Source organism: Pseudoalteromonas apostichopi (assembly GCF_030297135.1).
Classification (GTDB): domain Bacteria; phylum Pseudomonadota; class Gammaproteobacteria; order Enterobacterales; family Alteromonadaceae; genus Pseudoalteromonas; species Pseudoalteromonas apostichopi.
This window is the reverse complement of record NZ_AP028066.1, coordinates 115,343-173,013: the sequence shown is the minus strand read 5'-3', so window position 1 is coordinate 173,013 and position 57,671 is coordinate 115,343. Positions and strand designations below refer to the sequence as shown.

General features: G+C 41.0%; 43 protein-coding genes (2 of these 43 running past the window's edge). 18 read left to right on the top strand and 25 right to left on the bottom strand.

Features of this window, described 5'->3' with window-relative positions; translation table 11 throughout:
• Positions 1 to 2,527, top strand: the 3' portion of a protein-coding gene (locus QUE86_RS16845) for a M1 family aminopeptidase (RefSeq protein ID WP_286260694.1). Its footprint begins 626 nt before the window's first position; only the last 2,527 of its 3,153 coding nucleotides appear in the window; its start codon lies beyond the left edge, outside the window; it ends in the stop codon at positions 2,525 to 2,527.
• A gap of 76 nt (positions 2,528 to 2,603) precedes the next feature.
• On the opposite strand, the gene QUE86_RS16840 is transcribed toward QUE86_RS16845, so the two are convergent.
• Complete coding sequence (locus tag QUE86_RS16840; protein ID WP_130052801.1) at positions 2,604 to 4,862, bottom strand: TonB-dependent receptor; 2,259 nt, start codon at positions 4,860 to 4,862, stop codon at positions 2,604 to 2,606.
• Positions 4,863 to 5,125: 263 nt separating this feature from the next.
• On the opposite strand from QUE86_RS16840, the gene QUE86_RS16835 reads away from it, so the two are divergent.
• The 3 genes from QUE86_RS16835 to QUE86_RS16825 all read left to right on the top strand — a co-directional run bounded on the left by QUE86_RS16835 (position 5,126) and on the right by QUE86_RS16825 (position 9,003).
• Positions 5,126 to 6,133: a LacI family DNA-binding transcriptional regulator gene (locus tag QUE86_RS16835; protein ID WP_286260693.1), complete on the top strand. Its 1,008-nt coding sequence runs from the start codon at positions 5,126 to 5,128 to the stop codon at positions 6,131 to 6,133.
• Between the two features lie 101 nt (positions 6,134 to 6,234).
• Positions 6,235 to 7,485 carry an MFS transporter gene (locus QUE86_RS16830; RefSeq protein WP_286260692.1) on the top strand — a complete coding sequence of 417 codons (1,251 nt, stop codon included), beginning with the start codon at positions 6,235 to 6,237 and terminating at the stop codon, positions 7,483 to 7,485.
• A gap of 9 nt (positions 7,486 to 7,494) precedes the next feature.
• Positions 7,495 to 9,003: a trehalase family glycosidase gene (locus QUE86_RS16825; RefSeq protein ID WP_250662272.1), complete on the top strand. Its 1,509-nt coding sequence runs from the start codon at positions 7,495 to 7,497 to the stop codon at positions 9,001 to 9,003.
• A 625-nt stretch (positions 9,004 to 9,628) separates the two neighbouring features.
• Here QUE86_RS16825 and QUE86_RS16820 read toward each other — a convergent pair.
• The gene (locus tag QUE86_RS16820) at positions 9,629 to 9,841 is read right to left on the bottom strand and encodes a catalase (protein WP_167657467.1); all 213 of its coding nucleotides are present in this window, start codon (positions 9,839 to 9,841) and stop codon (positions 9,629 to 9,631) included.
• A gap of 225 nt (positions 9,842 to 10,066) precedes the next feature.
• Here QUE86_RS16820 and QUE86_RS16815 point away from each other — a divergent pair, with 225 nt between their 5' ends.
• Positions 10,067 to 11,278 (top strand): sugar efflux transporter, encoded by a 1,212-nt coding sequence (locus QUE86_RS16815; protein WP_286260691.1) that lies wholly within the window; start codon positions 10,067 to 10,069, stop codon positions 11,276 to 11,278.
• Between the two features lie 58 nt (positions 11,279 to 11,336).
• On the opposite strand, the gene QUE86_RS16810 is transcribed toward QUE86_RS16815, so the two are convergent.
• The 3 genes from QUE86_RS16810 to QUE86_RS16800 all read right to left on the bottom strand — a co-directional run bounded on the left by QUE86_RS16810 (position 11,337) and on the right by QUE86_RS16800 (position 16,421).
• Positions 11,337 to 12,422 carry a methyl-accepting chemotaxis protein gene (locus QUE86_RS16810; protein WP_286260690.1) on the bottom strand — a complete coding sequence of 362 codons (1,086 nt, stop codon included), beginning with the start codon at positions 12,420 to 12,422 and terminating at the stop codon, positions 11,337 to 11,339.
• A gap of 228 nt (positions 12,423 to 12,650) precedes the next feature.
• Entirely contained in the window at positions 12,651 to 15,050 is a 2,400-nt protein-coding gene (locus QUE86_RS16805) for a TonB-dependent siderophore receptor (protein WP_167657470.1), read from the bottom strand.
• 150 nt (positions 15,051 to 15,200) lie between these two features.
• Positions 15,201 to 16,421, bottom strand: coding sequence for an MFS transporter (locus tag QUE86_RS16800; protein WP_130052794.1), 1,221 nt, complete (start codon positions 16,419 to 16,421; stop codon positions 15,201 to 15,203).
• A gap of 138 nt (positions 16,422 to 16,559) precedes the next feature.
• Here QUE86_RS16800 and gtfA point away from each other — a divergent pair, with 138 nt between their 5' ends.
• Positions 16,560 to 18,032 carry a sucrose phosphorylase gene (gene gtfA / locus QUE86_RS16795; RefSeq protein ID WP_130052793.1) on the top strand — a complete coding sequence of 491 codons (1,473 nt, stop codon included), beginning with the start codon at positions 16,560 to 16,562 and terminating at the stop codon, positions 18,030 to 18,032.
• On the opposite strand, the gene QUE86_RS16790 is transcribed toward gtfA, so the two are convergent.
• Positions 18,029 to 19,060, bottom strand: coding sequence for a LacI family DNA-binding transcriptional regulator (locus tag QUE86_RS16790; protein WP_250662269.1), 1,032 nt, complete (start codon positions 19,058 to 19,060; stop codon positions 18,029 to 18,031). The two genes, gtfA and QUE86_RS16790, sit on opposite strands and share 4 nt — an antisense overlap.
• Before the next feature lie 128 nt (positions 19,061 to 19,188).
• Here QUE86_RS16790 and QUE86_RS16785 point away from each other — a divergent pair, with 128 nt between their 5' ends.
• Positions 19,189 to 19,860 carry a YoaK family protein gene (locus QUE86_RS16785; RefSeq protein ID WP_130052791.1) on the top strand — a complete coding sequence of 224 codons (672 nt, stop codon included), beginning with the start codon at positions 19,189 to 19,191 and terminating at the stop codon, positions 19,858 to 19,860.
• Here QUE86_RS16785 and QUE86_RS16780 read toward each other — a convergent pair.
• Positions 19,850 to 20,758 carry an AraC family transcriptional regulator gene (locus QUE86_RS16780; protein ID WP_250662268.1) on the bottom strand — a complete coding sequence of 303 codons (909 nt, stop codon included), beginning with the start codon at positions 20,756 to 20,758 and terminating at the stop codon, positions 19,850 to 19,852. The genes QUE86_RS16785 and QUE86_RS16780 overlap by 11 nt on opposite strands.
• A 177-nt stretch (positions 20,759 to 20,935) precedes the next feature.
• Here QUE86_RS16780 and exaC point away from each other — a divergent pair, with 177 nt between their 5' ends.
• The gene (exaC, locus tag QUE86_RS16775; protein WP_286260689.1) at positions 20,936 to 22,456 is read left to right on the top strand and encodes an acetaldehyde dehydrogenase ExaC; all 1,521 of its coding nucleotides are present in this window, start codon (positions 20,936 to 20,938) and stop codon (positions 22,454 to 22,456) included.
• A 129-nt stretch (positions 22,457 to 22,585) separates the two neighbouring features.
• Positions 22,586 to 23,071, top strand: a complete 486-nt coding sequence (locus QUE86_RS16770) for a GNAT family N-acetyltransferase (protein ID WP_130052788.1) — start codon at positions 22,586 to 22,588, stop codon at positions 23,069 to 23,071.
• 527 nt (positions 23,072 to 23,598) lie between these two features.
• Here QUE86_RS16770 and QUE86_RS16765 read toward each other — a convergent pair.
• Complete coding sequence (locus tag QUE86_RS16765) at positions 23,599 to 24,072, bottom strand: tetratricopeptide repeat protein (protein WP_130052787.1); 474 nt, start codon at positions 24,070 to 24,072, stop codon at positions 23,599 to 23,601.
• Positions 24,073 to 24,278: 206 nt separating this feature from the next.
• On the opposite strand from QUE86_RS16765, the gene QUE86_RS16760 reads away from it, so the two are divergent.
• From QUE86_RS16760 to map, 3 genes are all read left to right on the top strand, one after another.
• The gene (locus tag QUE86_RS16760; protein ID WP_286260688.1) at positions 24,279 to 25,763 is read left to right on the top strand and encodes a S41 family peptidase; all 1,485 of its coding nucleotides are present in this window, start codon (positions 24,279 to 24,281) and stop codon (positions 25,761 to 25,763) included.
• Positions 25,764 to 25,835: 72 nt separating this feature from the next.
• Positions 25,836 to 26,042, top strand: coding sequence for a ParD-like family protein (locus tag QUE86_RS16755; RefSeq protein WP_119853080.1), 207 nt, complete (start codon positions 25,836 to 25,838; stop codon positions 26,040 to 26,042).
• On the top strand, positions 26,035 to 26,817 hold the full coding sequence (map, locus tag QUE86_RS16750; protein WP_130052785.1) for a type I methionyl aminopeptidase: 783 nt from the start codon (positions 26,035 to 26,037) through the stop codon (positions 26,815 to 26,817). Before QUE86_RS16755 ends, map begins: the two co-directional genes overlap by 8 nt.
• Before the next feature lie 8 nt (positions 26,818 to 26,825).
• Here map and QUE86_RS16745 read toward each other — a convergent pair whose 3' ends face one another.
• From QUE86_RS16745 to QUE86_RS16715, 7 genes are all read right to left on the bottom strand, one after another.
• Positions 26,826 to 27,287, bottom strand: coding sequence for a hypothetical protein (locus QUE86_RS16745; RefSeq protein ID WP_130052784.1), 462 nt, complete (start codon positions 27,285 to 27,287; stop codon positions 26,826 to 26,828).
• Positions 27,288 to 27,398: 111 nt separating this feature from the next.
• A complete protein-coding gene (locus QUE86_RS16740) occupies positions 27,399 to 28,568 on the bottom strand; it encodes a BamA/TamA family outer membrane protein (RefSeq protein WP_286260687.1) in 1,170 nt (389 codons plus the stop codon).
• Positions 28,569 to 28,611: 43 nt separating this feature from the next.
• Complete coding sequence (locus QUE86_RS16735) at positions 28,612 to 29,400, bottom strand: hypothetical protein (RefSeq protein ID WP_256853951.1); 789 nt, start codon at positions 29,398 to 29,400, stop codon at positions 28,612 to 28,614.
• 138 nt (positions 29,401 to 29,538) lie between these two features.
• The gene (locus QUE86_RS16730; protein WP_286260686.1) at positions 29,539 to 31,779 is read right to left on the bottom strand and encodes a tetratricopeptide repeat protein; all 2,241 of its coding nucleotides are present in this window, start codon (positions 31,777 to 31,779) and stop codon (positions 29,539 to 29,541) included.
• A 123-nt stretch (positions 31,780 to 31,902) separates the two neighbouring features.
• A complete protein-coding gene (locus tag QUE86_RS16725) occupies positions 31,903 to 33,129 on the bottom strand; it encodes a threonine/serine exporter family protein (RefSeq protein ID WP_082401625.1) in 1,227 nt (408 codons plus the stop codon).
• A 149-nt stretch (positions 33,130 to 33,278) separates the two neighbouring features.
• Positions 33,279 to 34,499 (bottom strand): glycosyltransferase, encoded by a 1,221-nt coding sequence (locus tag QUE86_RS16720; protein ID WP_250662263.1) that lies wholly within the window; start codon positions 34,497 to 34,499, stop codon positions 33,279 to 33,281.
• Positions 34,496 to 35,503 (bottom strand): LacI family DNA-binding transcriptional regulator, encoded by a 1,008-nt coding sequence (locus tag QUE86_RS16715; RefSeq protein ID WP_130052781.1) that lies wholly within the window; start codon positions 35,501 to 35,503, stop codon positions 34,496 to 34,498. The genes QUE86_RS16720 and QUE86_RS16715 overlap by 4 nt, the downstream gene beginning before the upstream one ends.
• 162 nt (positions 35,504 to 35,665) lie before the next feature.
• Here QUE86_RS16715 and QUE86_RS16710 point away from each other — a divergent pair, with 162 nt between their 5' ends.
• The 3 genes from QUE86_RS16710 to QUE86_RS16700 all read left to right on the top strand — a co-directional run bounded on the left by QUE86_RS16710 (position 35,666) and on the right by QUE86_RS16700 (position 40,409).
• The gene (locus tag QUE86_RS16710) at positions 35,666 to 38,119 is read left to right on the top strand and encodes a S9 family peptidase (protein WP_286260685.1); all 2,454 of its coding nucleotides are present in this window, start codon (positions 35,666 to 35,668) and stop codon (positions 38,117 to 38,119) included.
• A 335-nt stretch (positions 38,120 to 38,454) separates the two neighbouring features.
• Entirely contained in the window at positions 38,455 to 39,552 is a 1,098-nt protein-coding gene (locus QUE86_RS16705) for a serine hydrolase domain-containing protein (RefSeq protein ID WP_286260684.1), read from the top strand.
• 239 nt (positions 39,553 to 39,791) lie between these two features.
• A complete protein-coding gene (locus tag QUE86_RS16700) occupies positions 39,792 to 40,409 on the top strand; it encodes a LysE family translocator (protein ID WP_130052778.1) in 618 nt (205 codons plus the stop codon).
• Positions 40,410 to 40,467: 58 nt separating this feature from the next.
• Here QUE86_RS16700 and QUE86_RS16695 read toward each other — a convergent pair whose 3' ends face one another.
• A complete protein-coding gene (locus QUE86_RS16695; protein WP_286260683.1) occupies positions 40,468 to 41,376 on the bottom strand; it encodes a LysR family transcriptional regulator in 909 nt (302 codons plus the stop codon).
• A gap of 118 nt (positions 41,377 to 41,494) precedes the next feature.
• Here QUE86_RS16695 and QUE86_RS16690 point away from each other — a divergent pair, with 118 nt between their 5' ends.
• Complete coding sequence (locus tag QUE86_RS16690) at positions 41,495 to 43,471, top strand: ligand-gated channel protein (protein ID WP_286260682.1); 1,977 nt, start codon at positions 41,495 to 41,497, stop codon at positions 43,469 to 43,471.
• A 221-nt stretch (positions 43,472 to 43,692) separates the two neighbouring features.
• Complete coding sequence (locus QUE86_RS16685) at positions 43,693 to 45,873, top strand: extracellular catalytic domain type 1 short-chain-length polyhydroxyalkanoate depolymerase (RefSeq protein WP_286260681.1); 2,181 nt, start codon at positions 43,693 to 43,695, stop codon at positions 45,871 to 45,873.
• A 45-nt stretch (positions 45,874 to 45,918) separates the two neighbouring features.
• On the opposite strand, the gene QUE86_RS16680 is transcribed toward QUE86_RS16685, so the two are convergent.
• The 3 genes from QUE86_RS16680 to QUE86_RS16670 form a co-directional block, all read right to left on the bottom strand.
• The gene (locus QUE86_RS16680) at positions 45,919 to 47,997 is read right to left on the bottom strand and encodes a TonB-dependent siderophore receptor (RefSeq protein ID WP_286260680.1); all 2,079 of its coding nucleotides are present in this window, start codon (positions 47,995 to 47,997) and stop codon (positions 45,919 to 45,921) included.
• Between the two features lie 229 nt (positions 47,998 to 48,226).
• Positions 48,227 to 49,081: an EamA family transporter gene (locus tag QUE86_RS16675; RefSeq protein WP_130052773.1), complete on the bottom strand. Its 855-nt coding sequence runs from the start codon at positions 49,079 to 49,081 to the stop codon at positions 48,227 to 48,229.
• 424 nt (positions 49,082 to 49,505) lie between these two features.
• The gene (locus QUE86_RS16670) at positions 49,506 to 51,182 is read right to left on the bottom strand and encodes a methyl-accepting chemotaxis protein (protein WP_286260679.1); all 1,677 of its coding nucleotides are present in this window, start codon (positions 51,180 to 51,182) and stop codon (positions 49,506 to 49,508) included.
• 184 nt (positions 51,183 to 51,366) lie between these two features.
• On the opposite strand from QUE86_RS16670, the gene QUE86_RS16665 reads away from it, so the two are divergent.
• Entirely contained in the window at positions 51,367 to 52,722 is a 1,356-nt protein-coding gene (locus tag QUE86_RS16665) for a flagellin N-terminal helical domain-containing protein (RefSeq protein ID WP_286260678.1), read from the top strand.
• Positions 52,723 to 52,738: 16 nt separating this feature from the next.
• Here QUE86_RS16665 and QUE86_RS16660 read toward each other — a convergent pair whose 3' ends face one another.
• From QUE86_RS16660 to QUE86_RS16635, 6 genes are all read right to left on the bottom strand, one after another.
• Positions 52,739 to 53,728, bottom strand: coding sequence for a Gfo/Idh/MocA family protein (locus QUE86_RS16660; protein ID WP_286260677.1), 990 nt, complete (start codon positions 53,726 to 53,728; stop codon positions 52,739 to 52,741).
• Between the two features lie 2 nt (positions 53,729 to 53,730).
• On the bottom strand, positions 53,731 to 54,531 hold the full coding sequence (locus QUE86_RS16655; RefSeq protein ID WP_250662251.1) for a class I SAM-dependent methyltransferase: 801 nt from the start codon (positions 54,529 to 54,531) through the stop codon (positions 53,731 to 53,733).
• Positions 54,532 to 54,535: 4 nt separating this feature from the next.
• The gene (locus QUE86_RS16650; protein WP_130052768.1) at positions 54,536 to 54,907 is read right to left on the bottom strand and encodes a hypothetical protein; all 372 of its coding nucleotides are present in this window, start codon (positions 54,905 to 54,907) and stop codon (positions 54,536 to 54,538) included.
• Between the two features lie 54 nt (positions 54,908 to 54,961).
• On the bottom strand, positions 54,962 to 55,381 hold the full coding sequence (locus tag QUE86_RS16645; RefSeq protein WP_286260676.1) for a DUF3429 domain-containing protein: 420 nt from the start codon (positions 55,379 to 55,381) through the stop codon (positions 54,962 to 54,964).
• Positions 55,382 to 55,477: 96 nt separating this feature from the next.
• On the bottom strand, positions 55,478 to 57,016 hold the full coding sequence (locus QUE86_RS16640) for an AMP-binding protein (protein ID WP_286260675.1): 1,539 nt from the start codon (positions 57,014 to 57,016) through the stop codon (positions 55,478 to 55,480).
• 9 nt (positions 57,017 to 57,025) lie between these two features.
• Positions 57,026 to 57,671, bottom strand: the 3' portion of a protein-coding gene (locus QUE86_RS16635) for an SDR family NAD(P)-dependent oxidoreductase (RefSeq protein ID WP_286260674.1). 47 nt of this gene lie beyond the right edge of the window; only the last 646 of its 693 coding nucleotides appear in the window; its start codon lies off the right edge, out of view; its stop codon occupies positions 57,026 to 57,028.

Genomic DNA, 57,671 nt, shown 5'->3' with positions numbered 1-57,671 from the left:
TACAACGGTAATAGCAAGTTTTAGCGAGTCGCAAAATATTCCTTTTTATATTAATCGTTTTGTTTGTTTTAGTCTGGCATTGGTTATTTTTACTTTCGCTGTTGGTTTGTACCCCCAAGCACATGCACGGGCAAAAAAAGCGAAGGAAAGGCATCTTGAGTCCGATTTTAGGCCTAACACTCACTATCAAACGGTAAAGCCTACATTTCGTCAAAGCTCGATTCTATTTGAGCTATATAAAGCTGCAATTTTAAATATCTTAAAACAACCAATAACAATCATTTTGTTACTTTTATGGCTAGGGTTGGTGTTTAATAGTGTTGCATCCTCTTCTCAGTATGCAGAGCCAATGAGTGTTATAAAAGCAACTAGCATTGATGCTGTTAATCAATATGCCTTTGATATGTATATATTGCTAGGGTGTTTACTGGTGGCTCTATGGAGTTGGCAACTTAGTTGTAATGCTAGGCACTATAAAGTAGCAGAGATAATTGCAGCAGCGCCTATTAAGACCGCTTCAATTTTACATAGCCAATTATTGGCAATAGTGAGTTTGGTGTTTGTTTATTCGTTAATTGGCTTAGTTGGCGCATCTCTAGCTGAACTTTTTATTGGCAGTGACTTTGACTTCTATCAACATATTTATATTTTAGCTTTAATGGGGCTGCCGCTGGCTATTATTGCTTCAGTATTTGTATGTATTTTCAATTTAATGCGCTCAGAGCTCGTTGCATCTTTAGTGGTTTTAGCCATTTTGTTACTTAAATTTACTCCAGTAATGACTTATTTAGGGCTAACACACACGTTTTGGAGTGTAGCTTGGACACCATTGCAGCCGGCTAATGAATTTTGGGGCTATCGCGCAAGTTTAAGTAGTTACTGGCCTTATATTCGCGCATGGCTAGTGTTATTACTTAGTGTTGTGCTTGTTAGTCAGGCTTTTAATCATCGTGGTACAGGGTTGGGCCGCAGGGCTTTTAAAAGTAAAGATGCTTGGCTGTTAACACCTGCAGTTTTAGCTATCAGTTTATTTTGGCAGCTGCATGCTAATTTAATTTCAGAAAAGCCACTAAGTAACTCTCATAAACGAGAAAGATTTAAAGCAAACTATGAAAGAATGTTTACTGGTTGGAAACATAAAGCTCAGCCAAAAGTGAGTCATATCGATGCAGAAATAGATTTTTACCCCTATAAGCAAACAGCACAATTTAACTTAACCTACTCATTTACTAACCCTCACAAAAAACCAATAAAACAGGTATTGATAGGTCGCGCAGGTTTTTATCAATGGGCAGATATTAAGATAGAAGGAGCTGAGCAAGTCGCGTTTTATCCATCAATGAATCAAGCTATTTACGAGTTTAAACCTGCACTCAAGCCATTTGAAACAAGGCAACTTAAAACACAATTTGAAGTTAAGCAAGCCAAATTATGGCCCACACAAGGGCATCAAATCATTACGCCTGAATTTAGTTATATTCGTTCTGTTCCACTTTTACCGACGCTTGGATATCAAAGAAACTATGAGCTAGGTGATGAGAAGTTAAGATTAGATTATGGCCTTCCACTCTATGTTAAAACACCACCTTCAAAGCTATTTAATACTACATACCAAGTACCGGATAGCTATGAACGTATTACTATGAAAAGCAAGGTTACCACCGCAGTAGGTTATCAGGTCGTTTCACAAGGTAAAAATACAGAGCATATTATTGAAGGACAAAGAGCCGTTTTTAAATTTCAGACGACAGTGCCAATTAACAACTTACCTGCTTGGATGTCGTTTCCATTTGGAGCAACTGAGTTAATTTATGAGGGGGTGAAGTTACAGGTTTTTACTAAATCAAGTGCAACAGAAACTGTTCAAGATGCTGTAAAAGTTAACTTACAAGCTATGAGTGATACGCTTTCTTGGTTTAAGAGTAATCTTAATGCGTACAAAGGTTCAAAGCTCAGTTTGATTGACTCAACAGGTTTTGGTGGGACTGGGTATGCATTACCTGAAATTATTTTGATTGATAATAAAGTCGGTTTTAGAGCAAAACCAAGTGAGGGAGCAGGTTTTGATCAACGTTATCGACGTGCAGTACATGAAACGGCTCATCAATGGTTTGGTCATGATATTGGCAATAGTGTTCCTGAAGATAGCGCTTTTTTGATTGAATCATTAGCTAAATATATAGAGCTTGTGGTGATTGAAAAGCGTTACGGAAAAAAGGCTGTCGATGCATTAGTCAAATATGAAACTCAACGATATCAACAAGCTTCTAGGCTAGATATTTCGACAAAGCAAGCATTGGTAGATTCATCAAAAAGTTACGATCAGTATTCCAAAGCCACTCTTGTATTTGCAAAGCTTAGGAATGAATTTGGGGATGCAGTGATTGTGACAGCTTTAAAATCAGTATGGCAAAAATACGCATTTCCTAATCGACCAGCTACGTCAATGGATTTTATTAGAGCTTTACAAGAACAGCTTAATGAACAAGATAAAGACGTAATTAATAAACTTTTTTTGGAAGTATAAAAACAAAAAAGCCACAGGTTTTAGAACACTGTGGCTTGGGTATTGATTGCATAACAACCAAGGGAGTTAGGTGAGTTTAAAACTCATAGCTAATGCTTAAGCGTGTAGTACGAGGCATAATGTAACGACCATTCGGTGCGTCAGCATTACGAGGATCACCTTCAGTGATACCTTGCTCGTCAGTTAAGTTATCAACCGCTAACTGCACTTTAATACCTTCCATAGGTTCAACAATTAAACCAATGTCTACTTTTTCGTAACCTTCTAAAACAACCGTATTTTCGTTGTCGCCGAAGCGATCATCAACCGCTGAGATTGTGCCGTATAAGGTGGCATACATGTCGCTTACTTCAAAGTCATAGCTTGGTGTTACACGTACTTGCCATTTTGGCTGGCGTTGGCTTTCGTTGCCTTCGTTGCTCGGGCTTTCTGTGATTTCTGTTTCTTGAAGCGTTGAGTTTAAGTTAACTGAGAAACCAGATTCGTGGTTGTAGTTATAATCAAGCTCAATACCGTATGCTTCGTTTGTTAAGATTTCAGCGGGTACACCAGGGCGGCGAACAAAGGTGTCACCTTTTACTTCATTAGTGAATAAAGTTGCGTAGAAATCGGTGCTATCGGTAAGTAACTTATAACCAAACTCGGCTTGTGTTACTTCTTTAATTAACTTTTCGCCACCTTCGTATGCACCAAAGTTATCACGAAAATCATCGAAGTAAGGCATTTTATAACCGCGGTTTACACGAGCAAATACACCCATGTCATCGTTAATTGAGTAGTTAATACCTGTTGTCCACGATGTTTTACTTTCGTCATATTGAACTGACTTGTCGATTACGCCATCAAGACCTTCATCAACTGAGTATTCAACTTCGTGGCTTTCAAAACGAACACCCGCATCAAGTGTAAAGTCATCGTTGAATTTATACTGAGCGGTTGTATAAAACGCATTGGTGCGTGCATCACCTGTCGAATTGATATCGTAGTTAAAACCACAACCCTCAACACTTGCATTACACTCGATGCCGTCTAGCATTTCGCCGCCTGCTTCAAGTACGTGATACGCAGTGTTACCTAAGCTCCACCAGTCATTTGCTGATGTGCTTGCTGTGTAATAACCAAATGCTAGTGATAAGTTATCTAGCTTTTTAGCGAATGCTAAATCATTGGTGAATGCGCTAATTTCTTTTAAAACCACCCAACGGCCAAGTTGTTGAACCGCAGTGCCTGCATCGTATTCTGTGCCAGTTACTGCACCTGTTGCTGTTTCACCGTTATCAGCCACTGCACCAACCGTTGTTGCAGAGCCTGCCGGTACTAAGCCGTAAGTGTTTGCATCACCCTTGGTGATGTTGAAGCGATCTGTGAAGCTCCAACCGTTATCGAATTCAAGCTTAATGCTACCGCCTGAAACATGACCTTTCCAACCACGGCCTTCACCTAAATCGATTTGTTGCTCATCATTATTTGCGCCTGTGTAAATTATCGCTTGGCGATTTAAAGTACCCAGTTGCGTGTAGCTTGCATCAACACCATCAACATTTAGTGGCGTAGGTAAGTACCAAGCACCGTGGTCGTCTGTTTGACGGGTGTATAAATTAATGGTGCCGTTTTCTAATTCTTTAGTGATATTAATTGTGAACTGGCTGCCTTTTTCTGATGTAAAACCAGCATCACGAATACCTGGAGAGCTTTTAACATAACCTCCCACCATGAAATATAAATCATCAGAAATCTCACCACTAACCATAGCGTCAAGGCGTTGTAAGTCATAATCTGAGGTTGTGTATTTGAATACACCTTCGGTATCTTCACTACCACGCTTAAGGCGGAAGTTAGTTGTTAAACCAGGTTGGCCATTTGAAACAACAGGGTTTGGACCACCACGTAATGCTTCCATTGTTTCAATGGTTTCGTCTAAACGGAATAACGACGAGTTTTCTAAAAATGACAAAGTAGGCGCAGGGTAAATTGGCGAACCTTCAAGGCTTAAGGTTAAAAATGGTGCATCACCACCGCCAGGAAAACCACGTACAAATACGTTAGCACCAGATTCACCACCCGAGCTTTCTACCCACACACCCGGTACTGCTTTGAATAAATCAGCAGTACTTTTTGGCGATAATTTAACAATTTGATCTGCATCGATATTGGTAACGGCATAGCCTGCATCAATTTTACGTACGCCAATACCCGCTGGCGTACCAGATACAATAATTCGTTCAACTTTTTCTTTAGCTGGTTGCTCAGTTTGCTCTTCAGCCATAACTGTCTGGCCACTCAAAGCTAGCAAAATTGCAGAGGCTAGCGCACTGCGTGTGTATGTAGTTGTCATTGTGTGTTCCCATTTTTTATGTTGTTAAAAGCAATGTATTAGCGAATATTTTGAATTGTTAACACCTTGCTTTTATAAACCATAGAGATTTATGCAATCGTTTGCAATTTGTTTTTTCAGTTTTTTGTCCTTTTTTTACTCTCAGAATGAGTTTGCCTGTTTATGCTTACTGAAAAAATATTATGCTTAATGGCGCAGCGATTTAGACAAAATGGTGGTATATTGCCAGCCTATGTTTTAAAGGAAGGCAGTGTTTCAGTTTCATGAACGATAGAAAATTAAAGTTAGCCGATCTTGCTAAGTTAGCCGGTGTTTCTACGTCGACAGTATCCCGCGCGCTCAATGATAACCCATTGATAAAACAGGAAACTCGTGACAAGCTTCAACAGTTGGCAAAAAAACATAACTTTAGTTTAAACACAGCTGCTAGCCGCCTTCGCACCCAAAAAACCAATGTTGTTGCGGTTATTATTAACCTTGATGGTGATACAGAGCAGTCTATTAATGATCCTTTCTTACTTAAAATTGTCGGTGAAATAAATTTAGCGTTAAACAAATTTGGCTTAGAGTTATTACTTTCTAACTCATTTATGGCCAGTGATGATTGGGCTAATTACTTTATCAATAGCCGCCGCGCAGATGGCATTATTGTGGTCGGCCAAGGTAAAAACCAAGCAAATATTGAAGCTGCAGCGAATGCAGGTGTTCCTTTAGTTGTGTGGGGCGATCCAAAAACACCCAGCAGTTACCCAATTGTTGGCAGCGATAATTATTTAGGCGGTCGCCTAGCGACTGAGCACTTATTGAAAAATGGCGCTAAAAACATTTTGTTTTTAGGCGACCCTGGGCATGCTGAAATTAGTGAACGGCATCGTGGTTATTTAGATGCCATTTCTGCAGCAAAAGCCACACCTCACGTACTCTCTATCGATATCACCAGTAGCGCTGCTTACAAAGGAATTAACCAATTATTGGTAGAAAAAGGGCTTTGTTTTGATGGCATTATGGCATGTAGTGATATGGTGGCTTTCGGTGCGATGAAAGCCCTGAAAGAGCGTTACATTAGCATTCCAAATGACGTTGCCCTTGTGGGCTTTGATGATATTGCTATGGCGGATATCAGTCATCCTTCGTTGTCGAGTATCAAGCAAAACACTCAACGTGCCTCAGTCATTCTTGTTGAAAAGTTGTTAGCTCAGTTAGCAGGGCAGTCGGTAGAGTCTCAAGTTGTTGAAATAGAACTAGTAAATAGGCAATCTAGTCAGCGCTAAACCTATTGAATGTTAGCGACATGTGTAATTTTAAATGCAAACGTTTGCATTTTATTTTTCGCTAAACTAGACTGAGTAAAAATAATCATAGGTTGAAGTGAATGAATCCTATAAGAATAACCATCGCGCTGGCATGCAGCTATTTTGTCTTTGCTTTAATGCTCAATAGTGTAGGCACTGTTATTTTACAAGCAATAAATAGCTTAGATGTAAGCAAAACACAGGCGTCTGTTCTTGAAGGATTTAAGGATTTAAGTATTGCTATTGTGTCATTTTTAGTGGCGTCATTTATTCCTCGCTTGGGCTATAAAATTGCCATGCTCGGTGCTTTATTACTGGTTGCAATTATGTGCTTAGTTGTACCGAGTATTGCTGAGTTTTGGGTATTAAAAGCACTATTTGCCGCAATTGGTTGCAGCTTTGCTGTGATGAAAATCTCTGTTTACTCTGTCATTGGTCAAGTGACTGATAATGCAAATAAGCACTCTGCTTTATTAAACACTATAGAAGGAGTGTTTATGCTAGGGGTGTTATCGGGCTATTGGATTTTTGCGTTATTTATAGATGCTGATAACCCGCAAAGTAGTCACTGGCTGAATGTATATTACTTGCTTGCAGTGATTGTTGCTGTAGCGTTTGTTTCAGTCATTGCAGCTCCAATAAAATCACCAGAACTAAAAACAAATCAGCAATCTCAGCTGCATGACTTTATTGATATGCTAAAGCTGGCCTATCAACCATTGGTGCTCATTTTCGTTGTAAGTGCATTTATGTATGTACTTATAGAGCAGGGAGTAGGCACTTGGTTACCTACTTTTAATAATCAAGTTTTAAAATTACCCGTAGATGTAAGTATTCAACTTGCTAGCTTGTTTGCTGCGGCACTGGCGCTGGGCCGTTTAGTGGCAGGGCAAGTACTTAGGTTTATTAGTTGGTTTAGTTTATTAATGGGCTGTTTGGTCGCTATGGGTGTACTTGTAGTGTTGGTGCTGCCTTTAACTCATGATGTTGATGGTAGCCAAGTGAAAAGTGTTTTTGATGTGCCTTTTGCTGCATATATGTTGCCGTTGATTGGCTTTTTTATGGCACCGATTTACCCGTTACTTAACTCTGTGATGCTGAGTTCACTTGCTAAGCACAAGCATGCTGCTATGACTGGTTTAATCGTCGTTTTCTCTGCATTAGGTGGCACAACGGGCTCAATTATTACGGGCTTTGTATTTGATAAGTTCAGTGGTCAACACGCGTTTTATCTGACATTAGTGCCAATAGCCTTGCTATTAATTACTGTTTCCGTATTTAAAAGAATCACCTTACAGCCACAGTATTTAGAAGCATCAAACGTAAAATAAGGGATTATCATGAATTTCGTTAATAGCCAACTATTTAAAGACGTACAGTTAGCAGAAGTGTTTGCTGATTCAAAAATGTTTGCCGATGCAGTGCCAAAATTGTCTTGGCAAAGTGCGTGCGAGTTATATCAACTTGTTGGGCCTTTAAAAGGCGATGAACTACGAGAATTTGTGATGTCGAATTTTATATTTGCTGATCAATCTATTCCTAGTGCCACATTAGATTCCACATCAGTTAAGCAATATATTCTTGATTTATGGCCACACCTACATAGAAATGCCGATACTGATTTAGCAAGCTCACTTATGCCACTGCAATTTGATTACATTGTACCAGGTGGCCGTTTTCAGGAAATTTATTACTGGGACAGTTACTTTACCGCACTTGGTTTAGAAGATATTGAAGACTTAGCAACTATTGAAGCAATGGTAAATAACTTTATTGACCTGCAAAAGCGTAATGGCTGTATTCCGAATGGTAACCGTGTTTATTATAGCTCACGCTCACAGCCTCCTGTTTTAGCGTTGATGTTAGCGATGCTGTGGGATGCTAAATATAAATTTGAGGCTGATTTAACTTGGCTGGCAAACGCTGTAAAAGCACTTGAAGCAGAGTATCAGTTTTGGATGACTGGCTGTAACGACCTTAGCATTGAAACGCCTGCCATTAGGCGTGTTGTTAAAATGCCTAATAAGGCTATTTTAAACCGCTACTGGGATAGTGCGGCAACACCTCGTCCAGAGTCATTAAAAGAAGATTTACATGACGCTGAAGGGCTAACAACTGAGCAGCAGCAAAGCTATTTCCAGCATATTCGAGCTGCATGCGAGTCTGGCTGGGATTTTAGTAGCCGTTGGCTACGCGATCATAGTGACCTAAAAAGTATTGAAACAACCAATCTCATACCGATTGATTTAAATAGCTTATTGTATAATGCAGAACACACTTTAGCTCGCTTCTACCGTTTACTTGGTGCAGAGCAACAGAGTCAGTCCTTTGCTGAGCTGGCTACACTTCGCCTAGATACTATCAATACCTATTGTTGGAATTCTGAGGCAGGTGTTTACCGTGATTACAACATTCGACTCAATCAGCAAAGCAGCGTTGATTCAATGGCAATGGCCGTTCCTTTGTTTGTTGGTGCTGCATCTGTACAACAAGCCCAGCAAGTAAAACAAAAGCTGATGAGTGAGTTTTTAAAACCAGGTGGTTTAGTTACAACATTATGTAGTACTCCACAACAATGGGATAGCCCTAATGGCTGGGCGCCGCTGCAATGGTTTGCTGTAAAAGGTTTAACTGATTATGGTTTTGTCAGCGAAGCACAAGCGATTATGAAAAATTGGTTGAGCATGATTGAAATGCGTTTTGCAGAGGATAAATGCCTGCTTGAAAAGTACAATGTGTGTGAATTAGTCAGCCGTGCAGGTGGTGGTGAGTACACAGTGCAACAGGGGTTTGGTTGGACAAATGGCGTAACATCACGTTTTTATAAACTACTTGATGACAACCTTTGAGCTGTTTGTTCAGATCACGATTTGAAATTTATAGTAAGTGTGTCTGAAGGCATACTTACTATTAGATAAAATTTTTGATTTATTTCGTTCATTGAGACTGTTTTGTATATTTATTCATAAAGTACAATGGAATACATAGTATTAATAGTCCCAGCCATTGCCATAATGGAGCAAAAACAAACACCAACGCTGATTGTGCGTCATGAGAAAAATAAATTGAACCTAAGGTCACAATACCAAATAAGACACAAATGATAGTGACAATAAATGAGGCAATCTGTGTCATTCTTGTTTTACTGTGTTCAACCATCCACGCCATTAACAGGTAAGGTGAAATCCCCCATAGAACGAAGCCAATTGGAAGGCTTTGTGAACTGTCAAAATTATCAATGGTTATGAGTACAGTAATAATTATGGCTAAAACAGTGAGGGAATAAGCGCATTTGGAGAAAGTAATCCATTTCATAAATAAACTTAATTGACTGAATGCTATAGGTATTTACCTCTGATGGAGAATTAAGCAGAAAGTTCAATACATGGTCTTTTATTGTTTTGCTTTATTGACCTGCTAGCTCAAACAGAGCGGCAATGATTAAGTTTTCGAGATTTTTACTCGCAGCTACCCCTATGCATCCTTACCACGAGTATTAACCACACACTTAGGAATATATTTACATGCAAAGCGTTGCCGTTTTTGAATTACATGAACGTCTTCAAGTAATACGCTGCAACGAGGGGATGTTGTAAAAGAGTTTTGGGTATAACCCACAGCTACATCATTGTCTTTAGTGAATGTTGAAGCGCTGATTATAAGAGTAGGTGTGTAAATAAATTTCATATAAACCTATTCATAAGTCGTCAAGGCATTTGCATTTTATAGCAGTCTTTATGTGAAGTTTTTTTATTAGGTAATGCTGAGCGCTTTTATTAGTGTAATAGACTTTAACTATTAAATTCACGTGTATTTTAATTTGTATTACAAAATGAAGTTCTCATTAAAACTGTGTATAATTTGCGCCCTTTAAATTATCTATTCACTTGTTGTATTGATGTGGGGTCGATAGTGAAAGTATTGTTTAAACAGCATGGTGTAATATTTATTCTTCTAAGTATGCTAACAGGGTTAATGGGGGCATTCGTTAACCCTTTGATGAGCTTATTTATAGTTGAAGGGCTGCAAACACCGCCCATTTATTTGGGGGTTTATATGGTGTCGGTAACCATTACGGGTTTAGTTATCAGTCAGTGGCTGGGTGGCATGGCTGATAAAGGCACAAGTGCACGTAAGTTATTTATGGCGGCTGTAGCAGGCATGATGTGCGCGTTAGTGACCTTTGCAAATGCCACTGCATTTTGGCAAGTGCTACTCGCAGGTGTGTTATTTCTAGCGATGGGAAATGCGGCAATCCCGCAAATGATGACGGTTGCACGACAATGGGCTGGACGTCAACAGAATATAGACATTACCAGCTTTAATTCGCGTTTACGTGCTGCTATCTCATTTGCTTGGGTGGGAGGCCCTCCGCTGGGCTATATGTTAGCTGCAGGGGGGGAGTTTAGTCACTCGTTTTACTTCGCTGCATTTTGCGCTTTGATTGCGCTAATCTTTGCATTTAAGTTTATTCCTGACTACAGCGCTAAAAAATCGCAAAACGGCTCAGAGCCTGCAGCCGCAGCGAGTTTATCATTTTGGTTGTTAGGCTTATCGATAATGCTTGGTTCAACGGGTAATATTATGTATTCATCGGCACTGCCACTTTATAGCATTACTGAACTTGGGTTTGCTGAACATACCCCAGGACTGTTTATGGGGGTCGTGGCACTGTTAGAAATTCCTATCATGCTGTATGGAGCAAAGCTAGCTAAAAAATACAGTAAAGTCTCGATGCTTGCGGTGGCATTTTGTTGTGCCATTGTATTTTATTTAGGAGTGTTTTTTGCCACTCAAGTGTGGCATTTAATCGCGCTGCAAGTATTGAACAGCCTGTTTTACGGTATTTTTGCAGGCATTGGCTTAACCGTATTACAAGATCAGCTTCCTGAGCGAATAGGGTTTACCTCAGCGTTTTACACGAACGCCATTAAACTTGGTGTTATGTGCGGGGCAGGGGCAACAGGCGTTATTGCACAGTTTTATAGTTTTAGATTCGCCACTCTTGGCTCTATGCTAGCTGCAAGTTTAGCCCTTGGATGCTTAATGTTGTTTAGCTATGTGAAGCGCCAAGAACAACAAAGTGCTGTAATGCCGGTGCTGCAAGAAGGTTTAGTTGAGTAACTTGCTTAAATAGATCAAAAAACCGAGCTTCAGAGCTCGGTTTTATTATTTTTAGTAATTAGCCGTTAGCGATTTGATCAAGTATATGCATGACACGCTCACTTGCTGCTTCCATTTTATTAATGTGATTAATAGCTGCGTCTTTATTGCCTGTTTGTAGCATCACTAACGCTTCAACACCATTACGGTGCACTTCACGGTGTGGCTCTTCTAATTGACGATAAGCATTGAGCTGTTTAAAGCCATTTGATTGTTCAGAGTTATACCATTTACCTAGTCTACACATGGTATGATCTGAAAAGTCATCAATCGACTTGTTACTTGTACCATTGGCAACCGCATATACTTCACCTTTCCATACAATATGGTCTAGTTTTACAGTTTGCACAAATGAGCGAGTAGCGGCATTAATAATAGTTTCTTTCATTGAATTGCAGTGATTCATGATTGAACTATAGTCGTTGTTCAAGGTATCAAAGCTTGTTGAAAGCTGGGTGTTATTTTGCTGAATATCTTCAACCGAGGTGACAGTTTCACCCGTTTTGTTAATGATTTCTTTTACTAAATCAGACACTTCTTGTGCTGATTTATTCGTGTTGGTAGCAAGCGTACGTACTTCATCAGCAACAACACTAAAGCCACGACCAGCCTCACCAGCACGAGCTGCTTCAATGGCGGCGTTAAGCGCGAGTAAGTTGGTTTGATCTGAAATTTTTGAAATGGTTGATACAAAGGTATTGATGCTATCAGCCATATCAGACAAGCCAGTAATGTTGCTGGTCATGCTCCCCATTTTGCCTGCCATACTCGCCATTTCACTGACGATATGCTGCAGCGCATTATTTGAGTCATTTAATAGTTGACTGATCTGTAAAGTGACTTGGCTTTCTTCTTTAATAACAAGGTATGAGTCGAGAACAGTTTGGCGTACGCCCTCAATTTGCGTGATACATTCAATCGAACTATTCAATAAATTAGCAAGGAACAGTTGATCTGCATCATCAGCATGATGATGTAATTGAGCTTCTAAGCGCTCGTTTTCATCACGCAGAACGTGATTGTCGGCTTTGAGTGCCTCAACTTCAGCTAATAGCGCGTTGTATTGATCTTGGAGTAAAGAGTGGCTTTTGCGTGAGACAAACATGCATGTTCCTAATTCAAATGGTTAAACCAATTCGCAATAATACTTAATCATTTTAAGGGATTAATACTTGTGGCGCACGTTGATTATAGAACAAAGTGATAATTTATTATCTGTTTTTTTACTAGAAAGGGAGTAATTACGACTATTTGCTCAATTGAGGCTGGAAAGCTGGTTATTAAAGCTGAAAAAGCCCAGTAAAAACTGGGCTAAAACAAGGGAGTTTAGTGATTAATAAAAAGAATATTTTAAAGTAAGCGACGTTGTACGGCCGTTAATAGTACGGGCACGGATAATGTCGTTATCTGGTACTGAGCCTTCTTCTGCTTCTGTGATACCTACGGTGTCAAACAGGTTGTTCACATTAAGCGATAGGCTTAAGTTTTCAGACAAGTTGTAACTTACAAAGCCATTTACTTGTGTGTAGCCATCGAACTGAAGATCATTACTATCTTGTGCGTAAGCATCTGTTGTACCAATAAAGCTCAGACCCGCTGCACCTTTGTCAAAGTTGTAAGTGGCCATTAGTGAGTAGATAAGGTCAGCTTGACGACGTGGTGTATTACCTACTAACTCCGGCGATAACGCATCTTTAGCGATTTCTGCATCTGTCCATGTAAAGTTACCACGGAAATCCCAATCGCCTACGTAGTAAGTTGATTCAACCTCAATACCTTTGGCTTCATATTCGCGGTCAAAGAATTTTTGCGATGTGGCTTCGAAGTTTTGTTCTTCAGTTTCTGCATAGAATGCTGTTGCAAATACTGATAGTGAATCAAAACGTTTTTTCACACCGAATTCGTATTGATTTACTTCATCAATCGCATCGGCTTCAGCAACTGAACCATCCGCTTCTACTTTACCGAATAGTAAGCGATCTGCATTTGCACGGCCGCCTTTACTAATACGAGCAAATGTCGCAAAGCTTGGATCAATTTGGTAATTAGCACCAATTGAGTATGAGCTGTAGTGCCAGTCATAGTTAACAATGCTTGGGTTTGCGTTATCTATACCAACTACACTTTGCTCCGGAATTGAGATTGTACCGTCGCTATTCATATCAACAGTTGATGTTACGGCGCCTGCGTAGTTACCACGCGCTTCACCTGAATCGTAACGAGCACTTGCATCAATGCTTAGGTCACCAAATTTAGTTGCTAAGTTAATGTAAGGTGCACGTGTTTCGTACTCTGTATCGTAGTTGCGTTGACAGCAGTTACCCCAATAAGGAGTGCCATAGGCATATAAGCCATTATCAGAATAGCTATCACCATTAGCAGCGTACACATCGAGTAATGCTGCGTTATCGCCTTTTAACTCCATAACATATGAGTTCCAAAGCCATGACATATCAATTGATTGGCTTGATGCAAAGTAACCAAAGGTCATGCTTGTGTCATCAGAAAACGATTTAGTTAACTTAAGGTCGTTAACTATTGAACCCATGTCGTTTAGTGTTACATCGAATGTGTGGATGCGCATTGCTAAATCGTCATCGCCATAAGCTTGGCCTGCTGAGCCACCATTTGCATAAACAAGTGATGCGCCATCACCAGCAATGCTAGAGGCAATTGAGCTTGCACTTGCTACTTCAGCTGGAATAAGAGAAATAAAATTACCGCTTACAGATGATGTTCTAAAACGGTTTTCGATGCGCCAGTCGTTATCTAAATCAAAAGCAGCTTCAAAGCCAACAGATGTAACAACCGGATTCATACCATCAGTCATGTCACCAGTGCTAATTTGATTATCACCATTTAAACGCAGTGTTTGTGTGAAAAGTGCTGAATGTGGCGTATCTGATTGTGCATCAAAACCAGGGATTGAATCGCCATTTGAGTACATAGGCATAGGTAGGTAACCTACACTTTTATCATCAAGGTGCTTAAAGTAAACACGCACATAGCCGGCATCAAATTCTTTAGTAAGGTTCGCCTTAATCTGGCCCCCTTTATTTGATGTATATCCAGTTTCACGCGGGCCTTCGCCTTGGCGAACAAAACCACCTATGTGATAACGCACACTGTCGTTAAGATAAGTACCATACTCAAAGTCTGTGCGAATTGAGTCATAATCAAGGCCTACAGTGGTTGATACACTGCCAGACTCGTTCTCACCGGTTTTAGAAATAAAGTTGATGATACCGCCTGGTGCATCACTTGCCGCTGTAGATGCTGAGCCACCACGGATTGATTCAACACTTTGTACTGTTGAATCTAAGCGCATGAAGATATCTGCGTTACCAAAAGCAATATCGCCAAACTGCATCACAGGTAAGCCGTCTTCTTGTAGTTGTAAGAATTTGGCACCACCCGATGCAACTGGTAAGCCACGTACTGCGATGTTGGCGTTACCTTCACCGCCAGTTGATTCTGAACGTACACCCGGGATTGTTCTGAATGCTTCTGCGGTAGAGCGTGGTGTTGATACTTCAATTTCAGCTAATGTAACACTGCTAACTGAAGAACTTGATGCCATAATTGTCGTACGGCGCGGTACACCTGTTACAACAATCGTTTCAAGGCCGCTTTTTTTAGCCTCTGGTTGTGCTTGCTCTTCAGCGTGTAAGTTTTGACTTACTGCTAATGCAAGCGCGCTTAATGTATAAAGGGCATGTTTGTGTGTTGTCATAATGTGCCTCGTCTCAATCCCAGATGGTTTGTTGTCTAAATTGTTATCTTAATCGATTAAGTAAAGATAACAATAATTTTACATAATGCAAGTTTTTTAGCGAAAAATTTGCACAATTTATGTTCGATAATTGATTTTTAAGAGTTTTATTTAGTGGCTTAGCGCGCTGTGCTGCGCTAATGCTTGCTCAGCAGGGTCACGTAAATAGTTATATAGCATGGCTAAAAACAATAAACATGCGAAACCTGTTGCGAGATAAAAGCCGTAACGAATGTGACCAAAGTAGTCACTGATCACACCCATTAATAACGGCCCCGCTGCAGCCGAAAGGGCGGTAAAAAACAAAATAACCCCAGCGACCGCACCGTGTTGCTGAACCGCAAAGCAAGAAATACCTTTCGAGTTTAAAGTTGGGTAGATCATCGACATAAACAGCCCCGATAATGGTAATAAGAATACCGCCCAATCAACGCCACCAAAAATTAAGCCTAAATAACAAAGAGCAATGCCTAAGCTTAGATACAGCATTGCCGCTTGCCAACTTAAATGATTTAACAGCCATACCGCTAAGAAACGCCCTGCAGCACGTAAAATGAAAAATAGGGTTAGCGCATATGTTGCCAGTAATTGCCATGGGCCGTTGTAATCACTAAGTAAAGTGGGCATCCATACATATATAGCCACTTCGGTCGCAACATAAAGAGCAATTGCTAAGGAAAAGCCAAGTGCATAGGGGTTTTTCATCATACTCATTGTGGTTGCAAGTGATGCTGGTTTAGCATGCTTTTCAAGCTTTTTAGGTTTAGGGTATTCTGCACGCCAAGCGATTAAGGTCAAAATTAAGCATAAGACCCCAGCGATGACATAAAGATAAGTCCAGCTTACCTGTTGGGTGATTAAAAAGCTGACAAGTGCAGGGCCTACAATGGCTCCAACACCAAAGAAGCCTTCGACCAAGTTCATTGTTTTTGTATGCTCTAAATTGTTTTTAGAGATGTCACCTAGTAACGCCAATGCGCCGGTTTTGAACAAGCCAATAGCAAGGCCAATGCAGCTAAGTAGCACTACAAATATACTAAAGCTGCTGCTAACGGCAAATAAGAAACAACTTATTGTAAATAAGCCTAGTCCCAGCATTATGGTTTGCTTGCGACCAAAACTATCAGCCAAAAAACCTAAAAATAGGCCGCTAAAGGCAATTAATGCCATTGGTGCATAATGAAAGGCACTGGCCTGAGTCATGCTTAAGTTAAATTCATTGATAAGCTCTGGAATGATCATACCAACCGCATCAGATGTCATAGCAAACATAAAAAACATCATGTATGTCAGCCATCTAATGGTTTGCAAAGGATCGTGTGTTCTATTCATTGTTGTATCCCCACCGAAAGGTCTGCACCTTTACTATATATATTAGTGTATAAAAATTGTAAAAACTGCTTGAATAATTTGCTGTCGTGGTTAAAGATATATCTTAATCGATTAAGTTTCAACTTGGTATTAACAATTATGATCAACAATAAAGTGCAATTAATCACCTACGCAGACCGAATTACAGGTCAAGGTATTGATGAATTAAGTAATTTATTAAATGGCCCACTTAACAATGTGTTTGCAGGTGTACATTTGTTGCCATTTTATAACCCGATTGATGGCAGTGATGCTGGCTTTGATCCCATTGATCATAGCGAAGTAGACTCGCGTCTTGGTAGCTGGGACGATATTAAAGTGCTTGGTGCCAACTATGATTTAATGGCTGACTTAATTGTTAACCATGTTTCAGCACAGTCTTTTCAATTTAAAGATGTATTAGCTAAAGGCAAGCAATCTGAGTTTTGGGATTTATTTCTAACCAAAGATGATGTATTCCCAAATGGTATGTCTGAGGCTGAACAACAAGCGATTTATCGTCCGCGTCCTGGTAGCTGCTTTACGCCAATTGCATGCGGCGATGGCCAAACCTATGATTTTTGGACTACATTTACCGATAATCAAATTGATATTAATGTGAAATCAACGGCGGGCATCGAGTACTTAAATACTGTACTTGGCAAATTTGCTGATAATAATGTTAACATTATTCGTTTAGATGCTGCTGGTTACGCTATCAAAGAAGCAGGCACAAACTGCTTTATGCTTGACGAAACATTTGAATATTTAAATAAGCTTTCTGCGCAAGCTAATGAAGCAGGTATGGAAACCATTGCTGAGATTCATAGCCACTTCCAAACTCAGGTTGAAGTCGCAAAGCGTGTAAATATGGTATATGACTTTGCCTTACCACCACTAATTTTACACAGTTTGTTTAGCAATGATGCGCAAGCTCTACTGAACTGGCTAACAATTTCGCCGCGTAACTGTTTAACGGTTCTCGATACCCATGATGGCATTGGTATCATTGATGCGGGCCCTATGGGTGATAAACCGGGCTTATTAAACGCCGCGCAAATTGATAACTTGGTAGAAACCATTCATGAAAAAAGTGAAGGGCAAAGTCGCCTTGCAACTGGTGCAGCTGCAAGTAATGTTGATTTATACCAAGTAAACTGTACATATTACAATGCATTGGGCGCAGATGACTTTGATTACCTACTAGCTCGTGCGATTCAATTCTTTGCACCAGGTATTCCACAAGTTTATTATGGCGGCCTGTTCGCTTGTGAAAATGATATGGAATTACTGGCTCGCACAAATGTAGGTCGTGATATTAATCGCCCATATTTAAATGCACAAGACATTGATGCAGCGCTTGCTAAACCTGTCGTTAAAGGCTTGATTAAACTCATTCAATTGCGTAATGAGCACTCAGCTTTTAATGGTGAATTTATTGCTAAAGGTGAAGGCAGTGTATGTCGTTTAAGCTGGCATGATGATAGCAGCTCAATCGAGTTAAAGGTCGACTTTGCAAGCCGTGAAGTGATGATTCTTGATCAGCGAGATGGCGGGCAAAGCATGACTAATTTAGCTGACTTATTAGCTTAACTGCTTTGACCCAATTGCAGCTGATAGTCGATTTCGGCTGTTTGCTGCTCTTTAGATATAAACAAGGTCGCAGCAATGCGGCCTTTTTCTTCGCTATTTTGATGGACAGTTGTGAGTTTTGGCACAAATCGCTGTCCTTCATCTATACCATCAAAGCCGACAATTCTGACATCCTCAGGAATTGATAACCCCATTTTTAATGCTTCGCGCATTGCGGCAAGGGCGATTAAATCACTCATACACAACAATACATTTGGTCGTGGGGTGCTGCTAAGTGCTTCTTTAGCAGCAATGCTAGCGAAGCGTTCGCTACTTTCTGGAATATTCCATGTTCTATCATCACCAAGGGTGACGCCAGCATCGCTGATTGCTTGGTGATAACCGCGCAGTCGTTGATGAGCGATAGACTGACCAGCCTCAAATTCATGATGTTCGTAAACTCGGCATAAAACGTCGTTATCGAGTAAGCGCAGGCCTAAAATAGCAACCCGATCATCATTATTTTGTAGTGCGTGTTTGGCAATATCAAAGCTGGCTTGTTGGTTGTTTACGTTTACAGAGGCATCGCGACCGATGTTAAAATCGACTGTTACCACATGTTTTGGTACTTGTTTCAATTGTTCAACAAGTTGCTTATTACGTGGGCGACCGTAGCAAATAAAACCATCAACAAAATCAACCACGCTATTTAGGTTATCGTTGTTACCTGAAAATAATAAAAGATTGATGCCGTTTTTTTCGAGTACTGCTGACACACCACGCATAAAGCTACTTGCAACCGGATCTGATACCATATATTCAACACTGTCTGGTAGCACTAGGGCAACAATATTAAAGGTGCCACGACGTAATGATTGCGCCGCTTTATTGGGACCAAAATAGCCTAGCTTTTTACATGCAGCTAAGATCTCTTCACGGCGCGCCTTAGATAATTGATCCGGGCGGTTAAACGCATTTGATACGGTAGCATTTGAAACACCTAACTCTTTGGCGATACTTTTCAGCGTCCAACTTTTTAGCTTTGTCATTATAGCTTCTTAATCGATTTACTTAATTGTAAATTACCATATAAAGAGTCGAAAAAAAGTGTTTTTAGTCATAAAAATTAACGTACCATAAAAGAATGAGTAAGAGAGCAAAAAAAGGCGAGTAGCGAGTGATTTCTAAGTTACCAAAGTGGGTTGAGATTGGGGCATTTATTTTGGCGTTGGTAGCCGGTTGCGTGAATGCAGTTGGGTTACTTAGTTTTGAACATCAAGCTGTATCACATTTATCAGGAACTGCAACTTTGCTTGGCGCAGATCTAATGCATGGCAATAGCCTTGATGCTTTACATTTATTAGGCGTATTACTGTCATTTTTAGTAGGTTCTGGTATTGCAGGGTTTTTACTGCATAGCTCTGCACTTAAATTAGGTCGTCACTACGACACCGCATTATTAATCGAAGCAGGGCTTTTATTAGGCGCACTTTGGCTATTGTTTAATGGCTCTGGTTATGGGCACTTTTTGGCCTCTGCGGCATGTGGATTACAAAACGCATTGGCAACGACCTACAGTGGTGCAATCGTTCGTACCACTCATGTGACAGGGATCTTTACTGATTTAGGTATTATGTTTGGTCGTTTTTTCCGAGGTGAGGAGCTTGATAAGCGTAAGGCTAAGCTATTTGGCCTAATCATCTTCGGCTTTATTTTAGGTGGCTTATCAGGTGCATGGTTATTTGCAAAATTTAGCTTTTCGGCGCTTTATGTACCAAGTATTATATGTATTTTATTGGCATTGACCTATCGGGTTTATACTCGTTGCAACCCTAGGTTTAATGGTTAGCAATACTCTTTGGGGTTGCGCCAAAGGCTTGTTTAAACACACGACTAAAATGGCTCGGGTTATTAAAACCTAATTGATAACAAACCTGACTAATAGCCTCACCTTTTTCGAGCAGTTTGTATGCTTTTTGTAAGCGTAATTGCTGCTGCCAAAGAGCTGGGGTGACACCAAATGCTAGCTTAAATTGCTGATAAAACTTACTGCGGCTCATACACGCTATCTTACATAACACATCAATATCAATATTCTCTGCGAGATGTTGTTCTATATAGCTAATTACATGGCTCATTGGAGTTGCAAGTTTACCTTTCTTACAGCTTGCGATCATTAAATCTCGGCTTTGTTGCTGTAATAGGCGGGTTATTAACTCATTGAGTGATAGATCAATTAAGTAATCACGGTGTTGTTCATTTTCGCTAAACAGGGTAATCATCCGTTCAAGCAGTTGTTGGGTTTGCAGGTTATGCTGTGTATGGACTAGCTTCGTTTGATATTGGAAAAAGTCATCTTGTGTAATTTGCTGATTAAAATTAAGTATATCGACTACTTGGCTTATTTTGTCTGTACTAATTTCAATCGCTAAACAGGTTGTTGGTTGGTTGAGCGAAGCATTTGGAAAATCGATTAATACACCTTGCTCTGGGGCCAGTACAAATGACTGGTTTGGCAAGAACTCTTCATGATAATCACTGTCAGCAACATGCATGATTTTTTTGCCACTTATCATGCCGCAAAATAATAATTCAGTGGAATGCAGCGCTACTTTTTGCGCATCTAAATAGGTGTCGTAAATACTTAATTCAGCATGCTCTCCAGCAAAACTTACTTTATTTTCAATAAGCACATCAATACGTTGCCGTTTCTTATCTAAACTTCTGCTGCTAACTGATGTGTTCATTGTTGCCTCGCTGTCGCCCTAAATTCTGGACAAATAGTCAAAAAGTCTGGACTAGGAATCAAGTGTACTTCTATTAACTAAGCTAACTTCAAAAGCTAGCGGTTCATTAAACAATAACCTACCGCGTAATTTAGTCAATGCTAAATAAAACACAACAATTTGAAGAGAGAACACATTATGATTTATGCAAACCCAGGTAGTGAAGGCGCAAAAGTTAATTTTAAAGCGCAATACGAGAATTATATTGGTGGCCAATGGGTTGCCCCTGTAAAAGGAGAATACTTTGAAAACATCAGCCCTGTGAACGGTAAAGTGTTTTGTAAAGTACCTCGTTCATCAAAAGAAGATATCGAGCTGGCACTTGATAAAGCCCATGATGCAAAAGCAGCGTGGGGAACAACGTCAGTCACAGAGCGCAGTAATATCTTATTAAAAATAGCCGATCGCATTGAACAAAATCTAGAGATGCTCGCGGTTGCAGAAACCTGGGATAATGGTAAAGCAATTCGTGAAACTCTGGCGGCAGACGTGCCATTAGCGGCCGATCACTTTCGCTATTTCGCAGGCTGTGTTCGCGCACAAGAAGGCTCTATTGGTGAGATTGACGAAACCACCGTTGCGTATCATTTCCATGAGCCATTGGGTGTAGTAGGGCAAATTATTCCTTGGAATTTCCCATTGCTAATGGCTGCATGGAAGCTTGCTCCAGCTCTTGCTGCGGGCAACTGTGTTGTTTTAAAACCGGCTGAACAAACACCTGCATCAATTTTAGTGCTGCTTGAAGTCATCGGTGATTTGTTACCAGCAGGTGTTCTAAATATTGTGAACGGTTATGGTAAAGAAGCTGGCGAAGCCCTCGCAACCAGTACTCGAATTGCTAAAATTGCCTTTACAGGTTCAACGCCGGTAGGTTCACATATTTTAAAATGTGCTGCTGATAATATTATTCCATCAACGGTCGAACTAGGTGGTAAATCGCCAAATATCTTTTTTAATGATGTAATGGAAAAAGACGATGAGTTTTTGAGTAAAGCTATAGAAGGGGCTGTACTTGCATACTTTAATCAAGGCGAAGTTTGTACCTGTCCATCGCGTTTATTTATTCAAGAAGACATTTACGAGCAGTTTATTGAGCGTGTTCTTGCCCGCACTTTACAAATTAAACGTGGTAACCCACTTGATACAGAAACCATGGTCGGCGCACAAGCATCGCAAGCTCAGTTTGATAAGATCCTAAGTTACATCGAAATTGGTAAACAAGAAGGGGCTGAAGTACTCGCTGGCGGTGAAGTAGAGCGGCTGTCAGATGAGTTTAACGGTGGCTACTACATTCAACCAACACTGTTAAAAGGCACCAACGACATGCGTGTGTTCCAAGAAGAAATCTTTGGCCCCGTTATTTCAATGTCGACCTTTACAGATGAAGAGGAAGCATTAGCGCTTGCCAATAGCTCAGAGTTTGGCTTAGGGGCTGGTGTATGGAGCAGAAATATGAATCGTGCTTATCACTTTGGCCGTAAGATTGAAGCGGGCCGCGTTTGGACAAACTGCTATCACATGTATCCAGCGCACGCTGCGTTCGGCGGATATAAAAAATCAGGCATTGGCCGCGAAACACATAAACTCGCCCTTGATCATTACCAGCAAACTAAAAACCTATTAGTAAGTTACAGTGAAAATCCACTGGGCTTCTTTTAAAAGCAATTTCTTATTGTTGTCGAAACTACCCAAACGCCACGTCTAGTGGCGTTTTTATTTTGCGTAAATGTATTCCCAAATCTTCTTTTCTGTTATTAATAAATCATTGTTGAGTAAGGAATTTCAAACATGATTAGAAATACAACGGTTGATGATAGTAAAGCCATTGCTGCAATTTACAATCACTATGTTCTCAATAGTACGGTTACATTTGAAGTTGATGCTATCACAGACGTTGAAATAGCAAAGCGGATACAGGCTAATCTTGCCTCTGGCTTACCTTGGTTGGTTGCCGAAATTAATGGCAAGGTTATTGGATATTGTTATGCAACACCTTGGAAAGCACGTAAAGCTTACCAACACTCAGTGGAAATTTCGATTTATTTAGATGCTGGTAGTCATGCAAAAGGGGTTGGTACACAGCTCTACGCTGCACTGTTTGCTCAGCTAAAAGCGCAAAATGTACATGCTGTTATGGCAGGGATTGCATTACCTAATGTAGCAAGTATCGCCTTGCATGAAAAATATAATATGCAAAAGGTCGCGCATTTCCAGCAAGTTGGAAAAAAGTTCGCTCAGTGGGTTGATGTAGCTTATTGGCAAGTTATTTTATAACGGGCATAAAAAAGCCTGGCGAACACACAAGCCAGGCCTTTGACAACAATTTGGTTGAGTCACCGCAAGTGCCATGACTCGGAATAAAAAAGCTTAGAGAACACACAAACTAAGCTTTTGACAACAATTTGGTTGAGTCACCGCATGTGCCATGACTCGGAATAAAAAAGCTTAGAGAACACACAAACTAAGCTTTTGACAACAATTTGGTTGAGTCACCGCAAGTGCAATGACTCGGAATAAAAAAGCTTAGAGAACACACAAACTAAGCTTTTGACAACAATTTGGTTGAGTCACCGCAAGTGCCATGACTCGGAATAAAAAAGCTTAGAGAACACACAAACTAAGCTTTTGACAACAATTTGGTTGAGTCACCGCATGTGCCATGACTCGGAATAAAAAAGCTTAGAGAACACACAAGCTAAGCTTTTGACAACAATTTGGTTGAGTCACCGCAAGTGCCATGACTCGATATATGAAAAAGCCCAGAGAACACACAAGCTAGACTTTTTGTGACAACAATTCCGTTATAAAGCTAAGTTTTTCTTAGCGCGGTTTAGGTTGTGATTGACTAAATCATTACCCGATATTTTTACCGCTTCATAAAAATCTGACAGTGCAGCTGTGTCGTTTTTCGACATGATGCGTGCGATACCTCGATTACTTAAAGCGAAAGAAGTTAGCTCTCGGCGTTTATATCCGCGTACTTCGCTTGTATTAAGAAGCTTGATAGCTTCAGTACAAAGTGATTCTGCATCGCTGAAGTTTTTAGACTTCACACTTGCTGCGCAACGATTGAATGCAAGTTCGTATTGGCTGTTTGAGTCAGTCGCTTGAGCTGTGCTATTTAACACTGCATCATATTGGCCTTGCATAATTGCTTGCGATGAATCTGAGTCGCTAATTACCATTAGTTTGTAGTCACTTTGATCAGCGATTGCAAAAGCTGAACATGTCAATAAAGAGCTAAGAGCAAGTCGTTTTAAAAGTGGTTTAAACATGATTGGTTTCCTCGTTAATCGCAGCATCGTTTGCTGATGAGTTAACTTTAGAGTAATCCATCTAAATCGACAAACGATTAAAATAAACCTGATAGATGAATTTTTTTAATCTATTCATATGTGAAGTACTTTTCATTGCCACAACAATGTCTTAGTGATTAAATAGGGTGTTTTTTGAACATAATGACTATTTAAAATGGATTTTTATGAAACGCTTGGCGCTTTACTCATCACTTATCTTTACAGCTCTTAACTTTAGCTCACTTAGTGTGGACATATGTCGCGCCAATGAGGCTAATACAGTAACTAACTCTGAAATTAATTGGTCTGAGCTTGCTATCAAAGATGTTGAAGCGGCTTATCAGTTATCGGTTATAAACCACCCTGGGATGCATGATATGCGTAACCCTGGGTTTGTAAAACAGCTCGAAAAAGCAAAGCAAGAAGGCTTAAAGCTGGCTGTAAAAGCGCATAGTTCACAAGGTTTTTCTGCTGCTATTGCACGTTTTAGAACCATACTACAAGATGGTCATGCGGGAGCGGTTGATACCTTACCAAGTGAACTAAAGCCACAAAGAAGTTGGCCGGGCTTTTCAACTGTTTGGCGCGGTGATGCGTTGAAAGTGTATTACAGCGAACTAGATACAGTTGCCAAAGGCGATAAGCTCGTGAGCTGTGATAATAAAGCAATTGATACTTTGCTAGTTGAGCGTGTTTTTCGCTATTACGGAGAAGTAGAACAACCCGGTAGTTGGTGGAACCATGGTTGGCGACTAGCGATTGATGATGGAAATCCATTTTTGTCGCCTCTTGAGCGCTGCACTTTCGAAAAAGCCGACGGCTCTGCTTACAGCTTAAAGTTAAACTGGCGTATTAGGCCTGATACTGTCAGTGAAAATCTTAAAAATGCTTACAACGGCGATAAGTTACCAATTGAGCTTAATTGGCCTTTAGAGAATATTGCTTGGATCAGCATGCCAACTTTTGCACCCAATGAGCAGCAGCAAGCGGATTATCAAGCGATGCTGAGCGCTATTGAACAGCAACATGATAAGTTAATGCAAGCTAAAGCTGTGGTGCTTGATCTTCGTCATAATCAAGGTGGCTCATCGATGTGGAGTGAGCAAATAGCCTCAGCACTTTGGGGCAGTGAACAGTTTAAATATGGCCGCTATGAGTTACACAAAAATACCCAAGTGTGGTGGCGAACTTCTAAAGGTAATACTGACTATTTAGGTGATGTAGTCGCAAGCTATGATAAGGCTAGCCCGTGGTATCAATGGCTAAAAACGACCCACGAAAGTATGCAGGCGGCTTATGAAAAGGGTGAACATTATTATGTCGAGATACCTGCAGCAGAGCGACAAGCAATGCCAAAAAATGCCAGCAAATTTACTACACCGGTTTATGTGATTGTGCCAGGGCAATGTGCTAGCGCCTGTTTAGATGCACTGGATAGTTTTAAGCTGTTTGCAAACACACAATTAGTAGGCGCACCAAGTAGTACAGACTCTACCTATATGGAAGTGAGGCTCGAAACCTTACCTTCAGGCTTTGCTAAAGTCATTCTGCCGATAAAGGTCTATGTAAATAGACCACGTGAAAAAGGCTTTTATTATCAACCTGATATTAAATTCAATGAGCTTGAATGGACAACACAAGCGCTTGTTAAAATGATAGCTGAGTTGTAATTAAACAAGTTCTCCTTGCTTTTTTATATAATATGAATACGATCTGTATATGTTTTATATATAGGTCATATGATGGGTATTGTTAAAATTAGCGATGAGCTACACGAAGAAATCCGTAAAGCAAGTACAGCGATGGTGCGCTCAATTAACTCGCAATCTGAGTATTGGATTAAAATAGGCATGCTTGCTGAGCTTAATCCTACCATGACCTACAGCGATATTATTAAAGAGCAACTTCGCCAAGCTGATGTGAAGGCTAAGGATGTAAGTGATGAGTAAGGTTGTGATTAAAGATGCAGATGAAATTGCTTTGATGCGAGAGTCTGGTCGATTACTTGCTGATGTATTTGCTTATCTTGACCCTTTAGTAAAAGAGGGCGTGACTACAATGGAAATAAACGATCTCGTTGAACGCTACATTGTTGAGCAGTTACAAGCAAGGCCATCAAGTAAAGGGCAGTACGACTACCCTTATGTATTAAATGCCTCTGTGAATGAGGTGGTATGTCATGGTTTTCCAAGCGACAAAGGCATTTTGAAAGCAGGCGATATTGTGAATATTGATATCACCCTCGAGAAAAATGGCTATTTAGCTGACTCTAGCAAAATGTACTTAATTGGTGATGTATCGCCTTTAGCAAAACGTTTGGTAGACACCACCCAGCAAGCCCTGTGGCACGCAATTAAAATGGTAAAACCAGGTGTGAGGCTGGGGGATATTGGTAATGCGATTGCAAATTTTGCTCATCAACATGGTTATAGTGTGGTTAAAGAGTACTGTGGTCATGGCATCGGCCAGCAAATGCACGAAGAGCCACAAGTATTACATTACGGCAAGAAAAATACGGGGCTTGTACTAAAAGAGGGGATGACCTTTACGATAGAGCCAATGATCAATCAAGGGGCAGCTAAGGTAAAAACTAAGCCAGATGGTTGGACCGTAGTTACAAAAGATAAAAAGCTTTCTGCGCAATGGGAGCATACTTTAGCGGTAACGGCTGAGGGAGTTGAAGTGTTGACCTTGCGTGAAGAAGAGCAACACTTTTTAAACTAAATTGTGTATTAACAGGCTAATTCAGTAACAGACTCTTCTGCTAACCAGTTTAGGGCCGCTGTTTTTGACTTAAACACATTCATTACCATGCCTGCTCGTTTATACAAATTGCAGTAGGTATCGGTAAGTAAGCTTCCGCCTTCAAGCCCCTCTTTGATGACAAAGGCTGTTTTTGCCGGTGCAATGCCTTTACGTCGCAGTTCTACAAAGTACACCATTAGCTTTTCGAGTGCCCCAGGAGTTGCCATGCATGAGTTTTCAAACTCAACCAATTCAAACCATTGGCCATAATCAGTGGTGAGTTTATTAATGTAATCTTTTTGCATAAAAGAGTGCGCGTCAATAATCTCTTCGTTGAAAGGCCCTATGGCAGTCGTTAAAAGAGTATGTTCATGTTGATAAAACTCGACAAGGCCATGTGGTTTAAAATCTTTGAATGGATAATGGTTGGTTGATACTTTTTTATGCATCCGTTCAATCCCTGAATGTTTATTGAGCTATTGATAATAGCAGTGAAACAAATTAATTCAATCTTTAGGTTTAATCAGTTATTAAAATAATAACAAAAGTATTAGTTTCGATTACCAAGTAGAACCCGCCTGAATGTAAATTGCGTTTTGTTCAGGGCCATGCGCAACATCTATGCCTATGCTAATACCGTAATGTTCATCAATTAAATAACGAAAGCCTGCGCCAACAGTATCAATGGTTTCAGCCTTAGATAAATCAGAAAAATTATCGGCAGCCCAGCCCATGCCAGTAAATAAATTAAGCTTTATTTTCTGCGTGACTTTATAACTTGCTTCTGCTTCGGCCACAAACACATCAAGGCCTTGATATCGAGTTGCAGATACACCCCGTAAGCTAATACTTGGTGGAATATAAACCGGTAAGCGTTTTTTACCACGGTTATTTACTGAGTCATATTGCATGCGCAGGGCAAAGTTAAATTTATCGGTGTAACGCCAGTAATTTAAGGCGGTAAGCTTTAGGCTGGTGTAATCAACCTTACTGCCAATTGCCTCATCATAATATAAATATTCGGCCTTATAGTTAAAGCCCCGCTCCGGGTTCAGTGGGTTATCTCGGCTATCGTATTCTAGTAACGGACCAATGCCTGAGGTATTTACATCAAGCGATAGATGTTCCTTGATAATATCATTTTCGAGCAGAAAATCTTCGATAGGGTTTTCGGCTAAGCTAATATCAACTTGACGATATATCTGCTTAAAGCCATAAAAGAAGTTACTGTCGTCATAACGTAACTTAAGGTTTTGAAACACCGCAGGGCCTTCAATATTCAACGATAAAGGTGTAAGCAGTTTAATCTCGTCAAAGGTGTAAAAATCAAGGTTTATACTCGCCCAGCCAACAATCCCTTGATAGCGAATTCGGTCTTCATCCCAAAACGTAATGTGGCCAACAGCGCCGCCTTTGGTACCATTTTTAGTGCCCATTAGGCCTACTAAACTGATGCTTTGTGGCAGGGTCGAGCCTTCTTTTTTCTTCTTTTTAGCTTTCTTTTCGTTGTCATGAAAAAATAAACCAACGACCCCAAGGCCTGGCCCTACAGCAGGCTCTGTAATAAAGGTTGGTATAGGAAGAAATGAAATAGGTTCATCAACTTTTTGTTGTTGATTACTTAATTGCTGCTCTGCAGGTTTTATTGCATATTCATCGTAACTTGATGCAAAGCTTTGTGTGCTGAGCAAACTTGCTGTAAGCATATTTATTAGTACAACGTTTTTCACTTAATCCCTTACCTTGTTGTTTCTTTTTACTTCACATATTAATTTATAGCTGATAGTTAAATTCGAGACGATGATCGCCATCTAAGAAGTCAAGGTTTTCGTTCCAGTTTGCGAAATAGCGTAGATTCATACGTGGGTTAATTTGATAACTGGCTGCAAATTCGTGAGTCAAAATATGGCTTTGGTTTAAACCATAATAGTGATCTTTATAGTTATCGCTTCCGCCGATAGTTGTTAGCCAAAATGGATTGTAGTTAAGCCAAATTTTATCGTTAATAGTAATTTTTGCGTACATACCCACTAAACCATATGCACCCATAATGGCATAACCACTGTCACGACTGCCGTCATCTTCTAGGGTATTTTCACCCAGCGATGCACCGACCCCAGCTAATGGGTAAAACGTAAAGCGTCCCATAGGTTTAAGGGCTTTAATGTAGCTATATGAGACATCCATGCTTTCGTCAGCAATAAGGTTGGCATTGAGGTTATAGTTAGCATCAATCTGTGTTGCACTCATTGAGCTTAAGTCAACCGAGAAATTACGAAAGCGAAATGAGTCAATAGAATCTGTCGTTCTGCTATCGCTTTCCCAACCAAGCACATCACCATAAATACCTTTGACTTCAATAACATTCATGCCAGCAGTTGTAGCTATACCTGTATCGTATGCTTGACCCACTTTAAAATTAAGGCCCTTGTTTGTCGCACCGGTACCGGCTTGTGTATAAACAGCCAGTGGATCAGACATGTCTTGTACTTCTTTTTGTTCAGTTGCAAAGCATGAAGCTGAGAAAATGAGGATAAGTGGAGTAAATTGAAGAGAAGCCATGTGCTGTCCTTACACAAAATATTAAAATAGATGTACTTTCTTTCGCTACTTATAGCTTATTTATTAATCTAGTTCAATTGTCCAAAGCATATAATACTTGCTAAATTTAAAAAGCTTCTTTTAGCCTCTAACTATCAATTAATTGATGCTATTCATCATTTCTAGTTGCTTAACAAATTGCTGAACTTGCTGGTTGCCAGGTACTAAACGAGCGAGGTTTCTTGCATAAAACAGCGCTTGGCTGTAGTTCTCTTCTGCCACATACCACTGCGCCAAACTGTAGTTAATATCAGGGTTATTCGGTGTTAGATTAAAAGCACGCTCAAGGGCTGATATTGCTGCTGGCATATTACCTAAATCTTGTAGCAGCAGCGCATAAGTATACTGGTAGCTTGCATTATCTTCTGCGAACTGGGCAGCTTTTTTTAAATGTGTAAGTGCTATGTCTTTTTGTTTGGAGCGAATAAGGCTCATGGCGAGGGCATAATGAATATCGGCGCTTTCTTTATTAACCGTTAAGCCTTGTTTTAAGATTTTTTGCGCTGCCTTCTCATCGCCTTGATTGCGGTATAGATCAGCTAAGTTAACATAAGCAGGAGCAAAAATAGGCTCAATACTGATTGCTTGTAAGTAATGTGCTTTGGCTTGCTCTGGTTCTTGTAATGTGAGCGCAAGATTACCTAAATTGGTATGTGAGTAGCCGCGCTCTGCTTGGTATTGTTGAATTCTTTTGTAGTCACTAAGTGCTGCACTTAAGCGTTTGCTGTCTTGCTCATTAAGACCCGCCGGAAAAGGCTGGATTAACATGGCCGCTAGTGCTCTTGCAGCTTCGGCTCTGATTGGTAAATGTTCATCGTCTAAAAGAGAGTTTAATAGGCGCCAGCGCTGATTGATATCAAATGGCATCGCCGCTTCAATGGCCGCTTGGCGTTTTAATGGCTCGCTGTCTTTTACTGAGCGAGCAATCGCAACAACGGCATTATTATCGGGACTTGCTGCTAAACGGCTCAGTGCTGATGCACGGATAATCTCAGGGAAATTTTTATCTTGCACTATTTTAGTCAGCATAGTTGACGCATTAGGCAGGCGGTTATCTGCCGCATAAAACGCCTCAGAAAAATGCGCAGTGCCAAGATGTTTTGAATTTGGATGCCAGTCTTTCATTTTTGCGACGGCCCATTGTGGTGTTTTATCTTCATGGCAACTATTACACGCATTAGGGGCATTGGTTTTTAATGTTAAATCTGGGCGAGGTACTCGAAAACTGTGGTCGCGCCTGGCGTCTACTTGCATATAGGTGGTCGCGGGCATATGACAATCGACACATTGGCTACCCATACTTGCCATTTTATGGCCGTGATGTTTTGGTGTATCGAACATCTCTTGACTATGACATTGCGTACAGGTTTGATTGCCCGGTAGCTTTAATTTACCCGAATGAGGGTTATGACAGTTACTACAGGTTACCCCCGCGTTGAACATTTTACTTTGTAAAAATGAACCCCATACATAGTCTTCATCCCATACTTGACCATCAACGTGGTAAAGCTCAGGAGTGAGTAATGAGCCTTGAAAGCTTTGTAAAAAACTATGCGGGTCTTTGCGGTCATCAAGCTGTGAGCGCCGAGCATGACAGGTTGCACAGACTTGCACTTGATCGCTTTTTACAAGTGGCTGTACGCTTTGCATCCTGCCATCGGCTTGTTGAGAAAAAAGCGGGGTTTGCTTTTTAATGTTATGAGTAAAGCCTTTATCGGCAATGCTGCTATCGCCATCAGCCCATTTCAAATGAGCTTGGGTATCACCATGACACGCTTTGCAGCTCACGTTAATACTTGAGTAACTTGAATCAAAGCTATTCGCTTTAAGGTCAAATTGTTTTTTGAAATCAGTTGAGTGGCAATCAGCACACATATGATTCCAGTTTTGGCCTTTTTGCGACCAATGAAATAGGTCATGCTTTTTCTGCTCAGGATGCAGTACAAACCAGCGCTGCCCGCCGTCTGTTTTACTGCGTGAGTCCCACGCAAAGGGAAATAGCTGTATGTGGCCTTTGCCCATATCAAACATGTATTGCTGCAATGGCTCATAGCCAAATGTGTATAAAACAAGGTAGTCAGTCTGCTTGCCATCTAGGTTTGGCATGCTTATAAAAAGTTGTTGGTCTTGTTGATAAAAGCGCGCTTGCTGGCCCTGGTAGTTAAGGGTTTGCTCATTGAAATTACCAAGCACCGAGGTGGGAGTGGCTTTTTCCATAGCATGAAAATGATGGGATGTTTGCCAGTCTTCAACTTGGCTTTGATGACAGTTAATACACTGGGGTTCTGCAAACGCATTAAAGGCGAAAAAGCTGCATAACAGCCAAGCCAATCTTATCACTGAATAAATCCTTTTTATATTTACCACATGCACTTAAGAGTTATATCAGTTTGTTGCTGATAAGCAAAGTCGGCTTATAAAAACGAGGGCGTAAAAAAGCCCGAGAAACTCGGGCTTAGTAAGTTATAAACTTTTCTTCGGTGGCAGCGCGACGTTAGCAAAGATAAGCCCCGCCACTAATGACATGAAAATCAAAAAGGTTTGCTGGCCAATATGGTCTGCATAAACGAAATCTTGGCCTTCTATCAGTGAGTTTAAACCAATATAGGTTTTACTACCTGGTACCAATACGATCAGACCTTGCATAGCTACAATGGAGGCTGGAGCATTGACAACGCGGTTGAATAAGTTGCTAAAAACGCCCACGGCTAATGCGCCTACAAATGTGCCTAATGTGTAGTCTAGGTACATGGCTGAACCAATACTTGTACCATACGCTATAAAGCCAGATGCAATAGACCAAACAGCATGCTTTAGCTTGGTTCTAAAAATGACGATTAGGCTGCTACATAGCATGAAAATAGCTAGCCAAGCCGTCCATTTAGGTAAAGGCTCGGGTTGCACAAAGTCACTTTGGCCAAAAATAGCAAAACCAATACCGATACCAATAAAAGCACCAAAATACAGCTTAAACAGCAGCATGAATGAGTCCATAACCCGAGCTGTACCAGACACTAAATGCCTAGCTGCTAACTCTGCTAAACCGAGGGCTAATGCTAAGCCGGGTATAAACACAATGATGGCTGAAAGTACCACCAGTCGTATGTTAATTTGGGCATCAATATAGACACTAATAGCACAGGCTATAATCGCCGATACAATGGCAACTAATGGTTCAAGCATATGTGCAACACGCTTAGAACGCGTTGACCAAAGCACAAATAAATACACAACTAAGGTAATGAGTGCTGACCAAAAAACATCATTCCAACTGGTACCCATCAACATTGCAAACGCGCCACCCGAGGTTGCAAACGCAACGCCGGTCATAAATTTATTATATGGGTTCGGCATGGTGTAAATAATATCGAGCTGTTTATCGACTTCTTGTAACGTCAGCTCCCCATTTAGCATTTTGTTTACTAGGTCATCGGTATCTGCCAGCGAGCCTAAATCATGATCGCCTGGATCAACACGCGCAACATGGGTGTACTCTTCTTCATGGCCATCAGTCCAGATCACAAAAGTCACGGATGTTGGCGACATAACAAAAGATGATTTCAAACCGAGGTAAGTCGCAACTTCCATTAAGTGCGCTTCTAGTCGGTATGCAGGTGTACCGTATTTATGAAGCATTTTGCCAAGCTTCACGATAAATTTTCGTTTTTCAGTAAACGTTGCGGTTTTCAAAGGCGTTTTGAACCAAAGGTTAAATTGTTCAGTTAAGGATAGACCAAAATTCAATAAGATATAGTCTAATAGCTAGACTATATCGCTTAAATTGACCAGCGCGATTTTAGCGACAAAAGCCGCTATGTCTAGTGTTATTTACGGCAAAATTACTTATTTTTTGCTTCAATCCACTGCGCCATGTATTGGGTCGAACGCATGGTGTGGTGTTTGAGCATTTGGCCGGTAAAATTTTGCTGTCTATGCTGCGCTAATGACTCACTAATAGCGGTGATTTTAGCGATTAACTGCGACTGAAGTTTTGATTTATCATAATATTTTTGCAATAAATGCTGGCCATTTTGCTGTGCCTGAGTAAATAACGCTTCATCTTGATAAAGTGCCACTGCTGCATCAGCAAACTGCTGTGCATCTTCACAGATTGCGCCTGACCAAGGCTCATCTTGATGCATGCCTTCACTACCAATAGGGGTTGTTACACTAGGCGTTTGCATGATCATCGCTTCGAGTAACTTACCTTTAATACCAGCCCCAAAACGCAGTGGCGATAAACACACACGGGCATCTTCCATTACTTTATAGGCATCATCTGCCCAGCCCTTAATTAAAAATCCGGTTTTTGGATTGTTAAGCGCTGTTGCCTTTGGTGGCGGGTAAGAGCCATAAATGTGGAGTTCGGTATCGGGTAATTGTTTGCGGATCAGCGGCCAAATCTGTTGTAAGTACAACACTGCATCCCAGTTTGGCGCATGACGAAAATTACCAATAGTCATGAAGTGTTTGCGCTCAGCAAATGTTTTGGTGCTAGTGGGAATATGCTGCAAATCAACCAAAAATGGTAAATGGTGAAGTAGGGCAGAATCGACTTTGAAAACGTCATTGAGTAACTGCATCTCGTAATGCGAGATAATTAAGCTGATATCTGAGCGCAAAATTGCGGCGATTTCTCGTTTTGCAATATCGCTGTGTAAATCGCTTTGGCTGAATTCCCGGCCTGCTTTATGAGCTTCGTGACGGGCATTTCTTAGACACTGTAAATCTTCTGTATCAAGAATCTTAAGTGCGTTAGGGCAGTATTTATCGACTCGCCAACCGAACTGTTCTTCCATCATAAAGCGGTCAAACATCACAATATCAGGGTTATACGCTTGCACGTACTCATCAAAGCTAGAGCAATTTAATGCAATTACCTGAGTGGTAATGCCATCTTCGCTGAGTTCCACCATATGTTCGGTTTTTTGCGCAGGACTGGCAAATTCAACTTGCCAGTTTTCTGCACGAAAGGCGCGCAGGAGTGACATCATGTGGGTGCCGGCTGCCGACGAATTAGGCTCAGGCCATACATAGCCGATCACTAACACTTTTTTCATTGACTTGAGTCTCGTATTTTTAAGTTAACATCCACCAAGGTGCGAACTGGCGGTGTTGATTTATCTAATAGTTCTTTTAGCACCTGACAGGTGCGTTTACCGATTTCATCGGCATTAATGGCGATGGTTGAAAGAGAAGGCAACATTAAGCGCGAATCTTCTAAGTCATCAAAGCCAATAACCTTGATGTCTTTACCCGGCTCTAGGCCGTGTTGGCGCATAGCTTCAATCGCGCCGTAAGCAATCACATCATTAAAACAGACAATGGCTTTGGTATTTGGTGCTTGTTTTATAAGGGTATTAAAGGCTTCACGGCCACCTTGTCGGTTTGTCGGTGCCTTAATAACGGGTTTTTCGTCAGTGATATTAAATTGCTCAAGCGCAGCTAAAAAACCACTTAAACGTTCATGATAATCAGATATTTCTGCCGTGCCGCCTAAAAAGGCTACCTCTTCAATACCTTGCGATAAAATATGGCTGGTCGAAATATGTGTGCCTTTTTTGTTATCAGGCAAAATACAGGGTGCTGCTGAAAATGGAATTTCACGCATGATATTAATAACCGGAAAACCACTATTTATTAAATCATCTTGCCACTGTTGCTTAGTTCCCGGAGCCGGGCACATAATAAACGCCGATACGTTGTATTCTTTTAAGGTTTTCACCACTTGAGTTTGCCTTTCGACAGACTCCGCAATATTCACCAGCATTGGCAGCATGCCAAGCTCAAAGATGTGTTTTTCGAGTCCAACAGCAAGTTGAGCTGAATAAGGGTTGGTTAAGTCATTTATAACCAGCGCGACTAAGTTTGAGCGCTTGCTACGAAGTGCTGCAGCATCACGGTTATACACGTAGCCAAGCTTATCAATGGCAGCCAGTACTTTTTCTTTACTTTTTTTACTGACCTTATCACTGTTGGTAAGGACCAAAGACACCGTTGATTTTGAAACGTGTGCTTGTTCAGCAACATCCCAAATTGTGACTTTGCCTGTCGATTTTTTCATTTTTATTAGCAAAAAGTGGCGAATAGAGTGCTTTTATTTTAGCGTAATTTAGCTGTTTAAGTCACTGATTGGCTGCCAAAAGGGTCGAAACTCTTTATGAAATGCTGCAAACATGTTCTACTTGTTTACAGAATCGAAAATAAAAACGAAAAAGGAACGAACATGAAAGCATTTAAACTGCTTTTTGCGCTAGTTATTGGCGCAGCTGTTTGCACACCCAGTTTTGCTAATCAAGGTTATCAAACTCCATCGCCTGCGCTAGCTGCAGTGGTTGACGCTAAGCTTGCACCGAGTAGTTATTTATCAAATGATGGCGAGTGGCTGGCATTATTTGATAGAAAACGCATCGATACCTTACAAGATTTAGCCAAAGAAGAGCTAAAACTTGCGGGCATTAAGCTTAATCCTGCTAATTTTTCGCGCTCACGAGTACGAAATAAGTTTACGTCGTTAGTGCTTAAACATGTCGAAACCGGTTCTGAAATTGTTGTATCTGGTTTGCCAAATGGCATTTTACGCTCACCAAGCTGGTCAAGCGACAGTCAATACTTGGCGTTTGTCGTTGAGCAAGCATCGAGTGCTAATTTATGGGTTTATAATGTAAGTACTAAGCAAGCCCGCCAGCTAAGTGATACACTTCTTAATTCAGTGTTAACTCGCACACCTTATACTTGGTTGCCAGATAGCAGCGCCATTGTTGCTAATGCAGCGGTCAATATAGGTAAAGCTCGCTTAAGCAACGACAGCTCGCAGGTTGTGCCGGTTATTCAACAAAGTAGTGGTGAAAAAGCGCCTGCCCGTACATATCAAAACTTACTAACAAGCCCTTATGATGAAGCGCAATTTAAGTTCTTTGCCCAAAGCCAGCTGACTTATATTCCGCTCAGTGGTCAAGGTCAACCGATTGGTCAGCCGGGCTTAATTAAATCGTTTTCTGTCTCACCAGATTCAACCAATATTTTGGTTGGCATGATTGATGAGCCATTTTCGTATCAAGTGCCTTACAGTCGATTTGCAGCTACTTGGCAAATTTGGGGCATGCGTGGCTATACGTTAGCAGAGCTTGCTAAGCAGCCTTTAGCTGATAACATTCCACAAGGCTATGACAGTGTTCGCACTGGTCGCCGTGATTTTCAATGGCGAGCAGATCAAGGGGCTGAGGTAATTTGGGCAGAAGCACAAGACGGCGGCGATATGAAAACCGACGTGCCTTATCACGATCACCTTTATAGCCTAAGAGCACCTTTTAAACGTGATGCTAAGTTATTTGCTAAAGTTGAACGCCGATTTGATTCAATTACTTGGGGTAATGGCAATGTTGCTCTGTTATCTGAATGGCGCTTTAGCGACCGACAAGTTCGCACATTTGTTATTCAACCACGTAATGCAGATAAAAACCGAGTGCTATTTTCTGAGCGTAGCTATAACGATGCCTACAAAGATCCAGGTTACCCAATATATGAAAAGAATGATTTAGGCGCTGACGTATTAAAAGTCGTTGGCGGGCGTTATCTTTTCTTACGCGGTAACGGTGCATCTGAACAAGGCAATATTCCGTTTTTAGACCGTTATGATGTAAAGACCAATACCACAACACGCGTTTGGCAATCAGAAGCGCCATACTATGAACGTATACGTGCCATGCTTGATGACAAAGGCGAGCGTTTAATTACTATTCGCGAATCTAAAACTGAGCAACCTAACTTCTTTATTCGCGACCTAGACGATAAAACCCTGACTCAACTTACGACCTTTGAGCACCCTTACCCAGAATTTAAAGGAGTGACTAAAGAGTTAATTCGATACAAGCGTGATGATGGCGTTGAGCTTAGTGGTACGCTTTATTTGCCGCCGGGTTATGATTCAACTCAAGGCCCGTTACCGGTTCTAATGTGGGCTTATCCGCTAGAATATAAAGATAAAGCTGTTGCGTCACAAATGCGCGAGTCGCCGTATGAATTTACCTATATCGGTTATTGGGGGCCAATGCCTTATCTTGCAAAAGGTATTGCCGTATTTGACGACCCGAAAATGCCAATTGTGGGTGTTGACGGGAAAGAGCCAAATGACTTATTCCGTAAACAATTGGTAGCAAGTGCCAAGGCTGCGGTAGACGTGCTTGTAGAAAAAGGTGTCGCAGATAAAGACAAAATTGCCATTGCTGGTCACTCTTATGGTGCCTTTATGGTGGCGAACTTATTAGCCCATAGCGATTTATTTAAAACCGGTATTGCCCGCAGTGGTGCTTATAACCGCACGCTAACGCCATTTGGTTTCCAAGGTGAAGAGCGTGACTTTTGGCAAGCACAAGATGTGTATGCGGCTATGTCACCGTTTTTCCACGCTGAGAAAATCAATGAACCTATGCTGATGATCCACGGTCAAGAAGATCCCAATTCGGGTACCTTCCCAATGCAAAGTGAGCGTATGTACGCTGCATTAAAAGGCTTAGGTAAAGAAGCCCGCTTAGTGATGTTACCTTATGAGGCGCATGGCTATCGTGCTCGTAAGAGCTTGCTACATGTGCTTTGGGAGCAAGAGCAGTGGTTAGATAAGTACTTATTAAGTGACGAAAAACAAGCAGAGCCAGTTGCTGCTGAAGGCGTTACTCAGTAATTAGAAAATTACTCTTATAAAAAATCCCCGCCCTTTAAGCGGGGATTTTTGTATTGCCTACTTGCATATTCTTATTCGTAGATAAGCGGTAAGCAAATAAGAGGAAATATTGTTCATGTGCGCACATTTAAAGTCATGAAGTGGACTAATAATCAGGCCAGTTACCAGCAAGCATTATTTTTGATAGTGTAACTAGTCTACGTACTTACATTGATGAACAAGCAGGTGAACAGCACTTGAAGGGAAGATACAAATCGCTAAGTTTTTATATACCCAGCTAATTTTAGCCAACTAAAACAGGCCTTTGATGAGGTCGTTACAAAACAAGGATGCTCATGAATAAGTTTATAATTCTAATATTGTTTTTAATATCGTCTTGCTCATTACATGCAAAACAAACTAAAAGTTTAGAATTTTCTAAAGTGCTAGATAAAGAGATCCCTTTAATTCTTGAAAAAAGCAAAGCGCGTGGTATTGCTATATCGATTGTTCAAGGGAAAGAGGTGGTTGGTTCATATTATTATGGCTATGCTGACGCTGAAAATAGAACTCCAATCACACACAAAACTTTATTCAATGTTGGCTCTATTTCTAAAGTGATTACAGCTTGGGGCGCAATGAAACTAGTTGAACAAGGTAAAGTTGAACTTGATAAACCAATTAATGATTACTTAAAAAGCTGGAAAATACCGAATTCTCAGTTTGATGCTAACAAGGTAACTTTACGTAATATTCTCTCTCATACATCAGGGCTTTCATTAAGTGGGTACAATGGATGGAGCGCTGAAGATCCATTACCTACTCTTGTAGAGTCATTAGAAGGCAATAACACAGGGGGGGGAGCCGTTAAAATTATTCATGAGCCTGATACTAAATGGTCTTATTCAGGTGGTGGTTACACGATAGTTCAGCTGTTAATTGAAGATCTGACTAATCAATCTTTCAGTAATTTTATGACTGAAAACGTTCTTTTACCCCTCGGAATGACAAATTCTTCGTTTGATATCAACCGTGTTTCTTCAGCAATGCTGGCTAGTCCTTACGATGAGAATGGCAACAAAACAGCGATGGTGTATTTTACAGAAACTGCTGCCGCTGGCTTTATAACAACTGCAGATGATTTAGCTAAGTTTAATCAGGCAGTGCTAAAAAATGAGCAAGGTAATTACCTTGGTTCAAATATTTTATCAAATCAGCTTATTGCAAATATGATTCAAGCTCAGCCTCATACCGGAGGGCGATGGAGTATGAGCTATGTCATAGACTCTGAGAATAATAGTTTAGGTTTTGCAGGGTTTAATAGAGGCTGGACATCATTAACTCGCTCTGTGACAGATAAAAATATTGGTTATGTAATTTTAAACAATAGTAGCGTTGGTGGAGTGAATAATGAAATTGATCAACTCCTGCTGTCTGTAATTAAAGGTAGTTAAACTGAAGCGCACATAGCAACCATCTTAGCTCTGCGTAATCGGTTTTAACTGCTCGCTTAACCAATCAATAAAAACGCGAGTGCGCCTTGGTAAGTGACGTCTATTTGAGTAGACGATATTCATAGGCATGGGCGGTATGTTTTTATAACCCTGTTAGCAATCGCGTGTTTGTTTGCTTATTTAAGTGAATGTGATTTAATCGCTTTCTCTTTTTTAGCTATAAACATGTGATTGCATTTATGCTCGATTTAGCAGTACTCGCGGTTTTTATTCCGACCTTTTTCTTTGTTTCAATTACACCTGGTATGTGTATGACGCTCGCCATGACGTTAGGGATGAGTGTGGGTATTCGGCGTACGCTTTGGATGATGGTCGGTGAGGTGTTAGGCGTTGCCACGGTGGCCATTGCAGCGGTGATTGGGGTTGCCAGTATTATGCTTAATTACCCTGAGTTATTTGCCTTTTTAAAATACCTAGGTGGCGCGTACTTAATATACTTAGGTGTTAATATGTGGCGCGCTAAAACCAGCTTCAAACCTAAGGATGATGCACAGCAACAAATTGGCCGTGGGCAATTGTTTTCGCAAGGTTATATTACTGCTATTGCAAACCCAAAAGGGTGGGCATTTATGATTTCTTTACTGCCTCCATTTATCAATGTTGATTTAGCAGTTGCCCCACAGCTTGCTGTGTTAGTGGGCATTATTATGTTGAGCGAATTTATCTGTATGTTGATTTACGCAACAGGCGGAAAGAGCTTAAGGCTGTTTTTAGATAAAGGCGACAATGTGAAGTGGTTAAACCGTATTGCTGGTGCGCTAATGATGTGCGTGGGCGTTTGGTTAGCGCTTGGATAATACTAATTTGGATAATACCCATCCGCATACTGCAAATTGGTATTATCCATGTTGAGTCTTAATCAACTAATTCGACTTGCTTTGACACATGGTTAAAGCACAGTTTCAGAGTATCAATGGCGGTTTTTGTTTTTGCCGCTAAGCTGTCTCTGGCTGGTGTTACCGCATAAACAGTGTAATTAGGCATTGCCCATTCCGGCGCTATTTCAACCAGTTCTTTCGATTTTAGTAAATGCCTTACTTCTGGCTCTGGTAACACGCCATAGCCAACACCATCACACACCAGTTTAATTAAGCTTTGCATATTATTTACGGTGATCTTCGCTTTCGGTAATGGCTTGCTTGCCAGCGTTAACGGGTTAAACGCATTACTGTCGGCGTTGCTATGTGCAATACGCGCAAACTTGCTAAGATCTTCCCAACTGGCTTCATCTAATTTGCTAATCGCATGGCCTTTATGGGCACATAGCTTTAACGGCCAAGTTGCTAACTTACGAGCAACAAGGTTAGAGTCAGTTAACGGGCCAATGGCAATCGCTAAGTCAGCGCCGCATTTGATCATATCGATAGGCTCATCTGTTAGAATTAACTGAATACGTAAATCATCAAATTCATTGATTAAGCGCTCCAATGGTTCACTTAATAGCCCACCCCCAAACCCCACGGGAGCCACTAATTTTAACTCACCACTCGGTTTATTTTGTAAATTCTGTAATTGCGTACTGGCTTGATCAGCAAGTGCCAGCATTTTTAAACAGCTTTGATAATACAGCTGACCAGCCTCAGTTAAAGTGAGCTCACGCGGGCTGCGATTAAATAGACTTAGTCCGATTTCTTGTTCTAATTGCTTAATGTGTTGACTGACAGCCGATGTAGTCATCGATAATTCAGCAGCTGCGCTACTCATGTTGCCTGTTTCAACAGTACGAGAAAATACACGTAATGTTTTTATCAGCTTGGAATTCATAGTTCAGGCCTTCTTAATTCAGTTTTAAGAAATCGTAAATTGTGAAAATTGGGACTTCTCATTAATATGCGAACGCTAATTATTATCATTTATAAATAAAAAGTCACGGAGTATTATTATGACGAGGGTTGTTTCTTCTGTTTTACCACTCACCGCTGCTGTGTTCGCAGGTCTTTCCCATTTTGCATACGCTGATGACAAAAAACAAGACATGGAAGTAATAGTTGTATCGGCTTCCGGTTACGAGCAAATGCTTAAAGAGGCGCCAGCCAGTATCAGTGTTATTGACCGTGAGCAGCTTGAAAAGCGTTTTTACCGTGATTTAACCGATGCGATGACCGATGTGCCCGGTGTGGTGGTCACGGGCGGAGGCGACAGAAAAGATATCAGCCTTCGCGGTATGGCTAGTCAATATACTTTGATTTTAATAGATGGCCAGCGCCAATCCTCTCGTGAAACTCGTCCAAACAGTGATGGCCCGGGTGTAGAGGGGGCGTGGACTCCACCTATTTCAGCGATTGATCGTATCGAGGTTATTCGCGGTCCTATGTCTTCACTATATGGCTCAGATGCAATTGGTGGTGTTATCAATATTATTACCCGTAAAACACCAGAAAAATGGTACGGTGAACTACGCTTAGATAACACGATTCAAGAATCAAGTGAATCGGGTGATATCAATCAAGGCAGTTTCTTTACTGCAGGTGGTTTAATTCCTGAGTTATTAGGTATGCAGCTATCGGGTCAGTTTTCAAAGCGTGACGAAGACGATTTTGAAGCAGGCTTTCGTGGTAAAGAGCAAAGCAATATTAAAGCTAAGTTCATTTTAACGCCCTCTGATAACCATGAAATTATGCTCGAAGTAGGTTCTGCAAAACAAAAACTCGAGGAAACATTAGGTAAAACAGTTGCGCCTTTAGCTCAAGGTGAAAGCTGTGGCCGTAATGGCTGCCCAGAGTCATCAACCACAGAGTACGACCAAGAAAGCTACTCACTAAGTCATAATGGTTTTTATGATTTTGGCTCATCACGCAGTTACTTAAAGTACGATAAATTCGATAATACCTCTCGCGAAATGTATGTCGAAAATACCGATGCGCAAACAAGCTGGACTTTACCATTTAGCAATCATAATGCTGCATTTGGTGCGTCATATTTAAAAGAAGAGCTGGACGATTACACCAGTAACCGGATTAGTGACTTAACGCATGTTGAGAACGAGCAATGGTCAGTATTTGCGGAAGATGAGTGGGCTGCAACGAAGCAGTTTAAACTCACTAGCGGTCTTCGTTATGATCATGATGGCAATTTTTCAGGCCATTTCAGCCCACGTTTATATGGTGTGTATACAGCAGCTAAGTCGTTGACGGTTAAAGGGGGTATCTCGACAGGCTTTAGAGCGCCGAATATTCGTCAATCTACCGCTGCGTGGGGGCAAGTGAGCCGAGGTGGCAATATTTATGGTAACCCGGATTTAAGCCCTGAAAAATCTGTAAACTATGAAATGGGTATCTACTATGATGCTAGCCGTGATTTATCGCTTTCAAGCACGGTTTTTTACAACGAGTTTGAAGATAAAATTACCCGTATTTCGTGCCCACTCACTCAGTGTACTGATGGACCAAACCAGTTTGGTTCAATGCCAACGACCTATGTCAATGTGGATGAAGCCGTTACGCAAGGCTTTGAGTTATCAGTATCTTATGACATTACCAGTGAGCTTGATGTAAGTGCCAATTACACCTACACCGATTCTGAGCAAAAAACCGGTGCATACAAAGGCAGCCCACTTAACCAATTACCTAAGCATATTTTACAAACTTCAGTTAATTGGCGTCCGGTTGATAAACTAGGCACGTGGCTGCGTGTTCATTACCGCGGTGAAGAAAGCCAACCGACAACAGGCCCGTCACAAAGTAGCTTAATTGCGCCAGATTACACCTTGGCTGATATTGGTGGTAACTATGATTTAAGCCGCAGCATTAAGTTAGGTTTTGGTGTTTATAATCTATTTGATAAAGATATTACCGAAGGTGAATACGGCTATGTTGAAGATGGCCGCCGTTATTGGGTATCTCTAGGTTTTAATTTTTAACCGCATAACATAGTAAAAGCAAAGCCAACGTATTGCGTTGGCTTTGTTAATGGAATTGGGTTTAGTTTCGAAAAAAGCAATAAATGCAGGTGTGATATCTTAGGGTTGTATTTTAATTAACGTATAGCACTATAGTTATAGTTCGCTTTTTAGATAGTTCTACTACATTGGGTTAGTCATCAACTGACAGACAACAATGATAACGACTATAAAGGCGATATATGCAAAAAGTAACACAATCATGTAAACGAAAATCAGCGTCGTTTACTTCGCTCGCAGTGTTCTGTGCTGCTATTTTCTCACAACCAAGCTTTGCTGGTAGTTGGCAACAAAATGTCAGCATTGGCGGTTTTAATAATGTTCATATTTACACTCCTGATACGCAATCAAGCATAGGCACTGGTCATTCTTTGATGCTGGTGCTACATGGCTGTGTACAGCCTATCAATAACTACTTAACGGCTAACCTGGAAGATGCAGCTGAAGCTCATGGCATGGTGATAGCAGTCCCTGATGCAATGAATAAAGCAGGTTATAGCTGCTGGTCATATTGGCAAGGGACAATCAATCGCAGCTCTGGCGATTATAAGAATTTGATTAATTTAGCCAATGCATTAAGTGGTGATTCAGCCCGTAATATTGACCCTAAACAAGTGTATATTGCAGGTTTATCATCTGGGGCGGCAATGGCTGCACAAACAGCTTGTGTAGCGCCTGATGTATTTGCAGGGGTTGCTCCAAGCGCTGGGCCAACCATCGGCACAAGTTCAAGTGGGGCGATTTCAACCTGTGAAACGGTTTCTGAAAACACCTTTGTATCTCGCTGTGAAAGCTATGCTGGCAGTTATAAAGATCACTTTGCCACACAAATAGCTGTGATTGGCCACGGTACTGCCGATACCACAGTAAATACCTGTTATAACCAGCAAAACGCAGATGGTTTTGCTGCCCTTTATGGGGTTAATCAACTTTCAGGTACGACGACAATAAGTGATGATGCAACACGCACTGCCGAGCAATCACTTTGGCAAGATAATCGGGTTGCTATGCTGTGGTTTAATAATTTGGATCACTCGTGGTCGGGTGGGCAAGGCGCGTCTGGCGATTATGTTGCTGCAAACAGTATTAATTTTGCTACTTATCTAGGTGAGTACTTTGCGGCTAATAATAAACGAGTTGATCGTAATGCAGGCCCTGAAATTAGTAATTTAAATGCCTCAGACAGTAATAACCAGCTCACCATTACAGGAAGCGCAATCGACCAAGAAGGCAGTGTAACCAATGTTGATATTAACGTGTATAGCCTAGCTGGTGGTGTGCCAAGCTTAATTGAGTCACTCAATGTGCAAGTCGATGCGAATAATACCTTTAGTGGGGTGACAAGTGCACTCAGCGATGGACTTTATGAAGTGCGTGTCAGTGCCACAGATAACGAAGCGAAACAAGGTGATGAAGTTAATCTTACGGTACGCGTTGGGCCAGAGCCTGCGGCTACAGCACCGGTACTTAGTGATATTGCTGCTAGTGTAAACGGGCAGTGCGCTACAGTAACGGGCACGGTGATTGATGATAATCAAAACTTAAGTACCGTAGTGGTCAGTTTTAGTAATGGTGATGTGACAGCTACAGTGAATGGGCTTGAGTATTTTGCTGAGCAATGCAATCTAGCAGGTGGCAATAATACTGCAGTGATCACCGCAAGCGATGATACTGCGTTGACATCAACTGACAGCATTAATTTTGTCATCGATGCTGGCGTGACAGGCGATTACAATCTTCATATCAACGAAGGCCATATTAGCTGGGGCGAGGGTTATTCTGCCTGTTATTTAGCGTTTGGTACCGCTGCTTTTACTATGCGTGAATATTCAGCGGGTACAAATCAATGTCAGTGGATAGCTGATGATGATTCAAGTTGTGCAGGGCCGTTACAGGCATGTAAAACCACCACAGAACCTAATAATGACGCAGACAACGACGGTGTGCTCGACGGTATAGATAATTGCCCAAATGTAGCGAATGCTGATCAAGCCGATAACGATAATGACGGTATCGGAAATGTGTGTGACAGTACACCTGATGGTGAAACAAGTGACTCCGACAGCGATGGTGTCAGTGATAGCCTAGATAACTGCCCGCTGGTGGCCAATAGTGAACAGTTAGATAGTGATGCAGATGGTGTGGGTGATGCGTGTGACTCAACACCGAATGGTGATTACCAATGCACTGAAACTACCTCAAGCAACTATGCGCATGTGCAAGCAAACCGCGCAACCACGAATGGCTCTTACGCCTTTGCGGTGGGCTCGGGCGATAACCTAGGTCTTTATAACACCTTTTATACCAGTACTTTAGCGCAAACTAGTGCGGGGTATTACGAGTTAGGTAATTGCCCTAATTAATAGATGTGTGTCGCCCATACGGGCGACACTTCTTCTAATCAGCGTTTAGAACTTATAAGTCAGAGTTAGGCTACCGTTTGTTGGCGCGCCATAATAACCCACGGTTTGTAAGCTATTGATGTACTGCTCATCAGTAATATTATTAACGTTAGCTTGTACTGCAACTTGGTCATTAATATTCCAACGCGCGAAGGCGTTTAGCAGAGCGTAACTACCTTGCTTAACATTGTAATCAGTGCTTTCAATTTTAGATTGCCAACGACCATTTAAGCCAACAACTACTGCGTCTGTTAATGCATAATCTACTGTTACACCGACAACATCGCGAGGCGCCCATTTGTTGGTGTCATCACCATTTTCATCAGTTACATCAATATGCGTGTAAGATGCGACGATATTCATAGCGTCGGTGATTTTACCTGTGACTTCAAATTCATAGCCTTTTGACTCAATAGACACGCCTTCATAGTAGTAGATACCATCTTCAGTCAGGCCTGCGTATTGTGCAAAGTTATCTTGTTCAGCAGTAAAGTAGGCAAACGTTGTCATCAGGGCATCATCAAGCCAAGAAGCCTTAACCCCCGTTTCAAAGTTAGTGCCTTTAGTTGGTGCTAAGTATTGGCCATTGAAATCAGTTTGCTCTTGTGGCTGATAAATATCAGAGTAACTCGCGTATAGGTTTAAATCGTCGTTTAACTTATAGGTAAAACCGACATATGGGCTAGTCTCGCTCTCGTCATTATTAATAGATGCACCTGCATTCATGCCTGAGCGCTCAAATTCAATAGCGTTAAAACCAACTACGGTAAATAGTTTATCAGTAATATTTAACTGAGCAGAGCCGAAGTAACGGGTTAGCTTTTGTTCAATATCTGAATACAGAACTGGCGTTAACCAATCAGGCTCTGGGATCGCATCTAAATCGTATGGGAACGCAGGAGTTGCTCCATAAGCCGGTGTATTTGCAAAATCAAACGGGTGTTGATACATCACATCATCACTTTTTGCATGGCTTATCCCAAAACTTGCTTGATGCTCTTTACCAAACATTTCAAAGGCACCAAATGCTTTAATTTCAAATAAATCAGCATCTACTTCGCTGTCGTAACGACCAGGAGAACCTACTAAGCCAAGGTTAGTATCTTTATCAATAGTGCCATAGGCATAAAAAAGTTTGTCTTGCTCTTCAAAACCACGGAAGTTGTAGCTAGCTTGAAGCTGCCATGCGTTTGCAAAAACATAGTTGTATTCAACAAATGCAGAGGTGTTAATGGTGTCCCACATTGTCCACTCTTGGGTGGTTGTGTCGCTGACATCCCATTTAGCTTGCGAACCATCTATGTAGTTATAAACTAGACCGCCCCAGGTGTTGCCATCGGTATCTGCGTCTTGATATGAGTAACCTAAAGTAACAGTTGAGTTATCTGTAAGCTGACCATCTACCACCGCAGAGAAAAATTCGCGGTTGTTCTCAAGGCCATCAAGGTATGACTTTTTATCTTCTGCGGCAGCTACAAAGCGAGCAGCCCAACTACCAGACTCTGTCAGCAATAATGAGTAATCAGCCTGTAAACGTTTAAAATCCCATGAGCCAATAGAGACACCGAATTCGCCGCCGTTTTCGTTTTTAGGGCGCTTACGCACATAGTTTAAAGTACCCGATGCATTACCTACACCGGTAAGTAAGCCATTGGCACCACGAATAACTTCAATTTTTTCATAGCCGTATGCTTCCATTGCGCCGGTAACGATACCCCAGTCATTCGGTAAGCCAACGCCATCGATTTGTGTATTTTTAATTTCGAAACCACGTGATGTATAGTTAGTACGGTTGGTTTCCCATTCTTCAACATTGATACCTGGCGCTAAGCGTAAAGCATCATTGATATTAAATGCGGAATAATTTTTTAATTGCTCAGCAGAGATCACACTGATTGATTGCGGAGTTTCATCAATTTCTAGTGCTAAACCTGTAGCGCCTTCACTAATACGGTTTTGTCGTATACCCACAATTTCAATTTTTTCGAGATTAGCCCCTACGTCAGCCGTTTGTTCTGCAAAACTGATTTGAGGATTCAAGGCACAAAGAATAGCGGTTGCAATAGGCAACTGAGTGAATTTCATTTTATCTCCGCGTGTTATTTAGCAAATTTTTATAGGGTTATTGTTTTTAATAAGGAAACAATCTCGGGTAAGTTATCATAAATGATAATGGTTATCATCATTGTTTAAGAAGAAGGTGATATATTAATACAAATAAATGTAACAAATTATGTCAAAGAGTTTTGTGTATATGAAAAGGCAAGTTTACTAATTGGGTATGAAAAAAGCGCCCTGAGGCGCCTTGATAAATTTATTTATTATTCGACATTGAGCTGCCAACCGAGGCGGTAATCACTAATAAAATAGCTAGCCATTGCCACATGCTTAAAAACTCACCTAGGATCATAAAGCCAGCCAATGCAGCAATGGCTGGCTCTAAACTCATCATGATGCTGAAACCTTGCGCTGGCATATTGCGAAGCGCAACCATTTCTAGTGTGTATGGTAGTGCACTAGACATGATGGCTACTAAAAGACCCAGTGGTAACACTTCCCAACTCAATAGTGCAGCCCCTTGTGAAACGCCGCCATAAGGCACAAGTACAATCGCGGCAACGCTCATACCCATGGCAACGGTCATCCCGCCTGAGCCTTGGTTTCCGGTCTTTTTGCCAAACAATATATAAAACGCCCAACACGCTCCTGCCGCAAGGGCTAAAATAACACCTATAGGGTCGAGGCTGTCTTCGCCTTTCATATCGGGTAGCAATAAAATAATGCCAGCAATGGCGCAGGCTACCCAAAATAGGTCGCGTTTTTTACGTGACGAAAGTAGAGCAACCGCAAGGGGACCTGTAAACTCTAGCGCAACACCTATCCCTAAAGGAATACGTTCAATGGCATAATAGAACAGAATGTTCATGCCACCTAAACTTAAGCCATAAACGATAATCGGCATGCGCTGCCCGATAGGCGGAAATGCTCGCCAAGGCTTAAAAACAAGGCACAAAATAGCTGCTGAAAAACCTAAGCGCAGTGCGGTTGTGCCTTCAGGGCCAATTAAAGGAAATAATTGCTTTGCAACAGAGGCTCCAGATTGAATGGTAACCATTGCAAGAAGCACGCAAATAACAGCAATAAAAAACGGTGGAATGGTGCGCAGCATCACTGTCCTTATGAAAGTTAATAGCTCAAGTTTGCGGCGATTCTACTGATGTTTTATTGGAGAAGAAATGTTTTTCGTTAAACGGACACAGATTTTCGATAAAGCAAAATATGGGTATCAAATTGCTTTGATATCTAGAGAAGCTAGCCTTGCTTATTTTAAGGTGAAAATGATGGTTTGTTTAGGCTGATTTTTGCTGGTGACGTTTAGTCATAAACTCATTACAGCGTTTATCGAAGGCTTAAGATAATGAGCAAGGGTCGGTAAGCGTCTATATCAACGATGCCTTGGATGAAAAACGTATACCTCACAAGAGCCTGTCAGTGGTCGTCACCCACAAGGCTATATGGCCGCTGTTAATCCACGAACAATCGGTGCATCTGTTACTTTCCGATTTTAAACTAATCGCTGGTATACTCAGCGACTAGCTTAATTTAAAGCGATTAATTTGCCCGTTTAAGTTATTTGCCAAGTTAGCCAATTTACTTGATGAATCTGAAATACTTTGCGTTTGTTGCTGTGACTTACGGCTTGTGTCTTGAACTTCGTTTAAGCGCCGGGCGATTTCTTCTGTCACTTGAGATTGCTGCTCAGATGCAGAAGCTATGGTCATATTGGCATCAGAAATAGCTTTTGCTTGAACGCTAATTTCATCGAGCATATGGCCAACTTTTTCTGAATTTACCACAGCCTCTTTTATTTGCGCATCACTTGAGCGGATCCTTTGTGTCACGGCATTGGTCGCCGATTGTAATGAGTCAATTTTCTCTTGGATCTCAAGGGTTGAGCTTTGTGTACGACTAGCCAAGGTCCTTACTTCATCTGCGACAACCGCAAATCCTCGGCCTTGTTCACCAGCTCGTGCTGCTTCGATTGCTGCATTGAGTGCCAGTAAATTAGTTTGTTCAGCAATGTTACTTATAACACTTAAAATAACAGTTACTTCATTTACTGAGGCTTCCAGTTGATTAAGGTCCGTTAGTGATTTGGTTAAGGTGTCGGCCACTGATTCAACAGAACTAACACCTTGTTGCACTACCTGTAGACCATCTTGAGTTTTTTGATTTGCAGATGTCGCACTGCTTGCCGCTTCTGCACAGTTTTGTGATACTTCCTTAACGGCCGTTGAGTTTTCGTATACTGAGCTTGAAATAACCTCAATTGCTTGGCTTTGAATATCATTCAACGTTTTAGCTTGCTGCGAAATTTCATCTAAGCTTCTCGCTGCCACTTGAGCTTGCTCTGATTGATCGTGTATTTCTCTAAGTAGTTGTGAGAGCTTATCGACCATAATGTTAAAGCTACTAGCAAGCTGACCTATTTCGTCATCGGCTTTGTGGTCTATATAACAAGATAAATCCCCCTCAGAGATACGCTTCGCTTCATCGATCAAGGCATGGGTGGCTTTAATCACTTTTTTTTCTAATTGCCAATAACACAATATTAAGGTGGCAATAATAATGAGCACTAAAGCTGTACTTATTAAACTTAGGGTGACGACACTGTCATGATTGCTTTTTACATCCGCTGCACTTTTTTTCTTGATTGAGCTTAAAAAGGCTTGAACAGGCTGCTGAATTTTCTCAACTTCGGCCATGTATGCATCGTTGGTTAAAAGCTCGATAGCATGCACCCATTTTTTGTGCTCGGCTGGACTCAAATTATTAGTATCTTGACCAATCAAATTACTGACTAAACTAAATGCATTTTCTTCTGTTTCAATCAGTTTAAGTGATAAATCGTTTGATTTTTGTAAAAGGGCTAAGTCGTCAGCGGCAACATTATAAGCTTTTAAGCGCTGTTCATAACTTTTCTTTTTACCATTAAGCCAAGTTGTTTTTCCTTGAATTTGATCAACAAGCTTATAGTATTCGTCTTTATAGCGGTTATCTAAAGTCACAACATGTTGACGGGCAAGTTCAGTAAGGTGAATCGAATTTGAAGATGAAAGCTGTGCAAGATGGCTTAGTTCATAGCGCTGCTGGGCAGAGTATAAACTTTTATCTTGGCCTGCTTGCAACAATAAAATTATGACGAGTAGTCCTGCAGCAAGGGTAATGGTTGCTGCGAAAACGGCTCTTAATAAAAATCTTATAGACAAGGCTAAGTCTCACAAATTAAATAATGCATAATTTAAACATAGTGCAATAACCTACAACCGCAAAAATATTGTTACAAATGAACATTCATTAAGAAGGTTAATTCAAGGAAAGTTGAAAACTTTTAGTTACTAATAAAATGGTATGAGTTTTGCTTCGTCTAGTCTTTTTGCCAAGGAAGACAAAATGTTGACGATCAATTCGCCACGACTACGCACGCCAAGTTCACTGCAAAACACGCAATCTATTACCTCAACCTATGAGAAATTAGCTTCGGGGAAACGTATAAACTCTGCAAAAGACGACGCTGCTGGCCTACAGATAAGTCATCGATTAACAACACAATTAGCAGTGAAGCAACAAACACTTCGAAATTTACAAGATGGTATTAGCTATGGACAAGTTGCTGATGCTGGTTTATCAGAACTCACAGATACGCTTCAACGCATGCGAACTTTAGCTCTTCAAGCAGCAAATGGCTCAAATACAGATATAGATAGGGAAGCGTTAAATGAAGAGTTTTCACAATTACGAGATCATATAAACAGCGTTGTAGTAAATACAGAAATTTTTGGTAAAAAACCATTAATGTCTAAGCCTGAACTAGAGACGAATTTAGATAATGTTCCGGTATTAGATGAAGTGTTTTCTAATAATGTTCAGCAAGGGATGAACTCAGGAGATATTTCTTTAGGCCTAATACCTGCGGGTTCAACGAACGTCAGGATTCAAATAAATGATAATGGTGCGAATGATGATTTAAATCTATTTACCCAAACTGGCGAGCATTTAGTCGGGCAAGATTTATCGTCTGTGCAATCTAGAATTGAGGCAAATTTGTTTACTCCAGCAAATGGTTACCAAGGCACAGAAACATATAGCAATGGCAATTTATTTACGGGGGGAGGTTTTAATTTCCCAGCTGTAAATAGTCAAACTATTAATGGAATGAACTTTACCTACTCGGGGAATGGTAACCCAAGCTCAGGTAGTTCAAATGAAGAAATATTCATTGATAATGTAACCGAGCCGCTGCTTCTTACAGTGATTGGCTCGGGTATGTTTCGAATTACTGCCAGTTGGGACTCTCTAGGGAGTTTAAATTCATCATCTGCTGAATCAAGTGATGGTCCGATGATGGTAACATCAACAGACCAAGCAATTGGCGAAGATGGTTATATTATATTTGAAGATATTGATGCCAGTGCTGGTTCTTTAACAATTGAGGGCATTACTATAGGCCGCGAAGACTTGGCTCAAAATGCAATTGCTAGAATTGACACTGCATTGTCGCGTATCGGTGGGTTCAGAGCTGAAGTCGGGGCAAAAATGAATGCAATTGAGTCGACTATACGCAATGAATCTAATCAGTCGTCGATGCTAAGTTCAGCAAACCAGCGAATTGAAGATACCGATTTTGCCAAAGTAATGGCTGAAAAAGTATCACTAGATATTGTTCAACAAGCGGGTGTTAGTGTTGCTATGCAAGCGAGGAATATTACTAAGGATGGAATTTTGAGTTTGCTAGGGCAACTAGAATAGCTGCCCTAGGTCATTATTAGCTTTTGTCTGCGGGGTATACAACGCCAAGTTGACTTCGTGCTTCATCAAGCACTGCCATAACTTGTTTTGACAGTGCATGGGTATTAACTGAAGACTCAATTTGTCCGGCATTCGCCGCTTGAATGAAATGGCTTACTTCATGACGCATAAAGTGTTCATCAAACTCCTCAGAGAGCTCTTCGACAGTACCATCGTTGCCGATAAACTGCATGCGTTTTAATAGTGATACTGCTTCGATACGAATACGGCCTTTTTCACCTTGAATTTCAGTAAAATTATCGCCTTGCGAGATTTTAGAGTAGCTGATCAGCGCCTGCTTATCGGCATAATTTAATAATACGTCGCCAGCCCCATCAACACCGGTTTCAAGTAATACGCCACTGGCTTTTACTGTTTGTGGGGCACCCCAAATTGCAAGTAAGATATATAGCGGATAAATGCCTAAATCTACTAATGCGCCGTTAGCAAACTCTGGCAAGAAAGTATTTGGGCGCTCACCATTTTTATACTTATCGTAACGTGATGAGTACTGACTATATTGACCAATATATTTTCGTGGTGTACCAATTTTTGTGATGGCATTTTTTAAACGTGCAAAGTTTGGTAAATGGGTGGTCATCATCGCTTCCATGTATAAACGTTGATGCGTTTTTGCTGCTTGAATAATTGCCTCAAGTTCTGTGCTATTAGCAGCCGAAGGCTTTTCACCTAAAACGTGTTTACCGGCTTTTAAACACATTACAGCGTAGTCTTTGTGGAAGCTATTTGGTGCAGCAATGTAGACGGCATCGACTAATGGGTCTTGGCACACTTGCTCAATGTTGGTAAATACTTTTGCGTTTGCAATGTCGTGCTTTGCAAGGAAAGACTCACCTGTTTGCTGCTCTCGAGAGCAAACGCCATATAAGGAGAATTGTTCAATTTGTTTGGCTGCACTCAGTAGCGTGTCGCTTATAAAATTGGTACCTACAATCACAAATTTCATATTTACTCCTGGTTGTTTTGTGCAAGCCATGCTTGCCAATCCTGTTCAAATTTTTCCATTTGTTTATGTTTCTTGCTTAACAAATGTTTGTCTTCATCTTCTTGTGCCATATAAGGGCCAACGCGGCATAAAGCACAGTGTTTATCACCTAAATAAGCGGGTAAAGTCAGCTTAGAGGTAATGTCATGGTCAGTTTTTTCGCTAAATACATAGGTAATGCCGCTGGTGTCTTTAACGTGTTTATCGCGATCAACATTGCGAATTTTATAGCCCGGAAACACGCTAATATCGAATGGCATTTGGCCAAGATACTGGCAATTAAGTCCTTGATTTAACGTGCCTTCAATATTCCATTCGCGATACGGTTTTACATCTTTAGAGGTGATGTAACACAGCATTGGGCCATTTTTATCTAATGCGAATTGGCTTGCGTAGTCTAAGTAGCGATGCAACAAAGCGCGGTTTAAAACATTCATACCACCTTGTTGGGTATTTGCTTTGAATGCTGCTTCACCTTTAAACGCAGGTATAAGTGGAAATTGAAAAATAACCAGATCGAAACGTGCCTCGCCTAAGCGCAGCCATGAATCGGGCTGTGTAACATCAAACTCAGTGAGTGTTGCTACATTTAGTTGTTGCAAAGCGCTTAGTGCATTGTCGGCATATTTTTGCTCTATAGTGTTTGCATCATCATAGGTCGAAGCAACAAGCTTAGCGGGGTTTATATGACGAGCAATGGAATGCGAAAATGACAAATCACCATCCCCTACCGTCAAAATGCGCCAACTAGGGTCTAAAAACATGTTGTTATTTGCCTTGTTTTTGCGCTTTTTCAACTGCGATTTCAGGACAAAGCGCTAAGCGAGTTTTAAGTCCTTCAATCGCTATTTGCTTAAATATTAAGTTAAAACTTATTAAAACGGCAATAACGATATGAATAGGACCGTGCGTAAAGCCTGCATCTGTGTCAAAGAGCATTAACCCGAATAATAAGAACATGGTAGCTAAAAATATTTCAATCAACTGATTGGAATATAACTTTAGAGTACCTTGGTTTTTGTGATCTTTTTTGATGTGGATAGCACAAAAAAAAGGAATCACTTTAATTTTAAAGTGAGCGCCTTTTTCAACGTAATTTTCGCCGAGGAGGTCTAGTTTGGCGCGCAATTGATCTATCATAGCAAGTCCTTAAGAAACTGAGCCGCGGATGTTACCGTAAACAGGGCTAAAGGGCTACTCAGGATAGATACTCATACCAATCACAAAAATGTGGCATACAAATACAACTGAGGTTAAAACAAATCGCATTTTTTGATAATCAACGTGATAGGTTTGCCACTGCGGCGAGCTTTTCTCGAATAATAATACAAGCCAAAAGCTTGCCGCTAGCCAAGCGAGAGTCCAGGTTGTTGGTAAAAAACTTAAAAAGCCAATAGGTAAGATAGGAATGATCGCTTTAAGGGCATCAGCATGCGTTTGCTGGCCTGCATGCCATAAGTTACCAGCCATAAAGGCTAAAATAGCGATGCTATAAAAAGTGAAAAAGTCTAAGTTGACAGCATTACTGCCTGCGATGAGTGGCCAGCCAACGCAGCCTAAAAACGGCAGTAAACCTAAGTAACCGAGTTGAATGTGATTAATAAACTTTTCCATAATGACCTTAAAACCGCTTAAATTAAAAAGCATACCTAACGGTATGCTTTTATCTTTTAACTATTTTATACCAGTTAGGCGGCTAAAACGATCGCTTTATTGTTGGCGTAACTCTCGACGTAGAATTTTGCCAACCGTCGATTTAGGTAATTGTTCCATAAAAATGATTGATTTAGGCACTTTATAAGCACTTAAGTTTTCGCGGCAATAGTCACTCACTTGTTGCTCATCAATATGCTCTTTTAAGGTAATGTAGGCACAGACACGCTCACCGGTTTTTTCATCTTTTGCGCCAATAACGGCGGCTTCGCAGATAGCAGGGTGCTGACAAAGCACATTTTCAACTTCGTTAGGGTACACGTTAAAGCCAGAGACAATAATCATGTCTTTTAAACGGTCTACAATTTTGTAATTACCACTTGGAAGTTTCAGACCCACATCACCAGTTTTGAAAAAACCTCGTTTCATACATTTGTCTGTTTCGTCTTGACGCTGCCAATAACCCATCATCACCTGCGGGCCTTTAACAACTATCTCGCCAGACTCACCGTCAGCAACAGGCTCGTCGTTTTCATCCCAAATTTCCACGGTGGTGTTTGATAGTGGGCGGCCAATGCTGCCAATTTCTTCTTTTTTAAAGTCATTAAGTGTGGCAACGGGCGAGGTTTCTGACAATCCATAGCCTTCTGTGATTGTGCAACCTGTGGTGCTCATCCACGCATCAGCTGCAGCATGTGTTAAAGCTGCGCCCCCTGAAACGGTCATTTTTAGGTTTGAAAAATTAAGTGCCTTAAACCCCGGGTGCATACACAAGCCGATAAATAACGTGTTGATACCTGAAAAGTAATTAATCTCAAATGGTTCGATTTGCTTCACTAAAGCATCGAGGTCACGAGGGTTTGGAATAAGTACATTAAATTGCCCCATGGCAAATAGGCCAACCATGTTCACAGTAAAAGCGTAAATATGATAAAGCGGAAGCGGGCAAATACCGGTTTCTTGGCCTGGCGTTAAAATGTCATCAAAGCGCTCATTCATTTGCTCGGCATTGGCTAAGATGTTGCCATGACTTAGCATTGCGGCCTTGGCAACCCCAGTTGTCCCGCCAGTGTATTGTAAAACAGCAATATCGTCACGACTTGCCTGATGAGCGCTAAGTGGTGTGAGTCTTTCACCTTGGCGAATGAGTTCATTTAATGAAAATTGACCCTCTTGCAATGTCGGCTCAGCAACCGCGGCTGCAACAATAACGGTTTTGATCGAGGTATCATTGATAATTGTTGCTAATTTATCGGTAAGGGCGTCAAGAATAACAATGGCTTTAACATCTGCATCATTAAACTGATGCAGCATTTCACGAGCAGTGTAAAGCGGGTTGGTATTTACAACGATTAATCCGGCTCGAAATGCTGCATAGGTAACGATAGGGTAGTCAACAATATTAGGCAGTTGAATAGCGATTCGATCCCCCGCAACAAGACCGCTTTGATGCTGAAACCACTGTGCTAAATAGCGAGATTGTTGTTCTACTTGAGAAAAAGTGAGTGTTTTACCTGCACTGTTATAGGCAGGAAGAGCGGCATACGTCTGACATGTATGCTCAATTAATTGCGTGAGGTTATCATGTGTGTCCATGGTTGTTCCTTAGCGTGTTGTTCTTATTAGTTGTTGTTTGATGAGGCGATCAATCACAGAACTCATTATCCAATTCGGTAAATAACGGCTCATGATATAGGTTAGTTTAGATTGTAAGCCTAAGATCACCATTAATTTTTGCTTATCTAAGCCTTGTAAAACTTGCTTAGAGGTTACGGTTGAGTTTTTAAGTAAAGTGTCAATTTTATAAGTACAAATTAAGCTGACTTTAATATTGCTTGGTTTTAACTTTTGACGTAGCTCCTTTGTAAGAAGTAAGAAGCTGGGGTCTGGTGAAAGTTTGTTTGCATTGGTGGTGGGAGCCGTTAAAGCTAGGTGACTATTCATATCAAGGTAAGGGCTTATTGCATTAGCAAAATTGTGACTGGCTAAACCAAGTTTGTGACAAGGTTGCTCACTGTTCTCAAAACAAAATTGTGAGCACTCTATTGCTAATTCGGGTTTGCCTATCGCTGAAATAGCATTGTTTACCTGGATTTGTAACGCTTCAAAATCGGCAATGTTGCTCGCAAAAAATTCAACGTACTGATCTGTATTTTTCAGCTCAATTAAGGCATGTCTGGTTTTATCGCTAAACTGAAAACCGAAGAGAGCTACATCGTCACCTCGGCGAATATAATGCTTTGCTAACTCG

What these genes read in the sequence shown, in the direction of transcription:
- QUE86_RS16840 (WP_130052801.1), bottom strand. Translation starts at nt 4,862, where the DNA reads ATGACAACTACATACACACGCAGTGCGCTAGCCTCTGCAATTTTGCTA.
- QUE86_RS16835 (WP_286260693.1), top strand. Translation starts at nt 5,126, where the DNA reads ATGAACGATAGAAAATTAAAGTTAGCCGATCTTGCTAAGTTAGCCGGT.
- QUE86_RS16830 (WP_286260692.1), top strand. Translation starts at nt 6,235, where the DNA reads ATGAATCCTATAAGAATAACCATCGCGCTGGCATGCAGCTATTTTGTC.
- QUE86_RS16825 (WP_250662272.1), top strand. Translation starts at nt 7,495, where the DNA reads ATGAATTTCGTTAATAGCCAACTATTTAAAGACGTACAGTTAGCAGAA.
- QUE86_RS16820 (WP_167657467.1), bottom strand. Translation starts at nt 9,841, where the DNA reads ATGAAATTTATTTACACACCTACTCTTATAATCAGCGCTTCAACATTC.
- QUE86_RS16810 (WP_286260690.1), bottom strand. Translation starts at nt 12,422, where the DNA reads ATGTTTGTCTCACGCAAAAGCCACTCTTTACTCCAAGATCAATACAAC.
- QUE86_RS16805 (WP_167657470.1), bottom strand. Translation starts at nt 15,050, where the DNA reads ATGACAACACACAAACATGCCCTTTATACATTAAGCGCGCTTGCATTA.
- QUE86_RS16800 (WP_130052794.1), bottom strand. Translation starts at nt 16,421, where the DNA reads ATGAATAGAACACACGATCCTTTGCAAACCATTAGATGGCTGACATAC.
- gtfA (WP_130052793.1), top strand. Translation starts at nt 16,560, where the DNA reads ATGATCAACAATAAAGTGCAATTAATCACCTACGCAGACCGAATTACA.
- QUE86_RS16790 (WP_250662269.1), bottom strand. Translation starts at nt 19,060, where the DNA reads ATGACAAAGCTAAAAAGTTGGACGCTGAAAAGTATCGCCAAAGAGTTA.
- QUE86_RS16780 (WP_250662268.1), bottom strand. Translation starts at nt 20,758, where the DNA reads ATGAACACATCAGTTAGCAGCAGAAGTTTAGATAAGAAACGGCAACGT.
- exaC (WP_286260689.1), top strand. Translation starts at nt 20,936, where the DNA reads ATGATTTATGCAAACCCAGGTAGTGAAGGCGCAAAAGTTAATTTTAAA.
- QUE86_RS16770 (WP_130052788.1), top strand. Translation starts at nt 22,586, where the DNA reads ATGATTAGAAATACAACGGTTGATGATAGTAAAGCCATTGCTGCAATT.
- QUE86_RS16765 (WP_130052787.1), bottom strand. Translation starts at nt 24,072, where the DNA reads ATGTTTAAACCACTTTTAAAACGACTTGCTCTTAGCTCTTTATTGACA.
- QUE86_RS16760 (WP_286260688.1), top strand. Translation starts at nt 24,279, where the DNA reads ATGAAACGCTTGGCGCTTTACTCATCACTTATCTTTACAGCTCTTAAC.
- QUE86_RS16755 (WP_119853080.1), top strand. Translation starts at nt 25,836, where the DNA reads ATGGGTATTGTTAAAATTAGCGATGAGCTACACGAAGAAATCCGTAAA.
- map (WP_130052785.1), top strand. Translation starts at nt 26,035, where the DNA reads ATGAGTAAGGTTGTGATTAAAGATGCAGATGAAATTGCTTTGATGCGA.
- QUE86_RS16745 (WP_130052784.1), bottom strand. Translation starts at nt 27,287, where the DNA reads ATGCATAAAAAAGTATCAACCAACCATTATCCATTCAAAGATTTTAAA.
- QUE86_RS16735 (WP_256853951.1), bottom strand. Translation starts at nt 29,400, where the DNA reads ATGGCTTCTCTTCAATTTACTCCACTTATCCTCATTTTCTCAGCTTCA.
- QUE86_RS16720 (WP_250662263.1), bottom strand. Translation starts at nt 34,499, where the DNA reads ATGAAAAAAGTGTTAGTGATCGGCTATGTATGGCCTGAGCCTAATTCG.
- QUE86_RS16715 (WP_130052781.1), bottom strand. Translation starts at nt 35,503, where the DNA reads ATGAAAAAATCGACAGGCAAAGTCACAATTTGGGATGTTGCTGAACAA.
- QUE86_RS16710 (WP_286260685.1), top strand. Translation starts at nt 35,666, where the DNA reads ATGAAAGCATTTAAACTGCTTTTTGCGCTAGTTATTGGCGCAGCTGTT.
- QUE86_RS16705 (WP_286260684.1), top strand. Translation starts at nt 38,455, where the DNA reads ATGAATAAGTTTATAATTCTAATATTGTTTTTAATATCGTCTTGCTCA.
- QUE86_RS16700 (WP_130052778.1), top strand. Translation starts at nt 39,792, where the DNA reads ATGCTCGATTTAGCAGTACTCGCGGTTTTTATTCCGACCTTTTTCTTT.
- QUE86_RS16695 (WP_286260683.1), bottom strand. Translation starts at nt 41,376, where the DNA reads ATGAATTCCAAGCTGATAAAAACATTACGTGTATTTTCTCGTACTGTT.
- QUE86_RS16690 (WP_286260682.1), top strand. Translation starts at nt 41,495, where the DNA reads ATGACGAGGGTTGTTTCTTCTGTTTTACCACTCACCGCTGCTGTGTTC.
- QUE86_RS16685 (WP_286260681.1), top strand. Translation starts at nt 43,693, where the DNA reads ATGCAAAAAGTAACACAATCATGTAAACGAAAATCAGCGTCGTTTACT.
- QUE86_RS16680 (WP_286260680.1), bottom strand. Translation starts at nt 47,997, where the DNA reads ATGAAATTCACTCAGTTGCCTATTGCAACCGCTATTCTTTGTGCCTTG.
- QUE86_RS16675 (WP_130052773.1), bottom strand. Translation starts at nt 49,081, where the DNA reads ATGCTGCGCACCATTCCACCGTTTTTTATTGCTGTTATTTGCGTGCTT.
- QUE86_RS16665 (WP_286260678.1), top strand. Translation starts at nt 51,367, where the DNA reads ATGTTGACGATCAATTCGCCACGACTACGCACGCCAAGTTCACTGCAA.
- QUE86_RS16660 (WP_286260677.1), bottom strand. Translation starts at nt 53,728, where the DNA reads ATGAAATTTGTGATTGTAGGTACCAATTTTATAAGCGACACGCTACTG.
- QUE86_RS16655 (WP_250662251.1), bottom strand. Translation starts at nt 54,531, where the DNA reads ATGTTTTTAGACCCTAGTTGGCGCATTTTGACGGTAGGGGATGGTGAT.
- QUE86_RS16650 (WP_130052768.1), bottom strand. Translation starts at nt 54,907, where the DNA reads ATGATAGATCAATTGCGCGCCAAACTAGACCTCCTCGGCGAAAATTAC.
- QUE86_RS16645 (WP_286260676.1), bottom strand. Translation starts at nt 55,381, where the DNA reads ATGGAAAAGTTTATTAATCACATTCAACTCGGTTACTTAGGTTTACTG.
- QUE86_RS16640 (WP_286260675.1), bottom strand. Translation starts at nt 57,016, where the DNA reads ATGGACACACATGATAACCTCACGCAATTAATTGAGCATACATGTCAG.